The organism is Pseudomonas sp. TSO6 (assembly GCF_056098905.1).
This window is the reverse complement of the sequence record NZ_JBLZWV010000035.1, coordinates 1-40,727: the sequence shown is the minus strand read 5'-3', so window position 1 is coordinate 40,727 and position 40,727 is coordinate 1. Positions and strand designations below refer to the sequence as shown.

Annotated in this window: 42 protein-coding genes; 19 read left to right on the top strand and 23 right to left on the bottom strand. The window is 63.5% G+C overall.

The features are described from left to right. Window positions 1-76 precede the first annotated feature (76 nt). From ACN6NG_RS15970 to ACN6NG_RS15960, 3 genes are all read right to left on the bottom strand, one after another. Window positions 77-1,279 carry an NAD(P)/FAD-dependent oxidoreductase gene (locus ACN6NG_RS15970; RefSeq protein ID WP_474314981.1) on the bottom strand — a complete coding sequence of 401 codons (1,203 nt, stop codon included), beginning with the start codon at window positions 1,277-1,279 and terminating at the stop codon, window positions 77-79. A gap of 81 nt (window positions 1,280-1,360) precedes the next feature. Beyond that, window positions 1,361-1,960, bottom strand: a complete 600-nt coding sequence (locus ACN6NG_RS15965; protein ID WP_049277028.1) for a helix-turn-helix domain-containing protein — start codon at window positions 1,958-1,960, stop codon at window positions 1,361-1,363. A 39-nt stretch (window positions 1,961-1,999) separates the two neighbouring features. After that, window positions 2,000-3,952: an oxidoreductase gene (locus tag ACN6NG_RS15960; protein WP_474314979.1), complete on the bottom strand. Its 1,953-nt coding sequence runs from the start codon at window positions 3,950-3,952 to the stop codon at window positions 2,000-2,002. Window positions 3,953-4,129: 177 nt separating this feature from the next. Between ACN6NG_RS15960 and ACN6NG_RS15955 the strand changes: the two genes are divergently transcribed. The 6 genes from ACN6NG_RS15955 to ACN6NG_RS15930 all read left to right on the top strand — a co-directional run bounded on the left by ACN6NG_RS15955 (window position 4,130) and on the right by ACN6NG_RS15930 (window position 8,147). Beyond that, window positions 4,130-5,173, top strand: coding sequence for an ABC transporter substrate-binding protein (locus tag ACN6NG_RS15955; RefSeq protein ID WP_353455678.1), 1,044 nt, complete (start codon window positions 4,130-4,132; stop codon window positions 5,171-5,173). A 33-nt stretch (window positions 5,174-5,206) separates the two neighbouring features. After that, window positions 5,207-5,962, top strand: coding sequence for a class II aldolase/adducin family protein (locus ACN6NG_RS15950; RefSeq protein WP_063423597.1), 756 nt, complete (start codon window positions 5,207-5,209; stop codon window positions 5,960-5,962). Window positions 5,963-6,091: 129 nt separating this feature from the next. Then, window positions 6,092-6,976, top strand: a complete 885-nt coding sequence (locus ACN6NG_RS15945; RefSeq protein ID WP_197897735.1) for an EamA family transporter — start codon at window positions 6,092-6,094, stop codon at window positions 6,974-6,976. 69 nt (window positions 6,977-7,045) lie between these two features. Next, window positions 7,046-7,366: a YbjQ family protein gene (locus tag ACN6NG_RS15940; protein ID WP_016500011.1), complete on the top strand. Its 321-nt coding sequence runs from the start codon at window positions 7,046-7,048 to the stop codon at window positions 7,364-7,366. Window positions 7,367-7,504: 138 nt separating this feature from the next. Next, window positions 7,505-7,693 carry a hypothetical protein gene (locus ACN6NG_RS15935; RefSeq protein ID WP_003253897.1) on the top strand — a complete coding sequence of 63 codons (189 nt, stop codon included), beginning with the start codon at window positions 7,505-7,507 and terminating at the stop codon, window positions 7,691-7,693. 142 nt (window positions 7,694-7,835) lie between these two features. Continuing rightward, the gene (locus ACN6NG_RS15930) at window positions 7,836-8,147 is read left to right on the top strand and encodes a hypothetical protein (protein WP_016500009.1); all 312 of its coding nucleotides are present in this window, start codon (window positions 7,836-7,838) and stop codon (window positions 8,145-8,147) included. 46 nt (window positions 8,148-8,193) lie between these two features. Here the strand turns inward: ACN6NG_RS15930 and ACN6NG_RS15925 are convergent, their stop codons facing one another. Both ACN6NG_RS15925 and ampC read right to left on the bottom strand, forming a co-directional pair. Then, window positions 8,194-8,526 (bottom strand): hypothetical protein, encoded by a 333-nt coding sequence (locus ACN6NG_RS15925; protein WP_016486521.1) that lies wholly within the window; start codon window positions 8,524-8,526, stop codon window positions 8,194-8,196. Window positions 8,527-8,826: 300 nt separating this feature from the next. After that, window positions 8,827-9,969 carry a class C beta-lactamase gene (ampC, locus tag ACN6NG_RS15920; protein WP_063423595.1) on the bottom strand — a complete coding sequence of 381 codons (1,143 nt, stop codon included), beginning with the start codon at window positions 9,967-9,969 and terminating at the stop codon, window positions 8,827-8,829. 119 nt (window positions 9,970-10,088) lie between these two features. On the opposite strand from ampC, the gene ACN6NG_RS15915 reads away from it, so the two are divergent. Further along, on the top strand, window positions 10,089-11,081 hold the full coding sequence (locus ACN6NG_RS15915; protein WP_016500006.1) for a bile acid:sodium symporter family protein: 993 nt from the start codon (window positions 10,089-10,091) through the stop codon (window positions 11,079-11,081). 153 nt (window positions 11,082-11,234) lie between these two features. On the opposite strand, the gene ACN6NG_RS15910 is transcribed toward ACN6NG_RS15915, so the two are convergent. Then, window positions 11,235-11,828 (bottom strand): eCIS core domain-containing protein, encoded by a 594-nt coding sequence (locus ACN6NG_RS15910; protein WP_063423594.1) that lies wholly within the window; start codon window positions 11,826-11,828, stop codon window positions 11,235-11,237. After that, the gene (locus ACN6NG_RS15905; protein WP_258910068.1) at window positions 11,815-12,378 is read right to left on the bottom strand and encodes a TetR/AcrR family transcriptional regulator; all 564 of its coding nucleotides are present in this window, start codon (window positions 12,376-12,378) and stop codon (window positions 11,815-11,817) included. The genes ACN6NG_RS15910 and ACN6NG_RS15905 overlap by 14 nt, the downstream gene beginning before the upstream one ends. Before the next feature lie 89 nt (window positions 12,379-12,467). On the opposite strand from ACN6NG_RS15905, the gene ACN6NG_RS15900 reads away from it, so the two are divergent. Both ACN6NG_RS15900 and ACN6NG_RS15895 read left to right on the top strand, forming a co-directional pair. Beyond that, window positions 12,468-13,199, top strand: coding sequence for an SDR family oxidoreductase (locus tag ACN6NG_RS15900; RefSeq protein WP_063423592.1), 732 nt, complete (start codon window positions 12,468-12,470; stop codon window positions 13,197-13,199). Between the two features lie 29 nt (window positions 13,200-13,228). Beyond that, on the top strand, window positions 13,229-13,843 hold the full coding sequence (locus tag ACN6NG_RS15895) for a 2-hydroxychromene-2-carboxylate isomerase (protein WP_063423591.1): 615 nt from the start codon (window positions 13,229-13,231) through the stop codon (window positions 13,841-13,843). Here the strand turns inward: ACN6NG_RS15895 and ACN6NG_RS15890 are convergent. The 5 genes from ACN6NG_RS15890 to ACN6NG_RS15870 form a co-directional block, all read right to left on the bottom strand. Continuing rightward, entirely contained in the window at window positions 13,816-14,115 is a 300-nt protein-coding gene (locus tag ACN6NG_RS15890) for a DUF7693 family protein (protein ID WP_169725124.1), read from the bottom strand. The genes ACN6NG_RS15895 and ACN6NG_RS15890 overlap by 28 nt on opposite strands. A gap of 2 nt (window positions 14,116-14,117) precedes the next feature. After that, window positions 14,118-14,663, bottom strand: coding sequence for a cupin domain-containing protein (locus ACN6NG_RS15885; RefSeq protein WP_063423590.1), 546 nt, complete (start codon window positions 14,661-14,663; stop codon window positions 14,118-14,120). 81 nt (window positions 14,664-14,744) lie between these two features. Further along, on the bottom strand, window positions 14,745-15,950 hold the full coding sequence (locus tag ACN6NG_RS15880; RefSeq protein WP_063423589.1) for an MFS transporter: 1,206 nt from the start codon (window positions 15,948-15,950) through the stop codon (window positions 14,745-14,747). Window positions 15,951-16,036: 86 nt separating this feature from the next. Beyond that, window positions 16,037-16,570: a cytochrome b gene (locus ACN6NG_RS15875; protein ID WP_353455684.1), complete on the bottom strand. Its 534-nt coding sequence runs from the start codon at window positions 16,568-16,570 to the stop codon at window positions 16,037-16,039. Continuing rightward, complete coding sequence (locus ACN6NG_RS15870; protein ID WP_197897742.1) at window positions 16,567-17,619, bottom strand: catalase family peroxidase; 1,053 nt, start codon at window positions 17,617-17,619, stop codon at window positions 16,567-16,569. The genes ACN6NG_RS15875 and ACN6NG_RS15870 overlap by 4 nt, the downstream gene beginning before the upstream one ends. A 123-nt stretch (window positions 17,620-17,742) precedes the next feature. Between ACN6NG_RS15870 and ACN6NG_RS15865 the strand changes: the two genes are divergently transcribed. Beyond that, window positions 17,743-18,264 (top strand): sigma-70 family RNA polymerase sigma factor, encoded by a 522-nt coding sequence (locus tag ACN6NG_RS15865; RefSeq protein WP_353455685.1) that lies wholly within the window; start codon window positions 17,743-17,745, stop codon window positions 18,262-18,264. Next, a complete protein-coding gene (locus ACN6NG_RS15860) occupies window positions 18,261-19,013 on the top strand; it encodes an anti-sigma factor family protein (RefSeq protein WP_197897743.1) in 753 nt (250 codons plus the stop codon). Before ACN6NG_RS15865 ends, ACN6NG_RS15860 begins: the two co-directional genes overlap by 4 nt. A 180-nt stretch (window positions 19,014-19,193) precedes the next feature. Here ACN6NG_RS15860 and xthA read toward each other — a convergent pair whose 3' ends face one another. Then, the gene (gene xthA / locus ACN6NG_RS15855) at window positions 19,194-20,006 is read right to left on the bottom strand and encodes an exodeoxyribonuclease III (protein WP_197897744.1); all 813 of its coding nucleotides are present in this window, start codon (window positions 20,004-20,006) and stop codon (window positions 19,194-19,196) included. Window positions 20,007-20,168: 162 nt separating this feature from the next. Between xthA and ACN6NG_RS15850 the strand changes: the two genes are divergently transcribed. The 3 genes from ACN6NG_RS15850 to ACN6NG_RS15840 are packed head-to-tail and all read left to right on the top strand — an operon-like array spanning window position 20,169 to window position 26,285. Further along, a complete protein-coding gene (locus tag ACN6NG_RS15850) occupies window positions 20,169-20,819 on the top strand; it encodes a GNAT family N-acetyltransferase (protein ID WP_016499993.1) in 651 nt (216 codons plus the stop codon). Window positions 20,820-20,871: 52 nt separating this feature from the next. Further along, complete coding sequence (locus ACN6NG_RS15845; RefSeq protein WP_063423583.1) at window positions 20,872-22,614, top strand: autotransporter assembly complex protein TamA; 1,743 nt, start codon at window positions 20,872-20,874, stop codon at window positions 22,612-22,614. Next, window positions 22,611-26,285: a translocation/assembly module TamB domain-containing protein gene (locus ACN6NG_RS15840; RefSeq protein WP_063423582.1), complete on the top strand. Its 3,675-nt coding sequence runs from the start codon at window positions 22,611-22,613 to the stop codon at window positions 26,283-26,285. The genes ACN6NG_RS15845 and ACN6NG_RS15840 overlap by 4 nt, the downstream gene beginning before the upstream one ends. A 19-nt stretch (window positions 26,286-26,304) precedes the next feature. Here ACN6NG_RS15840 and ACN6NG_RS15835 read toward each other — a convergent pair whose 3' ends face one another. From ACN6NG_RS15835 to ACN6NG_RS15820, 4 genes are all read right to left on the bottom strand, one after another. Then, the gene (locus tag ACN6NG_RS15835; protein ID WP_132840449.1) at window positions 26,305-26,859 is read right to left on the bottom strand and encodes a DUF2589 domain-containing protein; all 555 of its coding nucleotides are present in this window, start codon (window positions 26,857-26,859) and stop codon (window positions 26,305-26,307) included. Window positions 26,860-26,932: 73 nt separating this feature from the next. Next, window positions 26,933-27,580 carry a DUF2589 domain-containing protein gene (locus ACN6NG_RS15830; protein WP_063423580.1) on the bottom strand — a complete coding sequence of 216 codons (648 nt, stop codon included), beginning with the start codon at window positions 27,578-27,580 and terminating at the stop codon, window positions 26,933-26,935. A 62-nt stretch (window positions 27,581-27,642) separates the two neighbouring features. Then, entirely contained in the window at window positions 27,643-28,023 is a 381-nt protein-coding gene (locus ACN6NG_RS15825) for a Mor transcription activator family protein (protein WP_028613808.1), read from the bottom strand. 250 nt (window positions 28,024-28,273) lie between these two features. Further along, complete coding sequence (locus tag ACN6NG_RS15820; RefSeq protein ID WP_063423579.1) at window positions 28,274-28,732, bottom strand: hypothetical protein; 459 nt, start codon at window positions 28,730-28,732, stop codon at window positions 28,274-28,276. Between the two features lie 150 nt (window positions 28,733-28,882). On the opposite strand from ACN6NG_RS15820, the gene ACN6NG_RS15815 reads away from it, so the two are divergent. Further along, a complete protein-coding gene (locus ACN6NG_RS15815) occupies window positions 28,883-29,071 on the top strand; it encodes a hypothetical protein (RefSeq protein ID WP_016499986.1) in 189 nt (62 codons plus the stop codon). Between the two features lie 36 nt (window positions 29,072-29,107). Here the strand turns inward: ACN6NG_RS15815 and ACN6NG_RS15810 are convergent, their stop codons facing one another. Then, window positions 29,108-29,482 (bottom strand): hypothetical protein, encoded by a 375-nt coding sequence (locus ACN6NG_RS15810; RefSeq protein WP_063423578.1) that lies wholly within the window; start codon window positions 29,480-29,482, stop codon window positions 29,108-29,110. A 195-nt stretch (window positions 29,483-29,677) separates the two neighbouring features. Between ACN6NG_RS15810 and pvdQ the strand changes: the two genes are divergently transcribed. After that, window positions 29,678-31,984 carry a bifunctional acylase PvdQ gene (gene pvdQ, locus ACN6NG_RS15805; protein WP_353455686.1) on the top strand — a complete coding sequence of 769 codons (2,307 nt, stop codon included), beginning with the start codon at window positions 29,678-29,680 and terminating at the stop codon, window positions 31,982-31,984. 149 nt (window positions 31,985-32,133) lie between these two features. Here pvdQ and ACN6NG_RS15800 read toward each other — a convergent pair whose 3' ends face one another. Together ACN6NG_RS15800 and ACN6NG_RS15795 are read right to left on the bottom strand one after the other, a co-directional pair. Beyond that, on the bottom strand, window positions 32,134-32,856 hold the full coding sequence (locus ACN6NG_RS15800; RefSeq protein ID WP_353455687.1) for a UDP-2,3-diacylglucosamine diphosphatase: 723 nt from the start codon (window positions 32,854-32,856) through the stop codon (window positions 32,134-32,136). Beyond that, window positions 32,853-33,356, bottom strand: coding sequence for a peptidylprolyl isomerase (locus ACN6NG_RS15795; protein WP_353455688.1), 504 nt, complete (start codon window positions 33,354-33,356; stop codon window positions 32,853-32,855). Before ACN6NG_RS15795 ends, ACN6NG_RS15800 begins: the two co-directional genes overlap by 4 nt. 248 nt (window positions 33,357-33,604) lie before the next feature. Here ACN6NG_RS15795 and ACN6NG_RS15790 point away from each other — a divergent pair, with 248 nt between their 5' ends. Together ACN6NG_RS15790 and cysS are read left to right on the top strand one after the other, a co-directional pair. Beyond that, complete coding sequence (locus ACN6NG_RS15790; RefSeq protein ID WP_043196351.1) at window positions 33,605-35,308, top strand: glutamine--tRNA ligase/YqeY domain fusion protein; 1,704 nt, start codon at window positions 33,605-33,607, stop codon at window positions 35,306-35,308. A gap of 9 nt (window positions 35,309-35,317) precedes the next feature. Continuing rightward, entirely contained in the window at window positions 35,318-36,700 is a 1,383-nt protein-coding gene (gene cysS / locus ACN6NG_RS15785) for a cysteine--tRNA ligase (RefSeq protein WP_063423575.1), read from the top strand. A gap of 44 nt (window positions 36,701-36,744) precedes the next feature. On the opposite strand, the gene ACN6NG_RS15780 is transcribed toward cysS, so the two are convergent. Next, a complete protein-coding gene (locus ACN6NG_RS15780) occupies window positions 36,745-37,635 on the bottom strand; it encodes an EamA family transporter (RefSeq protein ID WP_063423574.1) in 891 nt (296 codons plus the stop codon). Window positions 37,636-37,747: 112 nt separating this feature from the next. Between ACN6NG_RS15780 and ACN6NG_RS15775 the strand changes: the two genes are divergently transcribed. Next, the gene (locus ACN6NG_RS15775; RefSeq protein ID WP_197897749.1) at window positions 37,748-38,593 is read left to right on the top strand and encodes an AraC family transcriptional regulator; all 846 of its coding nucleotides are present in this window, start codon (window positions 37,748-37,750) and stop codon (window positions 38,591-38,593) included. Here ACN6NG_RS15775 and ACN6NG_RS15770 read toward each other — a convergent pair. Beyond that, window positions 38,506-39,897 (bottom strand): sensor histidine kinase, encoded by a 1,392-nt coding sequence (locus ACN6NG_RS15770; RefSeq protein ID WP_279923364.1) that lies wholly within the window; start codon window positions 39,895-39,897, stop codon window positions 38,506-38,508. The genes ACN6NG_RS15775 and ACN6NG_RS15770 overlap by 88 nt on opposite strands. Continuing rightward, on the bottom strand, window positions 39,875-40,555 hold the full coding sequence (locus ACN6NG_RS15765) for a response regulator transcription factor (RefSeq protein WP_016499978.1): 681 nt from the start codon (window positions 40,553-40,555) through the stop codon (window positions 39,875-39,877). Before ACN6NG_RS15765 ends, ACN6NG_RS15770 begins: the two co-directional genes overlap by 23 nt. Between the last annotated feature and the right edge of the window lie 172 nt (window positions 40,556-40,727).

The window sequence follows — 40,727 nt, the reverse complement described above, 5'->3', positions numbered from 1 at the left end:
GCTCCCACACCGTACGCATCGACTTCGAGTCATGTGCGGTACCTGTGGGAGCTGGCTTGCCGGCGATGAGGCCGTTTCAGGCGACCGGGATGGTTGGGTCGGCAGCCGCCAAAGCCGCAGTGCGATCGGCCGCTGGTGGGTAGATCCATACCGTGTTGATCTGCGCTTTCAGCGCCTTGGCCTCGGCCTTGTCCTCCGGTGGCGACACCGTGCGCTCCCACCCCTCGGTATACACCGCGCCCCAGGCGCCCAGGTCCAGGCACGTCACGTACTTGGGCTGGCTGTAGGTCATGGGTGCCACGCCAATCAGCTCGGCAGCGGCATTGTTGCCCGCATGGCGCCCCAGCGGAATCGCATGCTGGCAGGACATCACTGCGTAATTGCCTAGCTCGTCACAGGCGGCATAGGCCACATCACCGGCTGCGTATACCGCATCATTGCCCTTGACCTTCAGGTTGCCATCCACGTGCAGGCGCCCCAGGCGGTCACGCTCGCCGGTGATCTGTTCGGTGAGCGGGTTGGCCTTGAAGCCCACCGTCCACACCACGGTATTGGCGTCGATGCGCTGGCCGTTGTCCAGCAACACACCGGCTGGGTCAACCGAAGCGACCGTGGCACCGCACACCCATTCCACACCCAGCGCCGCGCAAGCCTGTTCGATGGCTGGGCGGATGCCGTCTCCCAACGCAGCACCCATCCTGGCGCCGCGGTCGATGACGACCACACGCAACGCTGCGTCCTCACCGAGGATTTCCCGTAGCCGTGCCGGCAGCTCGGTGGCCGTCTCGATACCTGTAAAACCGCCACCGGCCACCACCACGGTATTGCGCGCCGGCGTGTCGGGCAGGCTGGCCAGCGACTTGAGATGGGTTTCCAGCCGCGCAGCGCTGTCGATCTTGTCGACGTCGAAAACGTGCTCGATACCGACCATGTCAGGCCGGTTGAGCACACTGCCGCAGGCCATGATAAGGCGGTCGTAGGGCAGGGCGCACTGGGTGCCGCTGCGGGTACGGTAGCTGACCCGGCGGGCCGCTTCATCAATTTGGAATGCCGTGCCTTGCACGAAGCGAACGTTGACGGCATCAAGCAGGTCCTGCAGCGGCGCGGCCATGGTGTGAACGTTGGGCTCGTAGAAGCGCGGGCGCACATGCAGTTCGGCCTGGGGGGCGAGCAAGGTGACCTCGACCTCCTTGCTACCGTTGAGGTCAAGCTGGCGGATGGCGCTGAGTGCGCTCCACAGGCCGGCAAAGCCCGCGCCAATGATCAGGATCTGCTTCATGGTTGTGCTCCTTTTCAAGTTCGGTGGACAAGGTAGACCGTATTGCAGGTCAACGGTGTTACGAACGCCTGCAGGAGTGCTTCAGAATGTTGGCGGCGTGATCACCCAGATCACCACGGCATCCACCTCGCCGGGGTTGCCGTAGCGATGGGGCTCCTGGCTGGAGAAGCTGAAACTGTCGCCTTCACCCAGCTGGAAGTGCCGTTCGCCCACCCAAAGCTCGAAGCTGCCACTCAGGATGTAGCCGGCTTCTTCACCCTCATGGCTGTAGCTTTGCTGGCTGTAGGTGCCGGGGGGGAAGCGGGAGTGCAGGATCTCCAGCTGGCGGTTGGGCTGGGGGGTGAGCAGTTGATCGACGATGCCATCTTCATAGTGCACGCTCAGGCGGCTGTTGCGCCGCACCACATAGCCCTGGTCCTCTGGTGCAGTGGTGGCTTCGCTGGCGAAGAACCACTGGATGGTCACACCCAGGCTGCGGGCGATGTTGAACAGCGCCGGGATCGACGGGTAGGAAAGGTTGCGCTCCAGTTGGCTGATGTAGCCGGCGGTCAGTTCACTGTGCGCGGCCAGCTCCGCCAGGGTCATGCCGCGGCGCTTGCGCAGGCCGCGGATGCGTGTGCCCAGGAACTGCGGCGCGGCGCCCCCGGCTTCGCTGGCGGGGGGCTGGGGGAGTTGGCTCATGCACGTCGGTCCATCGCAAAAGCCGCAGTATGTACAGCCTCAGAGCGACCAGGCAACCGTCAAGCCGTCGTGAATCGCTTCTTCCGCGGTACGTGGTGCCAGGCAGTCGCCAACGCGCCGCACTTCTACCAGGCCGGCCAGCTCGCTGGCCAGGCTGTCTTCCGGCTGATGGCCCATGCACAGCACCAGGGTGTCGATGCCCTCGAAGATCATCGGTTCGCCGCTGGCGGTGTGCTGCAAGTACACCGTGTTGTCGTCGCTGCCATACAAGCGCGCGTAAGGGGTGATGGGGATGCCCAGGCGATGCAGCTCGCCGGCCAGCTGATCACGCACGTACAGCGGCAGGTTTTCACCGCAGTGGGTACCGTTGACTGCCAACTGCACCTGGTGCCCCTCGCGCACCAGGCGTTCGGCGATGCCAGGGCCGATCCAGTCGCAGCGCCAGTCGATCACCAGCACCGAACGCCCCAGCTTCACTTCGTTGCGCAGTACTTGCCAGGCGTCCACCACCTGCAGCTCGCCGCTGCGCTCGAACGCCGGCCAATAGGGGGTAGCGCCGGTAGCGGCAATGACCAGGTCGGGGCGTTCGCGCTCGACCAGGGCGCGGTCGACCCGGGTGTTGCGCACGACTTCCACACCGGCCAGGGCCATTTCCCGTTGCAGGTTGGTGTTGGCGCCGCCGAACTCGCTGCGCCGCGGTAGCAATTGGGCCAGCAGCACCTGGCCACCGAGCTGCGGGCCGGCTTCGTACAGCGTTACCTGGTGCCCACGGGCGGCGGCCACGGCGGCGGCCTTCATGCCGGCCGGGCCGCCACCGGCGACGAGGATACGTTTGGGCGTGGTGGTGGGCGTCAGCTGCCCGTACTGCAATTCGCGGCCGGTTTCTGGCCGCTGGATGCAGGAGATGGCCAAGCCGCGATGAAAGTGGCCGATGCAGGCCTGGTTGCAGGCAATGCAGGCGCGTACATCTTCGACCTGGCCGCGTTCGGTCTTGCTCGGCATCAGCGGGTCGCAGATCAGTGCACGGGTCATGCCGCAGACATCCGCCTGGCCGCGGGCCAGGATCAGTTCGGCTTCCTGGGGCTGGTTGATGCGCCCGGTAACGAACAACGGAATGTCCAGTTGCTGCTTGAAGGTTCCCGCTTCTCGGGCCAGGTAAGCCGCCTCGATGGCCATAGGCGGGACGATGTGCACGGCGCCGCCCAGGGACGCCGAAGTGCCAGCGACGATGTGCAGGTAGTCGAGCTGGCCCTGCAGGGCAACCGCAGCGGCCAGCGACTCATCCTCGCTCAACCCTTGGCTGTCGCGCTCGTCGGCGCTGATGCGCAGGCCGATGATGAACTGCTCGTCGGTGGCGGCGCGAACGCCGGCCAGCACTTCACGCAGGAACCTCAGGCGCTGTTCCAGGCTGCCGTTGTAGCCGTCGCTGCGCAGGTTCACCCGCGGGTTAAGGAACTGCGAGGGCAGGTAGCCATGGCTGGCCACTACTTCGACGCCATCCAGCCCGGCCTGGTGCAGGCGGCGGGCCGCACTGGCGTAGCCCTGGACAATGTCGTCGATCATCGGCTGGTCCAGTGCGCGGGGCATCACCCGGAAGCGTTCGTTGGGTACTGAAGACGCGGAGTAGGCAACCGCCAGCAGGCCGTCCGCCGATTCCATGATCTCCCGGCCGGGGTGAAACAGTTGCGACAGCACCACGGTGCCGTGTGCATGGCAGGCCTCGGCGAGCTGTCGGTAGCCGTCGATGCAGGCATCGTCGGTGGCCATGAGCACGTGCGAGGTGTAGCGGGCGCTGTCATGCACACCCGCAACCTGCAACACGATCAAGCCTACGCCACCGGCTGCGCGGTCGCGCTGGTAGGCGATCAGTTTGTCGTTGACCAGGTTGTCGGTGGGCAGGCAGGTGTCGTGGCCGGTGGACATGATGCGGTTCTTCAAGCGTTTGCCGCGAATTTGCAAAGCTTCGAACAAGTGAGGGAAGGCGGTTTGCATGCAGGCGGCTCCGGTGCGGTGTTGTTCTTGTTTTGTTTATGAAAGTGTAGCGCCAGTAAAAAATCAACTTGTTTTTTTACTGGCGCGCGACTAGGTTTTGATCACCCTCACCGCGAGGGTGTGACCTCACAACAACAAGAAAACGGGCCCTTGGGGCACCGGCAGGAGGAAGCTACGATGCAGGTAATACCCCGTGTTCCTGGCCTTTGCGCAACGTTGTTTGCCCTTGGCCTGGGCAGCGCGCAAGCCGCGCCGCAGATGGTTGTGGTGGGCTATGGCGGCGCCGGCCAGAAGGCCCAGGACGAGGCCATCTTCAAGCCCTTCAGTGCCCAGGATGGCAGCAAGCTGATCCAGAGCGAATACAACGGCGAGATGGCGCGGATCCAGGTGATGGCCGACACCGGCAACGTCGATTGGGACGTGGTGCAGATCGAGGGGCCGGACTTGATGCGCGGCTGTGAAGAGGGGGTCTACGAGCACCTTGACTGGCAGCGCCTGGGCCATGGCGCCGAGTTGATCCCCGACGCAGCTCAGGACTGCGGTTCGGCTGCGCTGGTGTGGAGCGTGGCCATCGCCTACGACCGCAACAAGCTGGCTGAGGCACCGGCCTCGTGGGCCGACTTCTGGGACGTGAACAAGTACCCGGGCAAGCGCGGCTTGCGCAAGCGTGCGGTGTACAACCTGGAGTTCGCGCTGCTGGCCGATGGGGTGAAGGTGGAGGACGTCTACAAGGTGCTGTCGACGCCGGCCGGGGTTGAGCGTGCGTTCGCCAAGCTCAGCGAACTCAAGCCCTATATCCAGTGGTGGGACGCCGGCGCCCAGCCTGCGCAGTGGCTGGCTGCAGGTGATGTGGTAATGACTTCGACCTACAGCGGGCGCATCGCCGTGGCGGCGCAACAAGGTAGCCCGCTGGCCGTGGTATGGCCTGGGAGCCTGTATGGCATGGACTACTGGGCCATCATCAAAGGCTCGCGGCATGTCGACCAGGCCAAGCGATTGATTGCCTATGCCAACCAGCCTGATACCCAGGTGCGCTATGTGCAGCAGATTCCCTATGGGCCGACCAACACCCAGGCAGCTGCCAGGCTGGACCCGGCCTTGGCCAGCTGGGTACCCACTGCGCCGCAGAACCTGCAAGGGGCGCTGGCGATGAATGTGGAATTCTGGGTCGACCATGGTGAAGAGCTGGAACAGCGCTTCAATGCTTGGGCGAGCAAGTAGTTTCAGGCAGCTTCATCTACAGAGATAACGACCATGAACGCCACCGAGCAGCGCCTGCGCCAGGAACTCGCCGCCTGTTATCGGCTGATCGCGCATTTTCGCATGAGCGACCTGATCTTCACCCACATATCCCTGCGCCTGCCAGGGCCGGAGCATCACTTCCTGATCAACCCGTACGGCCTGCTGTTCGACGAAATCACGGCCTCCAGCCTGGTGAAGATCGACCTGCAGGGGAGGCCGGTCGAACCTTCGCCGCACCCGGTCAACCCGGCTGGCTTCGTCATTCACAGCGCCATTCATGCCGCCCGCGAGGACGCCCACTGCGTGCTGCACACCCACACCCGTGCAGGCTGCGCGGTGGCTGCGCTGGAGTGCGGGCTGCTGCCGGTCAACCAGATGTCCATGGAGTTTTACGGCCGAGTGGCTTACCACGCCTATGAAGGTATCGCGCTGGATATGGACGAGCAGCAGCGGTTGGTGGCCGACCTGGGCGACAAGCCGGTGATGATCCTGCGCAACCATGGCCTCCTGGCCACCGGGGGTAGCGTGGCCGAAGCATTTCTGCGCATGTACTACCTGGAGAAGGCCTGTGAGATCCAGTTGGCGGCGCAGAGTGCCGGGCAAGTGATACTGCCGCCGGCTGAAGTGTGCGCGCATACCGAGCGGCAGTTCAACGCGCCGGGGAGGGGGTTGAAGCAGGGTGAGCTGACCGACCCGGATGCGCTACAGCTGGCGTGGGCGGCATTGTTGCGGATGCTGGAGCGGGTAGCGCCTGGTTATCAGGATTGAGCTCCGTCCAGGCGGCCAGGAACAGTCACTGTTGCGCAACCCTTGGTCGCAACTGTAATGGTCCCATTTGAGGGAATCGTCTTATGCTGTAACGAAATATGTATATAAAGCCTGAGGAAGGACGCTGCAATGCCGCTTAAGGACCTGCTCATCGCCCTGGTGGTGATCGTCGCCTGGGGAGTCAACTTTGTGGTCATCAAGGTAGGCCTCGATGGCTTGCCGCCGATGTTGCTGGGGGCGCTGCGCTTCTTGTTGGTGGCGTTTCCGGCAATCTTGCTGGTCAGGCGGCCGAAACTGCCCTGGCGCTGGTTGATCGCCTACGGCGCGACGATTTCGCTGGGTCAGTTTGCCTTCCTGTTCCAGGCCATGTACAGCGGCATGCCGCCTGGGCTGGCTTCGTTGATCCTGCAGTCTCAGGCATTCTTTACCCTGGGTTTTGCCGCGCTGTTTCTCGGTGAACGGCTGCGCCTGGCCAGTGTACTGGGGCTGCTGGTAGCGGCCAGCGGCCTGGCGTTGATTGGCAGCGAAGATGGCGGCCATGTGCCCCTGCTGGCACTGGTACTGACCTTGTGCGCTGGTGCCATGTGGGGCATGGGCAACATCATCACCCGGCGTTTTGGCTCGGTTGACCTGGTGGCATTGGTGATCTGGGGCGGGCTGATACCGCCACTGCCGTTCCTGGCGTTGTCCTGGTGGCTGGAAGGGCCCGAGCGGATCGGCCATGCGCTGGCCAACATCAGCTGGAGCTCGGTGCTGGCCCTGGTGTACCTGGCCTTTGTCGCCACCATGCTCGGCTACAGCCTGTGGAGCAAGCTGCTGTCGCGCCACCCGGCCGGCAAGGTGGCACCGTTCTCGCTGCTGGTACCCGTGATTGGCTTGAGTTCATCGGCGCTGTTGCTGGGCGAACGCCTGACCGCCATCCAGGGCTGGGGCGCCTTGCTGGTGATGGCGGGGTTGCTGGTGAACGTGTTCGGCGCGCGTATCGGGCAAAGGTTGCGGGCAGTCAGCGCGTAAACCGCGCAAATAGGCTGCTCGGCGCTCTGTTAGAATCGGCCTCTTTATCCAGGCCTACGGAGCGCTTTCATGATCATTTCCACCACCAGCCAGCTCGAAGGGCGCCCGATTGCCGAATACCTGGGCGTGGTCAGCTCCGAATCGGTGCAGGGCATCAATTTCGTACGCGATTTCTTTGCGCGTTTTCGCGACTTTTTTGGCGGCCGCTCGCAAACCTTGGAAAGCGCCCTGCGTGAAGCACGCGAGCAGGCCACCGAAGAACTCAAGGCGCGGGCACTGCAGTTGCGCGCCGACGCGGTAGTGGGTGTGGATTTCGAGATCAGCATGCCGTCGGTGCAGGGTGGCATGGTGGTGGTATTTGCCACCGGCACCGCGGTGCGCCTGAAGTAGAGCAGTCTGCCACTGGTCGGCTGCAAGGCTCTTGTCCGGGCGGTCCGCAAATGACCAGCTAGTCTCTTTTTCACAGGCCGCGTTTTCTGGGCGACTCTTCTGGTTGCCGGCGCGACTGCCACTGGAGGGAGACAGGGCATGAGCGAATCCTTTTTCGAAGACCTGAACGATGCGTTCCCGATCAACAGCCAAGTGCGTTGCGGCCAGGCGGCCTTCCGCCTGGGGTTCGCCCACATGACGCTGGATGATTCCGAACAGCTCCAGCCTGCACATCTGCAGCGCAGTAAAAAAGGCCGCTTCATGCCGCGGGTTCCGCTGAAGAAGTGATCCCGCCCCAGTACATAACCCCGCCCGATGGCGGGGTTTTTATTGCGCTTTATTGATCCGCCTCATGGCATTGCCGGGTTGCGCTCGCCGGCTGGGTGAGGTTGTGGTTTTCTGTCGGGGCATTCCAGCAACGGAGGATTGAATGCTCATGCGCGTCAGGGAACAGACTTATTGGCAGTGGGCCGACGCCCAGTTGCACAGCCGCAGCCACGACGAAGTCCTCAGTGACGGCACCACGCTGGATGTGCAGGTGCGCTTGTCACGTCTGGGGGCGACTCAGCTGTTTTTGGGGTTGTATGCCGGGGATGGGCGGGCATTGCTGGAGGAGTACTACCCTGCGCGGCCAGGGGAGACCATGACCCGCGCCCTGGTATGGGGTGTGGACCGTGCCCGCGCGATGGCTACCGGGGCCTTGCCATTGCCGCAAAGCCGCCGCCAGCGGCGCCAGGCATGAAAAAGCCCGGCCTATGCGGGCCGGGCTTGGTTAAGGGTGAGAACCCTCAGTTAAGCGGTTCGATCACCTTGACTGCCTGCCGCTCACGGGCGGCGGGCCATTCTTGTTGCAGGGTCTGCAGGACGCGGCCAACGAACTCGGTGTCGGCGGCGGCCTTCTTGCCGACGTAGCCTTGGCCACGGCGGTAGACCTTGAAGCGGGCACGCATGCTGGGCAGGTGCTCTTCAAATTCATCTTCGATCGTGTTCGGTGGCAGGCGGTCGAGCCGCACCTCACCGGTTTGGCTGACCCACAGCAAGTGATCGTCAAGGCTGTCCTTGCGTACGGCGAACAGCTGCGCCAGTTGATCGATAGTCGGATTGTTGTTCAAGTTCATCATAAAGCCCCCATTACCCATTCGTAGGTGATTTTCACAGTTGGCGCTAACACGGTGTAGCGCACTACCAACGCTGCTACAGCAGCATCGCAACAGGGGCTTTCTCACGCTGCCTTTTGGACAGTTCCCTCTCCACGGACGGCCTGCGTTACCGCGCAAGCCGTCTGGAACACCCTTGCCACCGCTCCCGATCAGGGAGACGGCTTCATCATGCACAAGGGCGATGAGCGGCGTCAATGGTTTTGTAGTGAATTTTTTTACCCACTACATTTCTGTCGTTTTGTTCGACAATCGCTGCTCGCACTACAGCCCGGACAGTATCTTGAAGGCTGCACGAACTCGCTCTTCGTTCGGGTAATTTCGATTCGCCAGCAACACGACTGCCAGCTTTTCACTGGGCACAAAAGCGGCGTATGCACCGAAACCGTTGGTTGCACCGGTCTTGTTGTACCAGGCCGCTGGCAGCGGCGGCAGGGCCGGTTGCAAGCGCGTGGTTGCATGCGGTTCACGGATCATCCGCGCGCTGTTGCCGTCTACCAGGGTACCCAGCGTGACCGGGTAGGGATAACGTTCCCAGCCCAGGCCCTGGGTCATGCTGCCGACCTGGAAGTAGCCCTGCTGGGTAATGGCGGTTGCTTTTGCAAGTGCCGGTGGCAGGCCCTGCGGCTGCATGTGCAGCCGCACGTACTGCAGCAGGTCGCTGGCGCTGGTCTTGATGCCGTAGGCCTCGTCGGCGTACGAGCCGGGGCCGACGCGCACCGGTTTGTCGGCGGCGTCGTAACCTTGGGCATAAAGCCCCTGAGCACTGGCCGGGACGTGCAGGTAGGTGTTTTTCAGGCCCATTTTAGCCAGCAGGCCCTCGGTCATCAGTGTAGAAAACGGTTGATGCTGCGCGCGGGCGGCCAGGTCACCGAACAGGCCAAGGCTGGGGTTCGAATAGCAGCGCTGGGTGCCGGGTTTGGCACGGGGTTGCCAGTGGCGGAAGAAATCGACGACTTGCTGCGGTGTCTGCACCGCATCGGGGAACTGCAAGGGCAGGCAGTCGGCACTGTAAGCGCCCAGTTCCAGCACCGTCGCATCACCGATGGGCGCCCCCGCCAGTGCCGGATGGTAGCGCTTGGCCGGGGCCTCAAGGTCCAGCTTGCCCTCGGCGCTGGCCAGCGCGGCCAAGGTGGCGGTGTAGGTCTTGCTCAGCGACCCGATCTCGAACAGCGTGTCTCGGCTGACGGGCACATTGTCGGCCTTGCTGGCCACGCCATAGCTGAAATAGTGCGCATGGTCGCGGGCGTAGATCGCCACGGCCATCCCGCTGATACCTTGTTCCTGCATCAACGGGCGGATGATCTGGTCGACCTTGGCTTGCAACTGGTCGTCGGCCTGGGCGCCGGTGTGGCCCAGAACCAGTGCGATGACAGCCGCTAGCGCGGCCGGGCGGGAGAGGGGCATGAGCGGGTCCTTGTGCGGAACGTGTCCGTTGAGCGATACCGATGGGGGTTCCGGCGTTAGCGCCGAAAAGCCGTAGACCTTATCGTCTGCCTTTGCACAATGACAAGACGGACACTGTGATGAAGTATTTGCGGATGTTATTCGACAATTTCACCCTGGCTTTGCTCGGGGTCGTTCTGATCGCCACCGTGCTGCCTTGCTCGGGCGATGGTGCGGTGTATTTCGGCTGGCTGACTAACCTGGCCATCGGCCTGTTGTTCTTCCTGCATGGCGCCAAGCTGTCGCGTGAGGCGATCATTGCCGGCGCCGGGCACTGGCGCCTGCACCTGCTGGTGTTCTCTTGCACGTTCGTGATGTTCCCGCTGCTTGGCCTGGCGTTCAAGCCGCTGTTCGTGCCGCTGGTGGGTAACGAGTTGTACTTGGGCGTGCTCTACCTGTGCGCCTTGCCGGCCACGGTGCAGTCGGCCATCGCCTTCACCTCGCTGGCCCGCGGTAATGTGCCTGCAGCCATTTGCAGCGCGGCGGCATCCAGCCTGCTGGGCATCTTCCTGACCCCCTTGCTGGTGATGATGTTGCTGGGTGCCAGTGGTGACACCGGTTCTGGCCTGGATGCCGTGCTGAAGATCACCCTGCAACTGCTGGTACCGTTCGTTGCCGGGCAGATTGCGCGGCGCTGGATCGGCGCCTGGGTCAAGCGCAATGCGCGCTGGCTCAAGGTGGTGGACCAGGGTTCGATCCTGCTGGTGGTGTATACCGCCTTCAGCGAAGCCGTGGTCACGGGCTTGTGGCACACGGTATCGCCGCAGCACCTGGCCGGGTTGTTCGTCGTGTGCGGGATCCTGCTGGCGGTGGTGCTGTTTGGCACCCGCGTGCTTGGCAAGGCATTGGGCTTCGACCTTGAGGACCGCATCACCATTTTGTTTGCCGGCTCCAAGAAGAGCCTGGCTACGGGCGTGCCCATGGCCCAGGTGTTGTTCGTGGGCAGCGGTATTGGCGCGATGATCCTGCCGCTGATGCTGTTCCACCAGATCCAGCTGATGGTCTGCGCGGTGCTGGCGCAGCGTTATGCCAGCCGTGAGCAGGACGCTGAAGAGGCTTCGGCGGCGTCCTGAGCGCATGCGCGGTCCCCTGTAGGAGTGGCCTTGTGTCGCGATGGGCTGCAAGGCAGCCCCGGCGATATCCGCAGCGATACTGAAATAGGGGCTGCTTTGCAGCCCATCGCGACACAAGGCCGCTCACACACAGAGATCGCGTAGTAGCTGATATCAGCGGGCCTGCCCCGAAGCGCGTTCGCGCAGCGCCTTGCCGACTTCGGCCTCGATCTGGTAGGCCGGCCCCTCCAGGTCGTCATAATTGCGCGTATAGCGCCGGGCAAATTCCTCCACGCCCAGCTCCTGATACTGCTGCACATGCTTGAGCTCGTGCGCCCACAGGGCCACGTTGTCCTCGGCATCGCCGGCCCGGCGGAAGATGATCGTGTCGATCAGCGTCACGGCGTTTACGTCGGGGTTCTGCAGCAGCGCGTTGGCTGCGCTCATCTGCTGTTCGTCACCCACCCGGAAGCGCACCGCATCGAGCACGGCAAAGTCGTACCATGTTTCTAGCTGCGCACGGATATGCAGCGGGATCGGTTCGACGCCGCTGGCGGTGGCCTCATCCCTGGCCTGGCGCAAGGCGAACGTCAGGCTGGACGTGGCCATGACCTCCACGTCCTTGAGAATCTGGCCGGCCTGCCCAGGGTCTATCGGCGCACAAAAACAGCCCATCAGGCACACCTGGTATTGCCCTGGTGGGCACGCTTGTTCGGCAAGCGCGGGCAGCGCCAGGGTCAGGCCCAGCAGCAGGCTAATCCACTTCATGCAAGGCCTTTTCGACAAACTGGCGGCTTGCGTCCAGCACCTGCGACTGCACGCGCTCAGTGGCCAGCATGCGCCCGACCATCAATGCACCTACGCACTGGCTGATCAGCACCCAGGCCAGTTGATCATCCTCCAGTGTTGCGCTCCAGGCCTGGTGCAGTTCGACCAGCCAGTGCTCGGCCTCTTCGCGCACCGGCGCTGCGGCCCGGGCGATTTCCACACCCAGCGGCGGCAGCGGGCAGCCGCTTTCGGCGTTGTGCAGGTGGGCTAGGCTCAGGTACTGCTGCAGGCAGCGGCCCAGGCGCTCGCGGCTGGCGCCCTGAGTGGCCAGGCGGGCCAGTGGGCTGTTGTGCAGCTCCTGGCGTACCACCTCGGTAAACAGGTCGTCCTTGGAAGGGAAGTGGTTGTAAAAGGCGCCGCCGGTCAGGCCGATTGCCTTCATCAGCCCGGCGACGCCAGTGCTGGAAAAGCCCCCACGCTTTGCCAGCGCGCCACTGCTGTTCAGCAACCGTTCGCGGGTCTGCTGCTTGTGTTCGTTGGAATAACGCATTCACTTGCCTCTGCAGGCGGGCTTGACGATGACCGGGATCATAACATAGCGTTCGTTTACTAAACGATCATTCACCAATGGGGGCGGGCATGTCAGAACAACAAAAAGTAGTGCTGGTGATCGGTGCGGGCGACGCTACCGGTGGCGAGATTGCCAAGCGCTTCGCCCGGGAGGGCTACATTGCCTGCGTGACGCGGCGGCAGGCAGAAAAGCTGCAACCGCTGCTGGAGGAAATCCGCGCCGCTGGCGGCCAGGCCCATGGTTTTGGCTCCGATGCGCGCAAGGAGGAGGAGGTTGCAGCGCTGGTCGAGACTATCGAGCGCGATATCGGCCCGATTGAGGCGTTTGTTTTCAATATCGGCGCCAATGTGCCCTGCAGCATCCTTGAGGAAACCCCGCGCAAGTACTTCAAGATCTGGGAAATGGCCTGCTTCGCCGGCTTTCTTACCGCTCAGGCGGTTGCCCGGCGCATGGTCCAGCGTGAGCGCGGCACCATCCTGTTCACCGGCGCCACCGCTGGCACCCGGGGTGCAGCAGGTTTCGCGGCTTTCGCCGGGGCCAAGCACGGCTTACGCGCCCTGGCCCAGAGCATGGCGCGAGAGTTGGGGCCACGGAATATCCATGTCGCGCATGTGGTGGTGGACGGGGCCATCGACACCGCCTTCATCCGCGACAGCTTCCCCGAGCGCTATGCCCTCAAGGACCAGGACGGCATCCTCGCCCCGGCGCACATTGCCGACAGCTACTGGTTCCTGCACGCCCAGCCCCGAGACGCCTGGACGTTCGAACTGGACCTGCGCCCCTGGATGGAACGCTGGTAAGCCCCTCTCACCACGCAAGGACCGTAACCATGCACAAGACTGTCGATTTCTATTTTGACCTGGGCAGCCCGGCCAGCTACCTGGCCTGGACCCAGCTGCCAGGCCTGTGTGCCCGCCAGGCTGCCACGCTGCAGATGCGGCCCATGCTGCTGGGCGGGGTGTTCCAGGCTACCGGCAATGCTTCGCCGGCCATGATCCCGGCCAAGGGGCGCTACATGTTCACCGACCTGGCACGCTTTGCCGCGCGCTATGGGGTACCGTTCGGGCTGCCGCCGGGGTTTCCGGTCAATACCTTGGCCTTGATGCGCGGGGTGATGGGCACCCAGTTGCGCTCGCCAGACCGGTTGGAGGCGTTGCTGACGGTGCTTTTCAATGGGCTGTGGGTGCAGCGCCGCAACCTGAGCGATAGGGCCGTTCTGGACGAAACACTGAGCCAGGCAGGGTTCGATCCGCAGGCGTTTCAGGCGCTGGCGGCTGACCCTGAAGTGAAAGCAGCGCTCAAGCAGGCCACCGAGGTGGCCGTCGAACGCGGCGTGTTTGGCGCGCCGACCTGCTTTGTCGGTGAGGCAATGTTCTTTGGGCAGGATCGCCTGGACTTTGTCGAGGAGGCGTTAAGTCAGGGGGCCAGCAGCTTCTCGAGCTGAGTGCGTTCCCACAGGCTGAGCAGGTCGACCGGGTTGGTGCCGTAGCGCTGCCACGCCTCGATCCCGGCTTGCTGGCCGTCTGGGCAGCGGCAACTGATGCACTGCGCCAGGCCTTCGGCATCGAGGGCCAGCGTCAATTGCCAACCCTGGATGTCGACATCGACCAAACCGCCTTCGCGGCGTGCACTCACCTCAAGGTGATGCACGCCCAGGGCCGCGTTGCGCAGGCTCTGGTAGATGGCTCGGGCGTTGGGCGTACCGCTGCGCGTCAAGATCAGAAATTCGCCGGTGTGTTGGCGCTGATGATCTCGGCCTCGTCCGGGCCGATGTTCTTGAAACTGTGCGGCAGGGTAGTGGGGATGTAGTAGCCGTCGCCCGAGTTGAGTACGCTGACTTGGCCATCGACCCACAGCTCCACGGTGCCGCGGGTGACCAGGCCACACTCTTCGCCCTCGGCATGCACGATCGGCTCGCCCGAGTCTGCACCCGGTGCATACAGCTCGCGCAGCATGCGCATCTGTCGGCCCTCGACACTGGCGCCGACCAGCAGCATGCGCAGGCCGTTTCGGCCCAGATCGGGCTGCTCGCCGCCGCGGAACACAAAGCGCTCTTCTCGCACCGGCTCGTCGAAGCTGAAGAACTCCGCCAGGCTCATGGGAATGCCTTCGAGCAGTTTTTTCAGGGAGCTGACCGAAGGGCTGACGCGATTCTGCTCGATCTGCGAGATCGTCGAATTGGTCAGCCCGCTGCGGCGGGCCAGTTCCCGTTGGGAGAGGTTGTTGCGTTCACGCACCAGTTTGAGTCGCGTCCCCGTGTCCATAGCCGCCTTGTAATCAGAGGTGTAAAAAATAATGAGCGATGCGCATTAAAACACACTCTGCACGCTTGCGCGCTGTGCTTCTCAGGCACGCTGGTCGCGCGGCATCGGCCATAGCCCGACCAGCAGCAACAGCGCGGCCACGGCCAGAAATGGCAGGCGCGGATCGAGGGCATAGACCAGGGTGCCGGCCAGTGGACCGATCACCGCGCCCATGCCTTGGGCCGCACCAATGGAACCGGCTGTGGCACCTTGCTCGGAGGCGTGCATGGCGTTGGCCGCCAGCGCTGAAAACGACGGGAAGACAAAGCCCATGCCCGCGGCCGCGACGAAGTAGCAGCCCCATAGCCAGGGTGCGGTGGTCGCGAGCGAGCCGCAGGCAAAGCCCAGGGCCGAAACCGTAGCGCCTACCCGGATCATTTTCAGTGGCGGCCATTCCAGTTTGCGCAGCAGTACCTGTGACAGCATCAGTGCCACGCCCACCGTGGTCAAAGCGATGCCGGCGGCCTGGGCAGCTTCTGCCGGGCCCAGGTGCAGGCGGTCCAGGGCAAAGAAGCCGACAATGATCTGCGACACGGTAACACTGAGCATGGCACTGAACGCTACCAGCAAGGGCCGGCGCAGGCGTGGGTCGTTCAAACGCACCGGGCTCGGGGCATAGTTGTGGGGCAGCGCCTGCGGCTTGAGGGTGAACAGCAGCACGAGGAAGGCACTGGCCGGCAGCAGCGACATGATATGGAAAGGCAGGCTCAGGCTATGCCGCGCCAGTAGCGCCGCCAGTGCCGGCCCTACTACCAGGCCGACAGCGTTGGCCGCCCCCAGCGAAGCCATGGCCCGGGCACGCCGCTGCGGCTCGACATGGTCGGCGATCAGCGCGTTGCAGCCTACCGGGATTGCAGCATAAAAAGCGCCGATGCAGCCGCGTGCGACCATCAGGCCGATGAACGCTGCGGTCGCGCCCGGCAGCCAGCGCAGCGCGCCCTCGACAAACAGGCATAACAGCCAGTAAGCCAGGGTGAAGCCGGCGGTCCCCAGCAACAGGATACGTCGCCGGCCCAGGCGATCTGCCGCACGGCCCCAAGGCCGGGCCAGCAGCACCCAGACCACGCCGGCCACCGTTACGGCAGCGCCGGCCTGCCAGGTGGCCATGCCGAGTTGGCGGGCAATCGGGCCGATCAGGGCGACGAAGGCCATCATCGACATGGTACAGGCCATGTTGGCCAGCAGCAGCGGACGCAGGTCCAGGGTGCTGGCAGGTTTAAGGGTTGCAGGATCCTTTGCGACGTTCATAGGGCAGTCCAGGGCAATAAGGCAAATAGAAAGCCGATCTTATTAAGAACGATTATTGATTTTCGAACGCCCCGGGCTGCTGCAGGTCATTCGCTGCGGCGCAGGGGGCCAGGCCACATGCTACGCAACACGCCGTCGCGGCGCACCCACGCGTGCATCAAGGCTGCACCCACATGCACCAGCACCGTGGCGAACAACAGGTAGCCGGCCCAGCCGTGTGCCAGGCGCAACACGGCAAACAGTTGCAGGTTGTGCGGGGCGATGGGGGGCAAGCCCAGCGGGCGAGGGTAGTCACCAGCCGACAGCATGCCCCAGCCCAGTAGCGGCATGGCCAGCATCAGGCCATAGAGCAGCAAGTGCGATGCCCCGGCGGCCCAGCGCTGCAGGGTTGGCAGGTCTCGCGGCAAGGGTGGGTGAGGCACGGCCAGGCGCACCCCGATACGCAGCACTACCAGCACAAGCAGTGCCAGGCCGGTGGCCTTGTGCAACCCGATCAGTACAGGGTGGCGTAGCGACAGGTCTGCAACCATGCTCACACCAATGAACAGCATGGCCAGGATCAGCACGGCCATCAGCCAGTGCAGCAAGCGGGCGAAAGGGTGGAAGGCTTCGGGTTTCATGGGCGGGCTCCGGTGCTGAGCGATTCACGGCTGCGGCGGTTGAACGATTCCGAGTAGGCAGCCGAACGGGCGGCGAGTATCGGGTCGGCAGATGCCTCTATGCCTCGGGGCAGGATCAACGGGTCGAAGTTGAGATCGCGGCATGCCCCCTGCTCAGGGGCGTCGACCTGTTCCAGCACCAGGGTGCCGGCGTCTACGCTGCGCCGCTCGGCAGGCCAGGGCCGGGCAGGGTCGTCCACCGCATCGCCGGGTTCGGCCAGCACCAGGCGAAGCGTCCAACGCAACGGGCCCTGGGCCAGGCGTTGCTGCAGGTCATGTTGCAGAAACTGTTTGTCATCGATCTGGGTGGGCAGCGCGGCAAACGCGGTTTGCGGCTCAAGCTGCCAGCGCACCGGGTGGCGTGCGCCGCCTGCGTCGATCAGGTGGAAGGCGTTGATGCTGTGGTACTGGGTGCTGGCGAAGCTGTTGCTGGGCTTATAGCCCGCCGCCCATTGGCGAAACGCCGCGCTCTCCGGGTGGGCTGCGAAAAACGCCTGCAGGCTGGCAGGGTTCGGTTTGCCGGTGGCCGGGTCTGGCGTGTTCGCCAGCACTTGGTCGTAGAACCCTTGCGGTGTGCTGATTGCCAGCACTGGCGGGTTGTTCATGCCGGTGCGCCATACCTGCCCGTCGTCGGTACTCAGCTGAATGGCCAGGCTGCGCACGGGTATGCCGGTGTCCGGTGCGAACGGGTTGGCACCGCCAATGGCGAAACGGCCGGTCACCGGCACGCGTGCCTGGCTGAAGACGCGCGCAGTAGAAAGGTTGGCGGCCTGCCCGCTGGCCTGGAAGTAGCCGCTGACGCACAGGCCCTTGGCATGGTTCTTCCGGTAGCCTGGGTAATGCCCGGCCTGGGCCTCGAAGGTGTCGATGATACGCTGTGGCGTCAGCCGGCTTTCGCCGAGCCAGCCGGCGGCGTAGGCAAAGCCGGCGCCTGCGGCCAGCATCACGGCGCCGATGGCAGCCAGGCGCACGGCTTTCGCCGGGCCGTGCAAAGGTGAGTTCATGGTCATCGTCCGGTTTGGTGAAGGTGCCAGTACGACGCGGCAGGGAAAAACTTATTCCATCGGCGGGAATAGAATTTCCTGGCAGGCGTCTGCCTTTACAATGACAACTTAAAAGGCCGGGACATTGCCATGCACGATCTGGACGACCACCAGTGGCGCGAGCTGCTGGCCCGCCTGCGCCGCTTTGCCGTGTGGCTGACCCGCGAGCCGGGCAGCGCCGATGACCTGGTGCAGGCCACGGTCGAGCGGGCCCTCAGCCGACGCGACCAGCAACGCGATGCCGAGGCGCTGCGGGCCTGGCTGTTTACCATCCTCTATCGGCTGTTCCTTGACGGTAAGCGCCGCGACCGCCTGCATGCGCGCTGGCTGTCCTGGTTCGGCCGTGCCGAGCGCGAGGAGGAACCGGTCGGGGCCAGCCTTGAGGCCATTGTCCTGGCCCAGGCCGACTTGAAGGCGTTTGCCCGGCTGACGGCCGAACAGCGCGCCTTGTTGCTGCTTATCAGCATCGAAGGCTTGAGTTACAAGGAAGCCGCCCAGGCCCTGGGCATCCCCATCGGCACTGTGATGTCGCGCCTGTCGCGCGCCCGCAGTGCCTTGCGCGAACTGACCGAGGGCACTCCCCAGCCCCCGGCCTTGCGGAGACTGAAATGACGCGCCTGATCCCCAGCGAAGACGAATTGCACGCTTACGTCGATGAGCGCCTGGCGCCTGGGCGCCGGGCCGAGGTGCAGGCCTGGCTGGCGGCCAACCCGCAGGCGGCGGCACGGGTGGAAGGCTGGCGCGCCGATGCCCGCCGGTTGCGTACGGCGCTGGCCGGGTTTGGCGAACTGCCCGGGGCGGCGCAGCTGGACCTTGGGCAGTTGCGTCGGCAATTGCGCCAGCGTCGGCAGCGGCGTTGGGCCGCAGCGGCGGTGGTGATGCTGGCATTGGGTGTGGGAGGGCTGGGCGGCTGGCAGGTGCGCGATGCGTCCCTGGCACGCGCCGACCTGCCCATGGCCGATGCCGTCCAGGCGCACCGTTTGTTTGCCGGCAGCGAGGCGCTGGATATCCAGGCCAGTGATGCGGGGCAGTTGCGCGACTGGTTGGGGCGGCATTTCAGCCGCGTGGGGCAATTGCCGGACCTGGCGGGCTATGGCTTCAAACCGGTGGGGGCGCGCTTGCTCAGCAACGAGCAGGGGCCGGCGGCGCTGCTGGTGTTTGAGGATGGCAAGGGCCAGCGCATCAGCCTGTTCTTGCGCTCACCGGGCGAGCTGTATCGGCGCATGCCGGACGGGCAGCGGGTCGATGGCCAGCTGGAGGCGCGGTACTGGTCGCATGGGGCCTACAACTTTGCCCTGGTCAGCGCGGCGGACGATGTCCGTGGCGCCGGGGTGGGTGAGGCGTTGCGGTTGGGGTTGTGAGTGCGGAGGTCGAAAGCGCCACACACCTACTGTGGGAGCGGCCTTGTGTCGCGAAAGGGCCGCGCAGCGGCCCCAGGATTTCTGCGTCAACGTCTACATTGCTGGGGCTGCGATGCAGCCCTATCGCGACACAAGGCCGCTCCCACAGGGCGGCGGTGATGCGGATATGGCACCCGGCGATCAGCTCAGTTCCAACCAGATCGGCGCATGGTCCGAGGGTTTTTCCATGCCACGCAGTTCATAGTCCACGCCCGCTGCCTTGATGCGCGGCACCAGGTGCTGCGAGGCCATGATCAGGTCGATGCGCAGGCCGCGCTTGGGATCGTCCTCGAAACCACGGCTGCGGTAGTCGAACCAGCTGAAACGGTCGGTCACGTCCGGGTGCAGGTAGCGGAAGCTGTCAACCAGGCCCCAGCCTTTCAGGCGCTCCATCCACTCACGCTCTTCTGGCAGGAAGCTGCACTTGCCGGCCTTCAACCAGCGCTTCGCGTTGTCCGGGCCGATGCCGATGTCGCAGTCCTGCGGCGAGATGTTCATGTCGCCCATGACCAGCAGTGGCTGGTCGTTGCGGAACTGGCCTTCCAGCAGTGCCTGCAGGTCGCTGTAGAAACGCTGCTTGGCCGGGAACTTGGTGGGGTGGTCGCGGCTTTCGCCCTGGGGGAAATAGCCGTTCATGATGGTGATCGGGTTGCCATCGGCATCGGCGAAGGTGCCCCAGATGAAGCGGCGCTGGGCTTCTTCTTCATCGGTGGCAAAGCCCTTGTGCAGGCTCAACGGGGCCTGGCGCGACAGCAGCGCCACGCCGTAATGGCCTTTCTGGCCGTGGTAGTGCACGTGGTAACCCAGCGCCTCCACGTCGGCCAGCGGGAACTGATCGTCGCTGACCTTGGTTTCCTGAAGGCCGATTACGTCCGGCTGGTGCTTTTCGATCAGCGCTGCCAGCTGGTGCGGGCGGGCTCGCAGGCCGTTGATGTTGAAACAGACGATCTTCATGGAAAGACGATCCCGGTAAAAGGCGGGATGCTAGCCGACATCGCCCCACATCACCAGCATGGCGGCTTCGGGAGCCTGCTGCTAACGTGCTGTAGGGGGTGAACGAAGCGCGGTGGTGCACCTCCAAGGCAATGTACGCCCATTCCAGGAGGTCTGCCCGCAATGCCCGAAACCACTGCCGCTCCGGCTCAAGTCTGCCTGCTCGATGACGGCTACAGCCGCGAGGCGCGTTCGCTGCTGTACAACGCCTACCGCCACGAACCTACCTTTGCCTATATCTTCGAAGCCCAGCGCCCAGGGTATGAGCAACGTTTGCGGGTGATGGTGCGCGAATGGGTGCGCCAGCACTTTTACTTGCAGTTACCTGCCATCGGTTTGCTGGTGGACGACCGCCTGATTGCCCTGGCCCTGATCGTGCCGCCGGTGCGCCGGTTGGGCGTTGCCGACAGCTGGGCCTGGCGCCTGCGCATGATCCTCGGCACTGGCCTGCGCTGCACGCGGCGTTACATGGACTACCAGGCCGCCCTGTCCACCTGCCTGCCCACCGATCAGGTGCATGTGTTGCCATTGCTGGGGGTACATCCGCAGTTTCAGGGCAAGCATTACGGGGAGCAATTGTTACAAGCCGTGCACGACTGGTGCGCGGATCAACCAGGCACCCAGGGCGTGGTGCTCGACACCGGCAATGAGCATTACCTGGCCTTTTACCAGCGCCAGGGCTATGAAGAAATTGGTGAGGTCGCCGTAGGACCTATCCGGGAACGGGTCTTCTTCCATCCCAATCCAGTCTCTTCAACCTCCACTTTTGCCTGAACATCCCGCCAGGCGGCTCCCTTGAGCGCCTGGCTCTGGTAGCATTTGCCGCATGACGTATTCAGGAAGATTGACCTGGGGCCTGGTTATCTGGGCCGCCAGTTTCGCAGCATGGGGCCAGAGCGAGTTGCTGGTGAAGGTAAAACCAGCCAACAAAGCGCTCAAGGCCAATGTCGAAGGCTATATAGGCACCCTTGGTGACCGCGATGAAGAAGCATTGTTACGCTTCAGTCGCGGGGCAGAGGAGCAAGCGCGCAAAGCCGCGCAGGCACTTGGCTACTACCAGGCGCAGATCGATACCGAGGTAAAGCCCCCCCAAGATGCAGACCATTCCCCGCAACTGATCCTCAGCATCAACCCGGGTGAGCCGATCCGCCTGCGCAACGTGACCGTGCGCATCGAAGGCCCCGCCAGCGAAATGAAGGCCTTTCGGGTGCCCGACAGCAAGGCGCTGCGCGCAGGCGAACAACTCAACCACGGCAATTACGAGGATGCCAAGCGGCTGATCCAGAACCAGGCGTCGCGCTACGGCTTTTTCAATGGCCGCTTCAGCCGTCAGCGCCTGGCGGTTGATCCGCAGGCCGGTGTGGCCGATATCGAACTGGTCTACCAGAGCGGCCCGCGCTATCACCTGGGCGCCGTCACGTTCGGCGGCGACACGCCGCTGGACGATGACCTGCTGCAGCGCATGGTGTCGTTCAAGCCGGGCACCCCCTACGACTCGGAACTGATTGCCGAACTGAACAATGACCTGCAATCGAGCGGGTATTTCGAAGGCGTGCGGGTGGATGCTGCGCCCACCGCCGCCGTGGGTGAAGAAATTCCGGTGGATGTCCGCCTGGAAACCCGCAAACCACGCACCATGGGCCTGGGCCTGGGCTTCTCGACCGACGTCGGTCCGCGTGGCAAGGCCAACTGGACCCGCCATTGGGTCAACCCGCAGGGCCACAGTTATGGTTGGGAAACCGAGCTGTCGGCACCCCGGCAGAACGTTGGCCTGTGGTACGACATCCCCCTCGACCCGCCACTGACCGACAAGTTGCGCTTCGCCGGCGGTTACCAGAATGAGGAACTTGCCGGTACCGATACCCTCAGCAAACTGCTGACAGTCGGCCCCGAGTGGCACAGCAAGCTGCCAAGCGGCTGGCAGCGGGTCATTTCGCTCAAGTACCAGCGCGAGGAATATCGCCTGGGTGACGATTCCGGGTTGAGCAACCTGCTGATGCCTGGCGTGAGCTATTCGTTCCTGCGCAGTGACAACCGCATCGACCCGCATAACGGCTACCGCCTGCAGTTTGACGTACAGGTGGCCAAGGAAGGGCTTGTTTCCGACACCAACCTGTTGCACGGCAACGTACTGCTCAAAGGCTTGACCACCCTTGGCCACAACCACCGCCTTCTCGGTCGCGTACAGTTCGGTGGCAGCGCAACCAATGGCTTCAAGAACAACATTCCGCCTTCGCTGCGCTTCTTCGCCGGTGGCGATCAGAGCGTGCGTGGCTACGACTACCAGACCCTGTCGCCCAAGAACAGCGATGGCGACCGCATCGGCGGGCGCTACCTGGTGGCCGGCAGTGTCGAGTACCAGTATTCGCTGACCGAAAAGTGGCGGATCGCGACGTTTGTCGACCAGGGTAACTCGTTCAACAACCTTGAGCTGCCCAGCCTCAAGACCGGTGTCGGTTTTGGTGTGCGCTGGGTATCGCCGGTCGGGCCGTTGCGCCTGGACCTGGCCAAGGCGCTGGATGACGAAGGGGGCATTCGCCTGCACTTTTCCATGGGGCCTGAGCTGTGAAACGCGTGATCAAATACATTCTGCTGGGCCTGCTCGGGGTGGTCGCGAGCCTGGGCTTGGTGCTGGGCCTGCTGCTGGGTACCGAGGCGGGCAGCCGCTGGGCGCTGGGCAAGGTGCCCGGGCTTGAGGTGGCCGACTTCCAAGGCCGCCTGGCTGGCAGCTGGCAGGCCAGCATGCTGCGCTGGGCCGACGGTGGCAGCACGGTAGAGGTGCAGGCACCGCTGCTGGCCTGGTCGCCTGCCTGCCTGCTGCGCGCAACCCTGTGCATCGACCGGTTGCAGGCACAACGCATCGACATGGCCTTTGCGCCAAGTGCCGAGGCGGCCGAAAGCGGCCCGCTGCAGTTGCCGGCGCTGCGCTTGCCGCTGGCCATCGAACTGGGCGAGGTCAAGGTCGGCCAACTGCGGCTGGACGGCAGCGACCTGCTGGGTGACTTGCAACTGGCGGCGCACTGGACCGGCAGCGGGATGCGCATCGACAGCCTGCACCTGCAGCGCGATGACCTGCAATTAAACCTGCAGGGCGACCTGCAGCCCGAAGGTGACTGGCCAGTGCAACTCCAGGCGCAGCTGCAACTGCCAGCCGTGGACGGCAAACCCTGGCAGTTGGCACTGACCGCCACCGGCGAATTGCAAAAGACCCTTAAGCTTGCCGGCACCAGCAGCGGTTACCTCGACGCCACGCTGAACGGGCAGTTGCAGGCGCTGGCCGAGCACCTGCCGGCGACCCTGCAGATTCGTTCAGAGGCGTTCAAGCCGGCGGGCTCGCTGCCCGATACCTTGCAGTTGAATCAGCTCAAGCTTGATGCCAAGGGCGACCTGCTCAAGGGTTATCAACTGTCGGGAACGGCCAGCCTGCCGGCTGAACAGTCGCCAATCGCGTTGGCGCTGTCCGGGTTGGTCGACAGCAAAGGCGCCAGGCTCGATGCCCTTGACCTGACCGCCAGCGACACCCAGCGCGTGAAACTGCAGGCCACGGCCGACTGGCAGCAAGGCTTGACCGCCGATGCGCAGCTGGACTGGCAGGACTTCCCGTGGTTGCGCCTGTACCCACTGGAGACACCGCCCGAGGTTACCCTCAAGCGTTTCAATACCCAGGTGCATTATCGCGATGGCAATTATCAGGGCACCTTCAAAGGCGACCTGGACGGGCCGGCAGGGGCGTTCAGCCTGGTCAGCCCGTTCGAAGGTGACCTGACCCAGGTGAAACTGCCGCAACTGGCGCTGACCGCCGGGCAAGGCAAGGCCGCCGGCAGTGTGGCCGTGCGTTTTGCCGACACCTTAGCCTGGGATGTCGACTTGCAGCTTTCGGCGCTCGACCCGGCCTATTGGCTGGCGGAGCTGCCGGGCACCTTGGCGGGTCCGCTGCGCAGCAAGGGCGAGATGAGGGGCGAGGTGCTCACCCTTGATGCCCAGCTTGATCTGAAAGGCCGCCTGCGCGGCCAGCCGGCAGTGTTCAAGGCTGAGGCCCAGGGGGCGGGGCAGAACTGGACACTCGGCGCCCTGGCGATCCAGCTGGGTGACAACCGTATCAACGGCAGTGGCAGCTTGCAGCAGCGCCTGGCCGGGCGAATCGACCTTGACCTCCCGCGCCTGGGCCAGCTGTGGCCAAGGCTGCAAGGCCAGGTCAAGGGCCGGCTGGATGTTGCCGGCACCTTGCAGGCTCCGCAAGGCACGCTGACCTTGCAGGGCCAGCGCTTGGCCCAGGCCGAAAACCGGCTGCAACAGCTGGACCTGGATGCCCGCCTGGACAACGCCCAGCGCGGTGTGATCGAGCTAAAGGCCACTGGCATTCACCTGGGCGACACGGCATTGGGCACGCTGCAGGCCAACGGCAAAGGCGACATTCGCCAGCAAGCCTTGACCCTGGCGCTGGATGGCCCGCAACTCAAGCTTGACCTCGGCCTGGATGGCCAGTTGAGCAAGGGTGACTGGCGTGGCCGCCTGGCCAGTGGGCGTATCCAGGCCGGTGGCCAGGACTGGCAGTTGCAAGCGCCGGCGCGGCTGCAGCGTTTGGCCAGCGGCCAACTGGATTTCGGTGCCCATTGCTGGCGCTCTGGCCAGGCCAGCCTGTGTGGTGACGACCAGCGCCTGGCGCCCGAGCCGCGCTTGCGTTACCACCTCAAACAGTTCCCGCTCGACAGCCTGGCCCAGTGGCTGCCAAAAGACTTCGCCTGGCAGGGCCTGCTCAATGCGGATATCAATCTGGACATCCCGGCCAGCGGCCCCAAAGGCAACATTGTCATTGATGCCAGTGGCGGCACGCTGCGTGTGCGCGACAAGGGCCGTTGGGTCGATTTCCCCTATCAGGCCCTGCGTGTCGACAGCACGTTGGCGCCACGGCGTATCGATACTCGCCTGGCGTTCCGTGGAGAGCGCCTGGGCGAGCTGAACGTCAATACGCGCCTCGACCCGTTGGGCAAGAACAAGCCGTTGTCAGGTGATTTCCGCCTGGCCGGGCTGGACCTGTCGGTGGCGCGTCCGTTCGTGCCGATGGTCGAACGCCTGGCCGGCCAGCTCAACGGCAGCGGTCGGCTTTCAGGCACCTTGCTGGCACCACAGGTCAACGGCAACCTGATGCTCAGCGGTGGTGAAGTCAGTGGCGCCGAATTGCCGGCCAGTCTTGAGGACTTGTCATTGCAGGCGCTGATCGCTGGCGAACAGGTGCAACTCAATGGCAGCTGGCGCAGCGGCGATGCAGGGCGCGGCCAGTTGAGTGGCAACCTCACGTGGGGGCAGGCATTGGGCATGGACCTGCGCCTGCAAGGCCAGCAACTGCCGGTCACGGTCGAGCCCTATGCAACGCTGGAGGTCGCCCCGGACCTGACCTTGCGCCTGATCGACGACAAACTGGCGGTTACCGGCAAGGTGCTTGTACCCAAAGGCAAGATCACCGTGCGCGAACTGCCGCCGTCGACCGTGAAGGTATCGGATGACACAGTGATCGTCGGTCACCAGACCGAAGAGGGCAAGCCGCCCATGGCGATGGCCATGGACATCGATGTTGAAGTGGGCCAGGACAAGTTGTCGTTCAGTGGCTTTGGCCTCACCGCCAACCTGCTCGGTCACGTGCATATCGGCGACAACCTCGATACCCGTGGCGAGTTGAGCCTGGCCGACGGCCGCTACCGTGCCTACGGCCAGCGCCTCACCATCCGCCGCGCGCGCTTGCTGTTTGCCGGCCCGATCGACCAGCCCTACCTGGACATCGAAGCCATCCGCACAGTCGATGACGTGATTGCCGGTATACGTCTGAGCGGCAGTGCCGAGCAACCCACAACCAAGGTGTTTTCGGAGCCGGCCATGAGCCAGGAGCAGGCGCTGTCGTACCTCGTGCTGGGGCGGCCTCTGGGCAACTCTGGTGAGGACAACAACATGCTTGCCGAAGCAGCGTTGGGCCTGGGGCTGGCTGGCAGCGCCGGTATTACCGGCAGCCTGGCCTCGAGCCTGGGCATCGACGACTTCCAGCTGGACACCGAAGGCTCGGGCAACACCACCAGCGTGGTCGCAAGCGGCAACATCACCGAGAAGCTGAGCCTGCGTTACGGCGTGGGTGTGTTCGAGCCTGCCAACACCATCGCGTTGCGTTACAAGCTGAGCAAGAAGGTGTACCTGGAAGCCGCCAGTGGGTTGGCCAGCTCACTGGACATCTTCTACAAGCGCGATTTCTGAAGCGGTGCCGGGGCGGCCGTCAACGGACGGTCGCCGCCTCGATGAATTCATTGGTCTCGGGCGAGGGCTGCGGATCAAGGGCGCGTACCGGGACGATCAGGTTGGTGTATTCGTCTATCAGCCGGTTCAGGGCTTCCGGTGGCTCGCTGGCCTGGAACTGCATGCGGATCTGCACTTCGTCCGGGTCACGGCTTTCGCCCTGACGGCCTTGGCCACCGATGGTGACCTTGAAGCTCGCAGTCTTGCTCTCGCTCGCAGTCAGCAGAGCCTGTTGCGCTTCGGTCCCTTTGACCCGTACCGACAGGTCGACCTGCATGCGCTCCAGGGCCAGGCCCTTGGGCGACACCAGTGCAAACAGGGGGACGCGCATGATGTGCTTCCCATCCATGGCCACCTCGACCATCTTGGCTTTCATGGGGGCGCCCAGGGCGTCGCTGTCGCACTCGAAGAACTGGTCGAACAGATTGATGTACTGTTGTGCAATCAGGCTGTTGGTGGCGCTGGCGGCTTCTTGCAGGCCACGGGTGATCTCACGCAGGTCGATGGAGGTCATCGGGGCAGGGGGGGTATTCACGGGCTCGCCTCCTCAGGCCAGATGGTGCCCCCTGATGCTGGCCAGGGGGCTGTTTTACGGCGCAGGGGGCGTTTCAAGGGGCAGGTGTGCCGGCATTGGCAGCAGGGTCTCTCAAGGTGTCGGCCTGGGAGATTTCGTCCGGGCTTTCCAGGGTAGCGGTCTTGATCACGGTTGGCTTGGTCGCCGCATCGGTCAGGAACTCGATCACCCTCATCATGGCTTCAGGTGGCTCCTGGCGCTTCATCGTCGTATTGAAGGCGTAGCGGGCGCGGGTGTCGGTCTTGCGTGTCTGGGCGGATTTGTGGCTGACGCTGCCCTTCACGTTCAGTTTGAATGGGCCCCAGCCCAGTGAGCCGGTCACCTCTGCACCCATTTCCGTGCTGGAGGTGTCTTCCGACATCTGATTGATGATCAGCTCGAATTCGACATTGCCTTCATCGATGGAGATGTTCGGGTGTGTGATGGCCGCCAGCAGCGGCACCTTCATGGTCTTGCTGACCACACCCTTGTATTCACCCTGTTCGTCGACGATGGTCTCGTCGTAGTCGAACTGGATGGCCACGGCCTTGCCGTCCTGCACACACACCTGCATCAGGAAGTCGGCGTACGACTTGCTGGCGGTAACCTGTGCCTGGACCATGGCCTGCAGGGGGCCTGCGATCATGCGATCCATGGGCAAGGCGTTGATCACGGACCCGATGAGGCTGTTGTCTATCGACATGTCTGTTTGCTCTTTGTGTTGAGGGGAAAGGTGGCCACCCTTGGCGGCCTAGGTACTGGCCGTCAGCGAGCGCAAGTTTCCTGGCGACGGATGTTGCCGATCTGGCGCAGGCTCAGGCCGTACTTGTTGGCCAGCAGGCTGCGTGAAAGGCCATTGGCGCTTTCCTTCTGGATCTGCTGGTTGCGCAGCTGGCGCAGGAAGTGGTCAGCCTTGGGGATCTCCAGGGCTACTCCGGCAAAGCGCTTGATCAGTGCGTCGAGCGCGTCGGCCGGCAGCACGTCGGCCAGCTTGGTCCGCTCGCGGTACTTGGGGATGTACTTGGGCCTGCCGCCGTAGGCGCAGGTCAACTGGTAGGCGTTGTCGATGCCGATACAGTCGACCAGGGCCTGCAGCGAGTGGGGCAGTTGGCTGATATCGATGAGGCTCAAGTCTGGTAATTCCATATGGCGCTCCTTCGGGATGGGGGAATGTGCGACCCGATCACCAGCGGCGTTATGTCGACGGTGTGAGCAAATTCTGTGTGACAGCCCCGGCGCGTCGCTAGGCGACATATGGGTTGCAGTTTGTAGCCTCGGTGAACAAGGATTGCAGGCAGCGATATCCTGCGATGTAGGACATGTCTTCACGATGTGCCTGTGGCCGTTGATTTCCCATCAGGGCGCTCCGCTCGTCCAATGATGGGGCGGGGTACCCTCAGTTGCAGGGGTAGCTGCTCAGCAGGCTGGCGCTGCGCAGGTAGGCGTGAGGGGCGTCGAGCATGCCTGGGGGCAGCGTCCGCCAGTCGACCACCAGGCACAAGGCATGCAATGGCTGGCCGCTGCGCTGCCCGATCACCGTGCCGGAAAAGCTGCGACGGTACAGCGCCTGGGTCTGATGCAGCGCCTGTACCTGATCGGCTTGGGCCAAGGTTTGCCGGGCCAGTTCGGGCAACTGCGCCATGGGAGCACTGAAATACACCGGCGCACCGTTTGCCTGCAGATAACCGGCCTGACGCACGCGTTGCCACAGTTGTTGCCACTGGCTGGCGCCGGCATGGCGCTCCAGGTCGCGGCCCAGCTCACGCAGTTGCGCCGTCGTCACCTCGCGGGTGTCCAGCGCGTGAAGGGAAAACGGGGTCAGAATCAGGGACGCGAACAGCAGGGGTTTGTACATGATGCCTCCGGCATGGGTGCTTGGAGCCCCATGCTTTCAGGCAGTCGCCACCCTACCCAGCAGGAAATGCAGCGCCGGGCCCTATGGGCGTTGTATCATTGCCACGGCTCGTTGCGAGCCATTTGCCCCTGATGTTGCAAGGAACTTTCGATGACACACGTGCAGCGCCTCAAATATTCCCTTCTGATCATCCTGGTGGTACTGGGCCTGATGCTGGGCCTGTCCCACCTGCAGAAGCAGGGCACGATCAGTGAGCAGACCTTCCAGATGGCGGCCATCGCCATCGCCGTGGTGGTCGTGGTGATCAACGGCATTCTGCGGCGCAAGGTCAAGCCCTGATCCGTGCGGGCCGGCCAGGTGTGGCCGGCCATGCGCTCAGCGCGTGTGTGTCTGCTCCAGTACGGCGCGCGCCTGGGGGTTGAGGCTGTAGCATTTGTCGTTGCCCAGTTCGATGACACCTTCGGTGCACAGCCGCTTGAGCACCTCACGCACGCTGAGGAACGACAGCGGAATATCCAGCTGTTCCAGTTGTGCGTGCACGCCGCGTACGCCAATGCTGCGGCCATTGCGGTCAGCGGCGTGCAAGGCATCGATCACCTTGAGCCGGATCAGGCTGGTACGCAGGCCGAAGGTGCGCAGCAGCTCGCGGATCTGTTCGTTGCCGATGCGTTCCTCAGAAAAAACGCCCTGTCCGTTGGGCGCTTTGCCTGGGACGCGCCCGGCGTGAGTCGAGGGTTGCGGGTTGTACATGTGAATGCTCCTTTTCGTGGACGAACCCGAAATGTGGTTGCCTCACTTACTAGGACGAATGAGAACGCAAAAACTGCAACCCACTCGTAAAAAAAATGGCTCTTCCTCTTCAAGACGTTCCATCGCCTTGTAAGACGTAAAATTTTCACCTGGCCGTTCGTCTGATCGGGATAGACCCGAACCCGAGGAGCGCCCGTGTTTCCACTTTCCCGTCCCATGACTTGCGCAGGCCTGGCCGCTGCATTGGTGGCCTTCAGCGTTGCCGTGCAGGCGCAGCCCGCTACTGATGCCAGCGCGCAGATCCGTCGAACCAGTTACGGGGTGCCGCATATCGTGGCCAAGGATGAGCGCGGCCTGGGCTACGGCGTTGGCTATGCCTATGCCCAGGACAACCTGTGCCTGCTGGCCAACGAGGTGCTGACCGTGAGCGGTGAACGCTCTCGCCATTTTGGTGCCACAGGCAAGACCCTGGAGCGGCGCGACAACCTGGCCAGTGACCTGTTCTTCACCTGGCTCAACAGCCCAACGGCGGTCGAAGCGTTCCTGCAGGCGCAACCGGCGCAGGTGCAGGCATTGCTGGCGGGCTATGCCAGCGGCTACAACCGGGCACTGGCCGAGCGCCGCCGCGAAGGCTTGCCCGCCGAATGTGGCAACGGTGAGTGGCTGCGGCCGATCACCAGCCAGGACCTGGTCAAACTGACCCGCAGGCTATTGGCCGAAGGCGGTGTTGGGCAGTTCGTCGAAGCACTGGCGGGGGCGCAACCACCTGCACAGAGCCCCCAGCAGGCGTCGGCGGGTTTCGCCAGCGCACTGGCGCGGCAAGAACGCTTTGCCACGGAGCGCGGCAGCAATGCGGTGGCCGTGGGCGCGCAGCGTTCGGCCAATGGCCGCGGCCTGTTGTTGGCCAACCCGCACTTCCCGTGGATGGGCGGCATGCGCTTCTACCAGATGCAGCTGACCATCCCTGGCCAGCTGGATGTGATGGGCGCGGCATTGCCGGGCCTACCGGTGGTCAATATCGGTTTCAACAGGCACCTGGCCTGGACGCACACCGTCGACACCTCCAACCACTTCACCCTGTACCGTCTGCAGCTCGACCCTAAGGACCCGACCCGTTACCTGCTTGATGGCAAGTCGCTGCCACTGGCCCGGCAAACCATCAGCGTTGCGGTCAAGGCAGAAGACGGCAGCCTGAGCCAGGTAGAGCGGCAGGTCTACAGCTCGCAATTCGGCCCGGTGGTGCAATGGCCCGGGCGCCTGGACTGGGATGCGCACGCGGCCTACAGCTTGCGTGACGCCAACCTGGACAACACCCGAGTGTTGCAGCAGTGGTACCAGATCAACCGTGCCGACAGCCTGGCGGCGCTCAAAGGCTCGGTCGAGCAATTGCAGGGTATTCCTTGGGTCAACACCTTGGCCGTGGACCAGGGCGGTGGGGCGTTGTACCTGAACCAGTCGGTGGTGCCGTATGTCGACCAGCAATTGCTGGGTGCCTGCAGCAACCCGCAAGGGCAAGGGCGCATGGTGGTGCTGGATGGTTCGCGCAGCGCCTGTCAGTGGAAGGTCGACGCCCAGGCTGCGCAACCGGGAATCTTCCCGGCGCGACTGCTGCCGAGCCTTGAACGCCAGGATTTCGTGCAGAACTCCAACGACCCGGCCTGGATGGTCAACCCGGCACAGCCGCTGACCGGCTATTCACCCTTGGTCAGCCGCAGTGACCAGCCGCTGGGCATGCGCAGCCGCTTTGCCCTGCAGCGCCTGCAGGGCACGGCAAAGCTGGGCGTTGATGACCTGCAGCGCATGGTGACCGACGACGAGGTCTACCTGGCCAACCTGGTGCTGGCAGACCTGCTGCATTGGTGCAAGAGCGCAGGCGCAGATGTGCAGGCAGTGTGCAGTAGCCTGGCGGCCTGGAATGGCAAGGCCGACCTCGACAGCGGCATTGGCCTGGTGCATTTCCAGAACCTGTTCAACGCCCTGGCCGAACACCCGGAAAGCTGGCGCGTAGCCTTCGACCCGGCAGACCCGCAGCACACGCCGCGTGGTTTGGCGGTGGAGCAGGCGGCCGTGCGCAAGCTGGTACACGAGGCGGCACTGGCGTCGCTCAAGCAGGTGAGCGACAGCGGTGTAGCGGGGGAGGCGCGCTGGGGGCAGGTGCAGCAGGCGCTCGATGGCACGCCGGTACCGGGTGGCCCGCAAGCGCTGGGTGTGTACAACGCGATGTACAGTGTGCCGCACGGGCAGGGCAAGCGGCTGGTGGTCAGCGGTACCAGCTACCTGCAGCTGGTCAGCTTCACCGACAAGGGGCCAGAGGCTCGTGGGTTACTGGCGTTCTCCCAGTCGAGCGAAGCGGCCTCGGCGCATGCCAGTGACCAGACCAAGGCCTTTGCGGCCAAGCAGCTGGCGGTGATGCCGTTTACCGAGGCACAGATCAAGGCAGACCCGGCGTATCGGGAAGTGGTGATCAGTGAGCGTGACAAAGGGGCGGTGGCGCAACAGTAGCGCTTTCTGCGATCTTGTAGGAGCGGCCTTGTGCCGCGAAAGGGCTGCGGAGCAGCCCCGGCAATTTCGGTGGTTATGCTGAGATCTGGGGCCGCTGTGCGGCCCTTTCGCGGCACAAGGCCGCTCCTGCATGGGGCACGCAATGCCCGTCAGGAAAACTCGAACGGCGCCAGCTGAAACCCTTGCTCATCTACCTGCAGGGCCCAGCCCCGGCGGTCCCAGTCGCCCAGCACGATGCGCCGTGCCGGCTCCCCATCAACCACCAGCTTGTGAATCGCCGGCCGGTGGGTATGGCCATGCACCAGCGTGCGCACGCCGTGCGCCGCCATCACCTTGGGCACTTCCTCGGGCGTGACGTCGACAATCTCGGTGGACTTCATCCGCGTTTGTGTGCGGCTTTCGCTGCGCAGCTTGCGCGCCAGCTTGTAGCGGGCCGACAGCGGCAGGTGCCGCAACACCCACAGGCTCAGCGGGTTGCGCAGTAAACGGCGCATCTTCATGTAACCCAGGTCGCGGGTGCACAAAGTGTCGCCATGCATCAGCAGCACCTGCTCACCGCCCAGCTCGATCACGCTGGGGTCGCTCAACAGCGTGCAACCTGCCGCGTCGCAAAACGCTTGGCCAATGAGAAAGTCACGGTTGCCATGCATCAGAAAGATGGCCGTACCGCTGTCGCTCAGCCGGCGCATGGCCTGGCAGATCGACTGCTGGAAGGCGGTCATGGCATCGTCGCCGATCCAGGCTTCGAAAAAGTCGCCCAGGATGTACAACGCCTTGGCGTGGCGGGCACGGCCGTCGAGCAGATCAAGAAACGCCCGGGAAATATCCGGGCGCTCTTCTTGCAAATGCAGATCGGAGATCAGCAGTATCACCCAATGATCTCGGCTTTCTCGATGATCACGTCTTCTTTTGGTACGTCCTGGTGGCCGGACTTGGAACCGGTGGCGACCTTCTCGATGGCATCAACCACTTCACGGCCTTCGATCACTTCGCCGAACACCGCGTAGCCCCAGCCCTGTACGTTCTTGCCGCTGTGGTTGAGGAAGTCGTTGTCGGAGGCGTTGATGAAGAACTGCGCCGAAGCAGAGTGCGGCTCCATGGTGCGGGCCATGGCGATGGTGTACTTGGCGTTTTTCACGCCGTTGTCGGCTTCGTTCTGGATGCTGGCACGCTTGTCACGCTTTTCGTTCATGCCTGGCTCGAAACCGCCGCCCTGAATCATGAAGCCTTTGATCACCCGGTGGAACACGGTGTTGGTGTAGTGGCCTGCGTTGACGTATTCGATGAAGTTGGCCACGGTAATCGGGGCTTTTTCAGCGTTCAGTTCAATGACGATGTCGCCGTGGTTGGTGGTCAGTTTGACTTTGGACATGCTGAAGCTCGCTTTTTCAAGGCAATCGGGAATTAGGGTGCGCAGGGCGCCGATTATCACCTGACGCATGTTCAGGCGATCACGACACATGGCGCGCACTGGCCATTTTGCCAGGCTTGGGCAAAAAGCCGTGATAAATCACGCCAGTTTGTCCGGGCCCGACTGTCAGCAGCTTGACTGCTTCGGCTATGATAGGCCCTTTGATTCAATCGGCCTACCCAGGCCGGACACGTGCATTCAAGGATCCTATGAGCAAGCCCACTGCCGACAACGCGCCCAACGCCGCTGCCAAAGGCGCCCCCGCTGTCCCTGCGAACTTCCTGCGGCCGATCATCCAGGCCGACCTGGACTCGGGCAAGCACAGCAGCATCGTCACTCGCTTCCCGCCGGAGCCTAACGGCTACCTGCACATCGGCCACGCCAAGTCGATCTGCGTAAACTTCGGCCTGGCCAAGGAATTTGGGGGCGTCTGCCACCTGCGTTTCGATGACACCAACCCGGCCAAGGAAGACCAGGAATACATCGACGCCATTCAAAGCGACGTCAAATGGCTGGGCTTCGACTGGGCCGGCGACGTGCGTTATGCGTCCAGCTACTTCGACCAGTTGCACGACTGGGCGGTCGAGCTGATCAAGCGTGGCAAGGCCTATGTCTGCGACCTGACCCCTGATCAAGCGAAAGAATACCGCGGCAACCTCAAGGAGCCGGGCAAGAACAGCCCGTTCCGCGAGCGTAGCGTGGAAGAAAACCTCGAGCTGTTCGCCCGCATGAAGGCTGGCGAGTTCAAGGACGGCGAGTGCGTGCTGCGGGCCAAGATCGACATGGCCTCGCCGAACATGAACCTGCGCGACCCGATCCTGTACCGCATCCGCCATGCCCACCATCACCAGACCGGTGACAAATGGTGCATCTACCCCAACTACGACTTTACCCACGGCCAGTCGGACGCTATCGAGGGCATCACCCACTCGATCTGCACCCTGGAGTTCGAAGGGCATCGCCCGTTGTACGAATGGTTCCTCGACAACCTGCCGGTGCCGGCGCACCCGCGCCAGTACGAGTTCAGCCGCCTGAACCTGAACTACACCATCACGTCCAAGCGCAAGCTCAAGCAGCTGGTTGACGAAAAGCACGTCGACGCCTGGGACGACCCGCGCATGTCGACCCTGTCCGGCTTCCGTCGCCGGGGCTACACCCCGGCTTCGATCCGCAACTTCTGCGAAATGATCGGCACCAACCGTTCCGACGGCGTGGTTGACATGTCGATGCTCGAGTTCAGCATCCGTGACGACCTGGACCGCACCGCACCGCGCGCCATGTGCGTGCTGCGCCCACTGAAAGTGGTCATCACCAACTACCCGGAAGGCCAGGTGGAGCAGCTCGAGCTGCCGCGCCACCCGAAAGAAGACATGGGCGTGCGTGTGCTGCCGTTCGCGCGCGAGCTGTACATCGACCGCGATGACTTCATGGAAGAACCGCCCAAGGGCTACAAGCGCCTGGAACCGGCCGGTGAAGTTCGCCTGCGTGGCAGCTACGTGATCCGCGCCGACGAGGCCATCAAAGACGCCGATGGCAACATCGTCGAGCTGCGTTGCTCGTACGACCCGGACACCCTGGGCAAGAACCCTGAAGGCCGCAAGGTCAAGGGCGTGATCCACTGGGTGCCGGCCGAGGGCAGCGTCGAGTGCGAAGTGCGCCTGTACGACCGCCTGTTCCGCTCGCCGAACCCGGAAAAGACCGAGGATGGCGGCAGCTTCCTGGACAACATCAACCCGGACTCGCTGCAAGTGCTCAGCGGTTGCCGTGCCGAGCCGTCGCTGGCCCAGGCGCAACCCGAGGACCGCTTCCAGTTCGAGCGCGAGGGCTACTTCTGCGCCGACCTGAAAGACAGCCAGCCGGGCCGCCCGGTGTTCAACCGCACTGTCACCCTGCGTGACTCCTGGGGCAGCTGAGGAAACGCCGTGCTTACCATTTACAACACCCTGAGCAAAGCGAAGGAAACCTTCAAGCCGCTGGATGGCAACAAGGTGCGCATGTACGTGTGCGGCATGACCGTGTACGACTACTGCCACCTGGGCCATGGCCGCAGCATGGTGGCCTTCGACCTGGTCACCCGCTGGCTGCGCAAGAGCGGCTACGAGCTGACGTATGTGCGCAACATCACCGACATCGATGACAAGATCATCAACCGGGCCAACGAGAACGGCGAAAGCTTCGACGCCTTGACCGCCCGCATGATCGACGCGATGCACGAAGACGAGCGCCGCCTGAACATCCTGCCGCCGGACCAGGAGCCGCGTGCCACCGACCATATCGCCGGCATGCACGCGATGATCCAGACCCTGATCGACAAGGGTTATGCCTACGCCCCGGGCAATGGCGACGTGTACTACCGCGTCGGCAAGTTCGTCGGCTACGGCAAGCTGTCGCGCAAGAAGATCGAAGACCTGCGCATCGGCGCACGCATCGAGGTCGACGAAGCCAAGCAGGACCCGCTGGACTTCGTGCTGTGGAAGGGCGTCAAGCCGGGCGAGCCGAGCTGGGAATCGCCATGGGGCCCGGGCCGTCCGGGCTGGCACATCGAGTGCTCGGTGATGTCCACCTGCTGCCTGGGTGAGAGCTTCGACATTCATGGCGGTGGCAGCGACCTGGAGTTCCCGCACCACGAGAACGAGATTGCCCAGAGCGAGGCAGCCACAGGCAAGCAGTACGCCAACGCCTGGATGCACTGCGGCATGATCCGGATCAACGGCGAGAAGATGTCGAAGTCGTTGAACAACTTCTTCACCATCCGCGATGTGCTCGAGAAGTACCACCCGGAAGTGGTGCGTTACCTGCTGGTGGCCAGCCACTATCGCAGCGCGATCAACTACTCCGAAGACAGCCTGCGCGACGCCAAGGGCGCGCTGGAACGCTTCTACCACGCCCTGCGCGGCTTGCCACGGGTGGCAGCCAAGGGCGGCGAAGCGTTTGTCGAGCGTTTCAGCGTGGCGATGAACGACGACTTCGGCACCCCCGAAGCCTGCGCCGTGCTGTTCGACCTGGTGCGCGAGATCAACCGCCTGCGCGACAGCGACCCGGAGGCTGCTGCCGGCCTGGCTGGCCGCCTGCGCGAGCTGGGTGAGGTGCTGGGTGTGCTGCAGCTGGAGGCCGATGACTTCCTGCGTGCAGGTGCCGAAGGCAAGGTCGATGCTGCCGAGGTGGAAGGCCTGATTCAGGCGCGTCTGCAGGCACGTACCGACAAGAACTGGGCCGAGTCGGACCGTATTCGCGACCAGCTCACCGCGATGGGTGTGGTTTTGGAAGACAGCAAGGGCGCTACTACCTGGCGTCTGGCGGACTGACCCAATGGCGCGAAGGGGCTGCCATGCAGCCCTTTCGCGACACGCTAGTGAACGGCACGCACCGGTTTTCTGCCCAGCACCGCCCGCCCTGGCTTCATGCCGACCGCCAGCGCCGATAAGATCAGGGCGATACACAGCCACTCCCACCCGCTAGGCACCTCATCCACAATCAAGGCTGAGCTGGCGATGCCGAAAACCGGAATCAGCAGCGAAAGCGGCGCTACCCTGGACACTGGGTATTCGCGCAACAGGTAATTCCATCCCCAGTAGCAGAAGTGTGTCGCGGCATACACCTGGAATAACAGGCAAAAGACCACGGCGGCATTCGCCTGCGCTGCCAGTGCCACGAACGCGGCTGTGCCATGCAGCCACCAGGTCAGCGACAGCAAAGGTATTGGCGCAAAAAGGCTGGCCCATATGACGAAGGCGAAGATCTCCTTCACCTTTGACAGCTTGATGATGACGTTGCCGATGCTCCAGGCTAGCGCGCTGATCAAGAGCAGCAGCAAACCTGTGGTCGTGGTTTTGCCGGGGCTTGCTGCCAGAATGCCAACCAACCCTGTTGCCCCCAGCGCGATCCCTACCAATTGGGTGCCGGTCAGGGGTTCGCGAAACAGTAAACAGCCCCACGCCAGGGTAAAAAATGCACTGAACTGAATCAGTAGCGAGGCGCTGCCGGCTGGCACCCCCATGGCGATCCCGAGATTGATCAGTGCCCACATGGCTACGCCAAAGATCAGGCCATATGCACCTAGCCAATGGACAGCGACCTTCGGGCGCTTCACAAAAAACACCCACGGCAATGCGCAAAGTGCGAAGCGTAAGCCTGTGAGCAGGAGTGGGTCTATGTGGGCCAAACCCAGTTTTGTGAGCGGGAAGTTGAGGCCCCAAAGGGCTGTAACCAGGACGGCAAGGATCATGTGTTTTCTGTGCATGGTTTGGCAATCTACAGATGTCGCGGCAGTGCGCCTTGACGCTTCAGCAAATATGCCGGCCAGCGGGTTGGCCCGCTTTCAATTGAAGGTCAAATCTGATTAAAATCAGGCCATGACATACGCTGAAGACACGCTGTACGCCAACACGCTGTGTGAAGTGGTGGTTACAAGGAAGGCTTTTGCCGACGGCGAATCTTTCCCGGAACACCGTCACGATCGAGGGCAGTTTGCCTTTGCCGCCTGCGGCGTGATCACAGTGGCAACTGAAGCAGGCAACTGGGCTGTGCCGCCGTTGCGGGCCATTTGGGTGCCTGCGCGACTGGCCCATGCAATGCAGATGCGCGGCCCGGTCATCATGCTCAATGCCTACATTTGCCCGCAGGCAGCCGAGCGGGTTGGCCTACCTCGGCATTGCCAGGTCTTCGCCGTTTCCCCATTGGTGCAGCAACTGCTTGAGAAGGCGATCGAAGTGCCTGCCCAGCACCCTCTACAGGGGCGTGATGCCTGCTTGATGGGCTTGCTGCTGCATGAGATTGCCGACATGCCGGCGCTATCGCTGAATGCGCCGATCCCCGAGGAACCGCGCCTTGCCCAGGCATGCAAGGCCTTTTTGGCGGCACCCTCGCTGCAAACAGGTATCGATGGAATGGCGCAATGGGCATGCATGAGCCGGCGCACGTTCACACGCCAGTTTCGCTTGTACACCGGGATCAGCTTTATCGAATGGCGCCAGCAGGCATGCTTGCTGGATGCCGTGGTTCGGCTTGGCAAGGGTGAGCCCGTCACGCGCGTCGCGATGGCGCTTGGCTACAGCAGCCCGAGCGCCTTTGCGACCGTGTTCAAGCGTTTGCTGGGCGAGGCGCCCAGCCGTTACTTTGATACCCCGATCAATGGGCAATGCAGTACCAGCCTGGCGCCACCCAGCTCGCTGGCGCCTATCTCCAGTCCAAACCCATGAAGGTCAACGATCGCGGCAACGATCGACAGACCCAGCCCGAAGCCCGCGTGGCGGTGACCTTCCTCGCTGCGATAGAACCGCTTCAGCACGGCAGTACGCTCTTCTTCGGGAATGCCCGGCCCGCTGTCCTCGATGGCCAGGTGCACGCCGGTCTCGTCCTGTGCCGCGCAAATCCGCACTTGCCCACCCTCGGGCGTGAACTTGATAGCGTTGCCCACCAGGTTGGCCAATGCCTCGAACAGCAGTTCGCGGTCACCGTGCAGGGCTGGCAGCTGCGCGGGCTGGTGCAGTTCCAGATGGATGCCGCCATCCTCGGCCAGCGGTAGGTAGAAGTCGTGCAGTTCGACCAGCAGTTCATGCGGGTCAAGCTGGACGAAACCGGCCCGGCGCTGGCGGTCTTCCAGTTCGCTGATGCGTAGCAACCCGCGAAAACGCGCCATCAGGGTGTCGGTTTCGCCGATGGCCTGGTCCAGCGCCTCGGCTTGCGCGGAGTCGACGTCGCTCTGTTGGCGAATACGGTACAGCTGGGCACGCAGGCGTGTAAGCGGGGTACGCAGGTCATGGGCAATGTTGTCGCACACGCCCTTGACCTCATGCATCAGCCGCTCGATGCGGTCGAGCATGGCGTTGACGATGGCGGCCAGCATGTCCAGTTCGTCGCGCCGGGCCGACAAGGGCAAACGGTGGGTCAGGTCGCCGGCGACGATCAGCTCGGCCTGGGCCTGGATTGCGCGGATACGCTTGAGCGGCCGGCGCCGTAGCAGGTACCAGCCGGCAAAGCCTGGGATCAGCGTCAAGGAGATACCCCATAGCAGGGCATCGAGGATGATCCGGGTAACCACGAACAGTGAGCCGTTATCGCGGAACAGGACCAGCCAGCGGCCATCTTGCACTTTGATCGCCACCGCATCGCAGCTGTCGCGGGGCAGGTGTGGGTCGTCGGCATCCAGGCAGCGTTTCAACTCATGGATTTTGCCGTCCAGCCTGAGCTCCGGGGGCAGGGTGCGCACACTGCCGCCAATCGGGTTGAGCTGGGTGTCGAACAGGCCATAGGCGTCAAAGCTGCGCTCCTCGAAGGCCTGGCTGGCGATCAGGGCGTCGTCCAGCTGCTTGCCGCTCATGTGCGCGAACAGGTGTTGGCGCTGCAACATGGAATGGCGGGTGAGCTTGTTCAGGTAGCTGGACACCTCGAAGTACAGCACCCCCATGAGGATGCTGCTCCAGGCCACGAACAGAAAGCTGTACAGCGCCAGCAGGCGGCTTGTCGAGGAGCTCCAGCCTTTAGACGGGTTCAGCAATGGCATAGCCGGAGCCCCGTACCGTACGGATCAGCGGCGACTGGCCGGGGGAGTCGATTTTCTTGCGCAGGCGGCCGATGTGCACGTCGATCAGGTTTGTGCCCGGATCGAAGTGGTAGCCCCAGACTTCTTCGAAAATCATCATCCGTGTGATCACCTGGCCGCTGTGGCGCATCAGGTACTCCAGCAGTTTGTATTCGGTGGGCAGCAGGTTGAGCGTATTGTCACCGCGGCGCGCCTCGTGGCTGATCAGGTCCAGTTGCAGGTCGGCGACCTGCAGGCGTGTCTGGGTCATGGGCACACTGTTGCGGCGCAGCAATACCTCGACCCGTGCGGCCATTTCATCGGAGGCAAACGGCTTGGTCAGGTAGTCGTCACCGCCGGCCCGCAGGCCGCGTACCCGTTCGTCGACGTCGGAGAGGGCGCTGATCATCAGGATCGGCGTGGCGATCTTGAGGCTGCGCAGGGTGGTGACGATGGTCAGGCCATCGACCTCGGGCAGCATGCGGTCCAGGGTGATCAGGTCGTAGCCACCGGCAATGGCCTTGGCCAGGCCTTCACGGCCGTTGTCGGCCCACTCGACCTCCAGGCCGTGGCTGGTAAGTTCGGCGACGATTTCCTGGCCGGTGACGGCGTCGTCTTCGATGGTCAGTACGCGAGGCATGCTGGTTCCTGGGCATCTAATAGAGATTTGATTGTGCCAAAGAATAGACAACCGGCGATTTAAGAAAAATTCATCTAGTCACCTGGTCGCTTTAACACGATCCCCTGTGGGAGCGGCCTTGTGTCGCGAAAGGGCTGCAAGGCAGCCCCAGGGTTTCAGTATAAATGTACAA

What these genes read in the sequence shown, in the direction of transcription:
- ACN6NG_RS15950 (WP_063423597.1), top strand. Translation starts at nt 5,207, where the DNA reads ATGAACGCCACCGAGCAGCGCCTGCGCCAGGAACTCGCCGCCTGTTAT.
- ACN6NG_RS15780 (WP_063423574.1), bottom strand. Translation starts at nt 37,635, where the DNA reads ATGCACAGAAAACACATGATCCTTGCCGTCCTGGTTACAGCCCTTTGG.
- ACN6NG_RS15850 (WP_016499993.1), top strand. Translation starts at nt 20,169, where the DNA reads ATGCCCGAAACCACTGCCGCTCCGGCTCAAGTCTGCCTGCTCGATGAC.
- ACN6NG_RS15970 (WP_474314981.1), bottom strand. Translation starts at nt 1,279, where the DNA reads ATGAAGCAGATCCTGATCATTGGCGCGGGCTTTGCCGGCCTGTGGAGC.
- ACN6NG_RS15885 (WP_063423590.1), bottom strand. Translation starts at nt 14,663, where the DNA reads ATGGACACGGGGACGCGACTCAAACTGGTGCGTGAACGCAACAACCTC.
- ACN6NG_RS15765 (WP_016499978.1), bottom strand. Translation starts at nt 40,555, where the DNA reads ATGCCTCGCGTACTGACCATCGAAGACGACGCCGTCACCGGCCAGGAA.
- ACN6NG_RS15965 (WP_049277028.1), bottom strand. Translation starts at nt 1,960, where the DNA reads ATGAGCCAACTCCCCCAGCCCCCCGCCAGCGAAGCCGGGGGCGCCGCG.
- xthA (WP_197897744.1), bottom strand. Translation starts at nt 20,006, where the DNA reads ATGAAGATCGTCTGTTTCAACATCAACGGCCTGCGAGCCCGCCCGCAC.
- ACN6NG_RS15770 (WP_279923364.1), bottom strand. Translation starts at nt 39,897, where the DNA reads ATGCCATTGCTGAACCCGTCTAAAGGCTGGAGCTCCTCGACAAGCCGC.
- ACN6NG_RS15945 (WP_197897735.1), top strand. Translation starts at nt 6,092, where the DNA reads ATGCCGCTTAAGGACCTGCTCATCGCCCTGGTGGTGATCGTCGCCTGG.
- ACN6NG_RS15880 (WP_063423589.1), bottom strand. Translation starts at nt 15,950, where the DNA reads ATGAACGTCGCAAAGGATCCTGCAACCCTTAAACCTGCCAGCACCCTG.
- ACN6NG_RS15915 (WP_016500006.1), top strand. Translation starts at nt 10,089, where the DNA reads ATGAAGTATTTGCGGATGTTATTCGACAATTTCACCCTGGCTTTGCTC.
- ACN6NG_RS15870 (WP_197897742.1), bottom strand. Translation starts at nt 17,619, where the DNA reads ATGACCATGAACTCACCTTTGCACGGCCCGGCGAAAGCCGTGCGCCTG.
- ACN6NG_RS15930 (WP_016500009.1), top strand. Translation starts at nt 7,836, where the DNA reads ATGCTCATGCGCGTCAGGGAACAGACTTATTGGCAGTGGGCCGACGCC.
- ACN6NG_RS15845 (WP_063423583.1), top strand. Translation starts at nt 20,872, where the DNA reads ATGACGTATTCAGGAAGATTGACCTGGGGCCTGGTTATCTGGGCCGCC.
- ACN6NG_RS15910 (WP_063423594.1), bottom strand. Translation starts at nt 11,828, where the DNA reads ATGAAGTGGATTAGCCTGCTGCTGGGCCTGACCCTGGCGCTGCCCGCG.
- ACN6NG_RS15960 (WP_474314979.1), bottom strand. Translation starts at nt 3,952, where the DNA reads ATGCAAACCGCCTTCCCTCACTTGTTCGAAGCTTTGCAAATTCGCGGC.
- ACN6NG_RS15825 (WP_028613808.1), bottom strand. Translation starts at nt 28,023, where the DNA reads ATGGAATTACCAGACTTGAGCCTCATCGATATCAGCCAACTGCCCCAC.
- ACN6NG_RS15955 (WP_353455678.1), top strand. Translation starts at nt 4,130, where the DNA reads ATGCAGGTAATACCCCGTGTTCCTGGCCTTTGCGCAACGTTGTTTGCC.
- ACN6NG_RS15815 (WP_016499986.1), top strand. Translation starts at nt 28,883, where the DNA reads ATGACACACGTGCAGCGCCTCAAATATTCCCTTCTGATCATCCTGGTG.
- ACN6NG_RS15905 (WP_258910068.1), bottom strand. Translation starts at nt 12,378, where the DNA reads ATGCGTTATTCCAACGAACACAAGCAGCAGACCCGCGAACGGTTGCTG.
- ACN6NG_RS15925 (WP_016486521.1), bottom strand. Translation starts at nt 8,526, where the DNA reads ATGATGAACTTGAACAACAATCCGACTATCGATCAACTGGCGCAGCTG.
- ACN6NG_RS15875 (WP_353455684.1), bottom strand. Translation starts at nt 16,570, where the DNA reads ATGAAACCCGAAGCCTTCCACCCTTTCGCCCGCTTGCTGCACTGGCTG.
- ACN6NG_RS15900 (WP_063423592.1), top strand. Translation starts at nt 12,468, where the DNA reads ATGTCAGAACAACAAAAAGTAGTGCTGGTGATCGGTGCGGGCGACGCT.
- ACN6NG_RS15790 (WP_043196351.1), top strand. Translation starts at nt 33,605, where the DNA reads ATGAGCAAGCCCACTGCCGACAACGCGCCCAACGCCGCTGCCAAAGGC.
- ACN6NG_RS15820 (WP_063423579.1), bottom strand. Translation starts at nt 28,732, where the DNA reads ATGTACAAACCCCTGCTGTTCGCGTCCCTGATTCTGACCCCGTTTTCC.
- ACN6NG_RS15935 (WP_003253897.1), top strand. Translation starts at nt 7,505, where the DNA reads ATGAGCGAATCCTTTTTCGAAGACCTGAACGATGCGTTCCCGATCAAC.
- ACN6NG_RS15810 (WP_063423578.1), bottom strand. Translation starts at nt 29,482, where the DNA reads ATGTACAACCCGCAACCCTCGACTCACGCCGGGCGCGTCCCAGGCAAA.
- ACN6NG_RS15830 (WP_063423580.1), bottom strand. Translation starts at nt 27,580, where the DNA reads ATGTCGATAGACAACAGCCTCATCGGGTCCGTGATCAACGCCTTGCCC.
- ACN6NG_RS15795 (WP_353455688.1), bottom strand. Translation starts at nt 33,356, where the DNA reads ATGTCCAAAGTCAAACTGACCACCAACCACGGCGACATCGTCATTGAA.
- ACN6NG_RS15940 (WP_016500011.1), top strand. Translation starts at nt 7,046, where the DNA reads ATGATCATTTCCACCACCAGCCAGCTCGAAGGGCGCCCGATTGCCGAA.
- ACN6NG_RS15860 (WP_197897743.1), top strand. Translation starts at nt 18,261, where the DNA reads ATGACGCGCCTGATCCCCAGCGAAGACGAATTGCACGCTTACGTCGAT.
- ampC (WP_063423595.1), bottom strand. Translation starts at nt 9,969, where the DNA reads ATGCCCCTCTCCCGCCCGGCCGCGCTAGCGGCTGTCATCGCACTGGTT.
- ACN6NG_RS15865 (WP_353455685.1), top strand. Translation starts at nt 17,743, where the DNA reads ATGCACGATCTGGACGACCACCAGTGGCGCGAGCTGCTGGCCCGCCTG.
- ACN6NG_RS15895 (WP_063423591.1), top strand. Translation starts at nt 13,229, where the DNA reads ATGCACAAGACTGTCGATTTCTATTTTGACCTGGGCAGCCCGGCCAGC.
- ACN6NG_RS15775 (WP_197897749.1), top strand. Translation starts at nt 37,748, where the DNA reads ATGACATACGCTGAAGACACGCTGTACGCCAACACGCTGTGTGAAGTG.